Genomic DNA, 46,822 nt, shown 5'->3' on the forward strand with positions numbered 1-46,822 from the left:
GGACCATGCGCCGAATCCGTTCGGTCGTCACGTACGGCTGAACGTTGCGTCGCCGCAACGCGCACAAACAACTGCGGGGATCTCCTCGACCAACACCGGCAGTCCGTCAACCAGAAACACTTCGCTCACTACCTCAGAACGAGCCTCAGTGCTGCCGCACACCTGACAACGAAACATGCTCACCTCCGTTGGGTGTGATTATGTTGCCTCACACCTGCCAAGGGTACGGTTGGATCGGCTCTGGCTTGCTACGCCGGTATTCCTCGAGCTCAGCCTTGTCCAATGGATACCATTCATCGTAAGGGTATCGTCGGAAAATATTCTGCCAGGCGCTCACGAAAGTGCTCGTCGGCAAGGTCGTTTAGGCGAGCCAGTCGCATAGCGGCGACATTCTGTTCCAGGTAGGCACGAGAGACGTGCAAGACTGATTGGAAATCAGCAGCCATCGGCACGGTAAACCCGATGCGCGGCTCACGAGGCAGGTAGAACCACTTCAAGTTAATGCGTGACTGCTTCGTGATAAGATCCATTGTCCGCTTCGGGTACTTGGCGTCTTTGCCGGCAGGATAGACGACATCGAAACGATCTACCTCGCATAACGCAATGTCTTCGACCCGGCCGGCATCGCAATCTTGCGTGATGACAATGGCGTATACGGGGCGGACGGACACCAAGGCGGGTGTTCTCTCCATTCTTGCTGCGATCTTGAGCCAGTCCAACACCTCGGTTTTAGGCTGTGGAGAATCAGACATAACGAGCAGTCGCGCGGGATCGAGATCAACGCGCGGTATCCGCTGCAAGATGTCACCTGGCGGATGTGGGCTTGAGGATCGGGAAAATCGTAGATCATGTCTCGTCCTCCAGGTCACTCCAATAAAGAGCATCTCGCTCCCGCGCTTCCTGCCGACGGCTTTCGGCTTCGAGCGCGATCTTCACGGCCAACTCACGTGCTTCAGCCAACGAGATCAAGGGGGCACCGAAAGTCCCCGCCCCCGAACTTGTAGTGACCGCATGATCCGTGGGAAGCGATAGAATTCCTCGAGACTCAGCAGGGTGACGGCCACACTCGCATCCCCAAAAGGATCGCCGGTCTCGCCGAGAGAGAAGCGAACGTCAGATGAGGTCGTGCCCTGGCGCAAGATCGGCAGGAGACGCGCATGGCATAAGGGTGACCTGGCGCGAACGTGGTAAGCAACTCTCTCCTCTCGCACCATTGGCAACTGGGGGGGCGATACGCACGGCATCCCAGGTGGTCACGGACTCAAAGGCCAGACATTCATCGGAACTGCTCTCGAGGCGACCCTCGATCATCTTGAAGAAGGTGTCGTGAATGACGTTGTGGGCAGCATCCAACCAGGCAGGGAAGTCGGCGGGCGTCGCCGGCGCATCGGCATCTTCCGAGATCAAGACCATTTCCAGTATCAGCGCGTCTGCGTCCTGACGCTTGCCGCGGGCCAGCCGGACGCGGAGGGCGCCCGCTGGATTTTCGGTCGAAAACTCGAATACGACGTTGAGACCCTTGGGCGCTGCCTTGACCAGGTAATGACCGAAGGCGGACTCCACGGCGGAATGCTTGCTGCGCGAGATTCCCAGCGTGATCAAGACCGCTGTAGCTATCATAAAGATGGCATAGTAGGCGCGGCTGACAGCTACCCGGTATTTACCCTCTCGAATGAGGAGCCGTGCGGTGGCGATGTCTTCGCGGCAGCGTTCTAGTCGGATGCCAACAAGGAGCTTGGTGTCCTCGTCCATAATTCGACTCCCTCCCGTTGGACATTTCTGTACAACGGCTCCCCCAATCGGCGCATTAGGTTGTAGTGTGCTGGACCTACCAACATCATGCCCAAAATAAGGTCGTATTTCAATTCGATGTCCGAGGCAATCAAGTACATGTTCGCGGGCCTGCCGGTTGTCCTGCTCCACCCGCACCAACAGATCGAGATCGGAATCTTCGTGATGATCTCCCCGCGCTTTGGAGCCATAGAGCTTGATAGAGAGCACTTCGCTGCCGAATACCTGTCGCAGCCGCAGCAGGTATTCCCGCAGGGGCCAGCTTCTCCTGGGCCGTCAGATGACGCAACTGATCGTGAGTCATTGCCTACCTCCATGGGATCCTGACAGCGCAATACGGCAAAATTTCACTGGTCGTTAGTATACAGCGAGCATCTATTTGGGTCAATCGAAAGTCTGCGCAGAAGTTAGGTTGTCATTCGTCTTGTAGATGATGATAAGTTAGTTGTAGTAGTAGGGGCTGTGGATTTGTGGATAAGGGGGTCGTCTGCTGGTCTTTACCACAAGGGATGGGGGTGACAAGGCGCTGGGGCACTACATCTTGTGGCCTGCCCGGGGCCTGTTCTGGATAGATTGTGGATTCAAGTAGAATAACTGACCGGCCAAATTTCACCCTCGTGGCCTGGTGCAACCGTGGTACAAATCGTTGACCACTAGATGTAGTGGCGCGCGGGGTGTGCAAGGCACATATCTAGGGCTGCCGGCGGTTGGGATAGGGTTGGGAAAAAGATGCACTTATCCCCAGTATCCACGACGCGGTAGGGGTTTTTCCCCAAAGTTATCCACATCTCGTGGCTGTTATCCCAAATGCGATCAGCAGACGGATTTCTCTACGGTTTCTCCCAATTCCCGGGGTCAGTGGGATCAATGGCTGCTTTGAGCTGCTTGATCAGCGCACGCAGGGCCAGGATGGGGTCGGTGGTTGGCTGGCTGCCGGTGTATTCCTTGACCAGGAGGGCCACCTGGTCACGCCAGATATCGGCTTGCTCGCGCAGGTCGGCGCGCTCCACGTCGAACTGCTCCTGCAGCGCGGCCACGCGGCGCGTCAGTTGCTCGCGCTGCTGTTTCTCGTTGCTCCAGGCCGTGCGGTACCAGCCCAGCGGCTGCGTGTCGCCAGGCAGCACCAGCGCCAGGCAGGTCTGTGGCGTCTGTTCACCGGGGAGTTGCTGCGTACCGGCCAGGTAAGGCTCAGGGTCGCTGAAGCCGCCCCAGCCATCCTTGCGCGAGTAGGGATTGATGCGAACTCCAAAGTGCAGGTGCGGCCCGGTGGAGGCGCCCGTGTTGTCCGAGATGCCGATGACTGCGCCTGCTGTGAATCTGTCCGCCTCTTTGGCCGTCGTACTTTCCAGGTGCGCATACAGACTCTCGCCCCAACGGTGCTGCAGTTTGACGTAGTTGCCGAAGCCGTTGGCCTCGAAGCCTGTTTCGATCACGTCGCCGTCGTCCACCGCCACGATTGCGGTGCCGTTAGGCATGCCATAATCGAGTCCATTGTGGCCTTTCAGGGGCACGCCGTCGTACGAGAATTGGCCATAGAAAGCGGGGTTACCGCCAAACTTCTGGCTCATGTGAAAAGTGCCGTTGAAGGGAAAACGAATGGGCATGAGTCCTCCTGCCTTGCCGAGCGTTTGTTTCAGGCCGTATCTTCGGTCTCTGCTGCCGGCGCGTCGGCGTTTGACTGCGCAGGGACAGCGGCACGCGCCAGGCGCTGTTGCAACCCTTGCCAGGTGCTGGTCAGTCGCTGCCGCCAGCCAGGCGGCGTCCCCGCGCCTGGCGCGTCAGGCGCGGGGAAGGGCGGCAGATCGAGCAGCTTGGCGTACATGTAACCGGCCACCACGCGCAGGGTGGCCAGCACCGGCGCGGCCAGAAAGGCTCCCAGGATGCCGGCCTGGGTGGCGCCGACGATAACGCCAACCAGCACCACCAACGGGTGCAGATTGACGCTCTGGCCGATGATGCGCGGCACCAGGATGTTGTTCTCGGCCTGCTGAATCAACACGTAGACCCCCACGGTCAAGAGGGCAAATGAGGTATTTGACATCTCGATCGTGATCGAGCCTTGCAGCAGGGCGACCAGCAGCGCGGGGACCATGGCGATGATGGGGCCGAGGTTGGGGATGATCTCCAGGATGCCGGCCAACAGGCCGAGCAGGATGGCGCCGGGCATGCCGATGATGGCCAGGGCCAGGGTGGTGACGGTGCCGATGGTCAAACAGAGCACGAGCTGCCCACGAAAGAACGATTGCCAGATGCGTCCCAGGCGCTGCATCAGCTCTTGCATCTCTGGCTGGTAGGTGGCGGGGAACAAGCCCTCAACCCAGGCGCGCATGCGAGGCGCGTCCTTGACCATGTAGAACGAATAGAGCAGCGTGAGGAGGAAGCCCAGCAGTGATGTGAAGATCCCGACGACCACATTCGAGGCCACGCCGGTCGCCACGCCCACCACGGTGGAGGCAGAACGCAGCGCCTGGGAGATGTAATTGATGACCGTTTCCGGGCTGAAGATCTGGTCAATCTGAAATTGTGAAAATCCGTTGTTGATGCGCTGGTACCAGGGGCCGAGATCGAATTCGAAGCCCAACAAACGCAGGGACGGGTGGGTCAGGGGGAAGTCCTCGAACCATTTCAGGAACCCGACGTATAGATCGTTCCAGGGGATCTGAATGGTGCTGATCTGCTCGATGAGCACCGGGATCAGAATGATGGGGACGAAGATCAGCAGCAAAACGACGAACAGGTAGACCAGGCCGGTCACGAGGCCGCGCGGCAGGCGCAGGTGCATCAACCGGTTGACCATCGGATGAATGAGGTAAGCCAGGATGGCGGCCATGATCAGCGTGGCAATCACGGCCCGGCTCAGGTAGATCAGCAGCAGGCCGGTGAGGATCATGCCAACGGCCACGTTGCGCTTGAAGTTGCGATCCCAGCGTGTCAGCGGTGCATGCACCGGCGCGGCGTTGCTGATTGGGGTTTCATCGTTCATGCTCAATGTCCAGTTCGATTTTTTCAAGGGTTGACCAGACGGCCAACCAGGTGTGTACGACGCATGACTTCGTTCGCTCAATCGGAGGGCGATAATGTCTTGCTATGCTGCAAGCGGGAATAGGCTTCACTTTTTCGCCTAAGGAAACAGGCGCAATTCGTGCCCGCTTGCAGCATAACTTTAACCTAACATGCATACGGTGTCAAGAGCGGAGTTGCAATGTTGCCAAAAGGTTGGCAACTCAGGCGTGCCTGTGATACGTTGGGGACATGAGCGGCGGGCGAGACGCAGGCACTCCCCGGCGGTGACGCTCTCTCAGGCTCTTTTCCGTGATCGCGGTGAAGATGGTATAATGCGAGTATAATGCGAGCGAGCGGGCATGGCCTTGCACCTGCCCGCGTGGGCGACCGCAAGGGTGCGCCCCTATAAATTGAGAAGATACCCTTACTCAACGAGTTGACCATGACCCAATACCAAGTTGTCATCGGCATGGAAGTCCACGCCCAACTACAAACAGCGTCGAAGATGTTCTGCGCGTGCGATGCGGCCGTCTTTGGCGCGCCGCCCAACTCACACGTCTGTCCGGTCTGCCTGGGCATGCCGGGCGTGCTGCCGGTCATCAACCGCCGCGCGGTGGAGCAGACCATTCGCACCGGCCTGGCCCTCGCTGCTGAGATTGCCGAAACAGCCGTTTTTGCGCGCAAGAACTACAACTACCCCGACCTGCCCAAAGGCTATCAGATCAGTCAATATGAGCTGCCATTGTGCCTGGGCGGCAGTCTGACGATCACCGGCGATGACGGCCGGCCGAAGGTGATTCGCGTACGGCGCGCGCACCTGGAGGAAGATACCGGCAAGTCCAAGCACATGAACCAGAATGGCGTCACCTACAGCTTGCTCGACTACAATCGGTCGGGCATGCCGCTGTTGGAGATCGTGACCGAAGCGGATCTCAACAGCGCGCAGGAGGCGTATGATTACCTGACCAAGCTGCGCACGATTCTGCGCTACATCGGCGCCAGCAGCGGCGACATGGAGAAGGGCGCCATGCGCTGCGAGGCGAACGTTTCGGTGCGCACGCTGTTGCAGGCCGCCCAGGGTGAATACGGCGTCAAGGTGGAGATCAAGAACTTGAACTCCTTCAGCGCGGTGCGCGGCGCGGTGGAGTACGAAGTCAAGCGCCACATCGAGACGATCGAGCGGGGCGGCACGCTGCAGCAGGTGACGCTGGGGTGGAATGAGGCGGAAGGGCGCACGTTTGTGCAGCGCAGCAAGGAATCGGCGCATGATTATCGCTATTTCCCGGAGCCAGACCTGCCGCCGTTGCGTATCACGCGGGAGTTGGTGGAGCAGTTGCGCGCGACCCTGCCCGAACTGCCCGACGCCAAGCAGGCGCGCTTCATGGCTCAGTATGGACTCAATCTCAACGATGCAGCAACCCTGGTCGCGACGCAGGCGGTAGCCGCGTACTTCGAAGCGACGGTTGCTGCCTATGGCGGCGCGGGTCGTGAGGTCTGCAACTGGATCACTGGGCCTCTCTTCAGCGCCATGTCCAGTGCGAACCAGGACATCAGGTCGCTCAAGGTAACGCCCGACAACCTGGCGGCGCTGCTGACCCTGCTTGATCGCGGCATCATCAACCGCAACATCGGGCAACGGGTCATCGCGACCATGCTGGAAACCGGCCAGGCGGCCGCGGACATTGTGGAGACGGAAGGCCTTGCCCAGGTGAGCGATAGCGATGCGCTGCACGCGATCGTACGCGAGGTCATCGTGGCTAACCCCACGGAGGCAACCAAGTATCGGGCGGGCAACCTCAATCTGCTCAATTTTCTGATCGGCCAGGTGATGAGGGCCACGCGCGGCAAGGCCAATCAAACGGTGGTGCGCCAGTTGCTGGAACAAGCGCTGGCTGAGTAAACTTTTCGACACGGAGTGAAGCGTATGTCAAAGACAATCATCTCGACCCCGCACGCGCCCGCGGCGCTCGGTCCCTATTCGCAAGGGGTGAAAGTGGGGCACCTGATCTACACCGCCGGGCAGTTGGGCCTGGACCCGGCAACGGGCAAGCTGGTGGATGGCCTGGAAGCACAGACCGAGCAGGCGCTCAGGAACCTGGCCGCGATTCTGGAGGCCGCCGGCAGCCGCATGGAAAATGTCGTCAAGACCACCTGTTTCCTGGCCGACATCGCCGATTTCAAAGCCTTCAACGGCGTGTACGCCCGCTTTTTTGCTTCCAACCCGCCCGCGCGTTCCACCATTCAGGCGGGGGCGCTGCCGGCTGATGCGCGTGTGGAGATCGAAGTTGTGGCGTTTGTGGAGTGAATCGGAGAGCTGAAAGAAAATGGAGACGCCTTTGACGCCCAACGTGCGTGTACCCAGTGGTTGGCGGCGCTTGATTCTGCCCCTGGCCTGGTCGAAGCCAGGTTCCTGGTTGTTTGCCCGGCTCATGCACCTGCTGGACCGCCCGGTCTTGCGCTGGACGCATGGACGCAGTTCTGTCACCAGTCTGTTGGCCGGGTTGCCCATCATCTCGCTGACGACGACCGGCGCCAAGAGCGGTCAACCGCGCACCGTGCCGTTGGTGGCCGTCGAAGATGGCGAACGCCTGGTCATCTTTGCCTCTAACTTCGGTCAGGCGCACTACCCGGCCTGGTATCACAACCTGCGCGCCCATCCGCAGGCCCGCGTCTTGCTGCGCGGGCAGGAGCGCGTCTACCTCGCACGGGAGACCGAGGGCGCGGAACGCGACGCCTATTGGGCGGCCGCGGTCAAACTCTATCCCGGCTATCAGGCCTACAAGGTGCGCACCGGCGGGCGACCCATCCCGGTCATCGTGCTGACACCTGTTACCTCAACGGTTTAGGCGCAGATAGCGATCGAAGAAATCGGCAATCCGACGATTGACCTCGTCAATGCTGGGACTGAGTTCGCCGCCCTCGGGCACGAGGCCGTGTGCGGCATTCTTGACCAGAATCAGCTCCGTGGGCACGCCGGCGGCTTTCAACTGATCGTAGAAACGTTGTGATTGCTGCAAGGGTACGGTTGTATCCTGTTCACCATGCACGATGAGGGTGGGCGGGTCATCGGGCGTGACCTGAAACAGGGGGCTGGCGCGCCACAGCAAGTCTGACGTGGAGTCGGTCAGTCCAAACACCTGTTGGATCATGCGCTTGAATTCCGGTTTCTCGGTGATTTCGGGTGCAGTCAGGTCGGTGGGGCCGTACATGTCCACGGCCACTTGGACCCGGCTGGACTGCTCGGCATAGCCGCCGGCGCCGTCGAAGCCGGCGCGTTCATCGGTGACGGCTGCCAGGGCGGCCAGGTGCCCGCCCGCGCTGTTGCCCAGGATGCCGAAGCGGGTCGGATCGAGATTGTACTCCGCGGCGTGCGCACGCAAGAAGCGGATGTTGCATTTGATGTCTTCGATCATGGCCGGGAATTTGGCCTCTGGCGCCAGGCGATAGGTGATGGCGATGAAGGAGTAGCCGCGCACGACCAACTGCGGCATCACCGATAGTCCATAACCGCCCTTTTTGCTGCCATTCATCCACGCACCGCCATGAATGTAGATGATCGTCGGGGTCGGGCCTTTGACTTCGGGCAGGCGGTAGAGGTCAATGCGCAGGGTGACGCCGTCCACGACGCAGGTGGGCAGGTTCTTCTGTTTGATGTTGCGCGTGGACTTGTCCAGGGCGGCCGGGTCGAGCGTGGGCCGGGCGGTCGGTTCGACTGTGGGCGTTTCTGTTGGCGGCGCCGGTGTTGCCGTCGGCGCTGTGGTTGGTTCAGATGTCCGCGTGGCCGCAGGGATGACCGTGGCTGCAGGTTCGCTGGTGGCCGTGGCGACCGCTGGCGGCGTAACCGGCGATGCGGTGGGGGGCGCAACCTGGTTGCACGCGGCGAGAGATAGGATCAGCAGCAGCATGAGCATGGGTCTCATCTTAATCTTTTTGATCTTCTTGATCGTCTTGATCGTCTTCAATTCGTCTGTTGTCTCCTGAACTGACTGTGTCTGCCCGCCCGGCAGAACGGGCCTATTGTAACATAGAGCGTGCGATTCGCGAAGCAAGCCCCAAAAAGAAAGATGGTCAAGGACGTGGGCCTTGACCATCTTTTTGTTGTTGGTTCGCCGCGGGACGGCGCCGCGTTAGCGGGTCTTGACGAAAACGACCGCGAAGGAGTTATGGAACAGGGTGTTGCCGCCTTCGCCAGGGGCGCATTCGGCTTCGTCAATGAAGTTGGAGTGCATCGGGCGGGCGATGTCGCTACCGCTGGGGCTTTGCCCGTCGTTGGTGGCAAAGACCGCGTACTGCGCGCCCTTCCACATGACGAATTCGAACTTGCCCGGCCCCTTGGAGCCGCTGACGTTCTTGTCCAGAACCTCGCCCGGGTTATCGCCCGGCGTCTGAATGAAGGTGATGCCGTCAATGGGGTTGCCGGCCGCATCAATGACCAGGCCGAAGATGTTGTGGTTGCCCTTGTTCTCGCACGGGGTCAGACGGCGCATTTCCTTCAGCACGTACTGATTGCCAGATTTTGGCGCTTCGGACTGGGGGGCCGCCTTTTGCTGCGCCGGCGCCACGCGTGCGGCCGCGGGCGCAGGGCGTGCCGTGGCGGTAGGGGCCGGCGTGTTGGTCGGCGTTGCGGTCGGCAGGGGTGTCGTGGTGGGCAGCGGTGTCTCCGTGGGGGTCGCGGTCGGCAGCGGCGTCTCCGTTGGAATCAGCGTTTCGGTGGGGGCCGGCGTCCAGGTGGGGGTTGTCGGCAGGCTGGGGAGTGCGGGCGCCAGGGCGATGGTCTGGCCGCTCTTGAGCGCCAACGCCGGCGCGGATGAACCGACGGTGTTGCGCCAGCTCCGCTGCGTCAGCGCCACCAGGTTGGCCGCGCCCAAGCTGGCGTTGCGCTGGCTGATGGCATTGAACAGACTGAGCGGCGCTGCAATGCCACACAGCCAGATGAAGAGCAGAATGACAGCCACCAGGCGCAGTTTGGTGCCGGTGGTGCGTGACTGGAACCAGATGGAGAGATTGTTGGCCGACTGTCCCAGGCCCCAGATCGCGCCAAAGAGGCCGGCCGGCGCTTGCGATGCGGCGGCCGACGCCATTGGCGCAGGGCGGCGCGATGGCGCCGCTGGCATGGGCGCCGTCGCGCGGGGCGCCATGAGCGGGTGTGCCGGTGCGACCGGCAGCGACGCCGTGACGGTTGTCTGCGCCTGGCGCACCTGCATGGGGCGGTTTTCGCTCTGGTGCAGGCGCCGCGTCAGGGCACGGCTGATATTCAGGGCCAGGCTTGGATAGTGCTGCACCAGGGACTCGAAGTCCTCGCGGCCCAGCGTCCATAAATCCACATCGGTCTGCGCCACGACGGAGGTGGTGTGTGAGTCCCCGGTGAGCAAGGATCGCTCGCCGAAGAAATCGCCGCTGTGCAGCGTGGGCAGTTCGTACTCTTGCCCGCCGTCCACAGTGGTCAGGCTGACGCGACCGGTTTCGATCAGATACAGCGTGTGGCCCGGCTCGCCTTGCACAAAGATCGTCTCGCCGCGACGGAAGCGCTCCGGCGTCAAATGAGAGGCCACGTCGTCCAACTGCTGACTGGACAGGCCGGCAAACAGCGGCAGTCTCTGCAGGTGCCGATCAACGAAACGTTCGTCCGCATCGGCCAGGCGTGCGGCCAGGGCACGGCTGATGGCCATGCTCAGCGCAGGATACTGACCGGTCAGTTCCTCGAAGTCCTTGCGGTAGAGAACCCAGAGATTGGTTTCGTTGACGGCACGTGCGTTGACCGCGCTGGGGCGGCCGGTGAGCAGAGACATTTCGCCAAAGAAGCCGCCCACGCCCACGCGTGCCAGCACATCGTCCGGGCTTTCCAGGGACGATGTCAGCTCGATGTCGCCATTTTCTACCAGGTAGAGGGCTTCGCCTGCGCTGCCCTGGCGGAAGATGATCTGGCGTGCGGGCACGTGCTGCAGCAGCATCCGCCGCGCGATGGCCCGCAGGACCTCGTCAGACACACCGGCGAAGAGGGGCATCGTGCGCAGTTGATTGACGGCGCTGGTTTGATCGGCCGCGGACAGTGTGCTGCGCAGGTTGCGGCTGAGGACGGTGCGTAGTTCAGGAATGACTGTGGTGAGGGCGCTGAAGTCATTGCGGGGCAGGAACCACAGCAGGGTCTCTTCCACCGCGCGGGCATCCTGCGTATGCGGCTTGTCGGCCAAGAGCGCCATTTCACCGGCGATTTGGCCGGGCATCAGTTCTACGAAGCTGTCACCGCTGCCAATCTGCAGGGCGCCCTGTTCGATGATGTACAGGCCCTTGCTCTTCTCGCCGCGTTGGAAAACGCTGCGGCCCTGTGCGATGGTTTGCGGCTGCAGATGGTGTACCACCTGGGCCAGTTGGTCGCTGCGCAGGTCGCCGAAGCCGGGGAGATCGCTCAAGCGCTGGGCCAGATAGCTTTCCATCTGCGCCAGGTTGCCCCCAAAGGCCTGGCTGAGGCGCACACCCATCTGTGGGTTGCGCTCCAGCAAGGCGCTCAGGTCTCTGCTGTGCAGAACAAAGGCTTCGATGTTGGCCACGGCCTGGGCGGAGGTGCTGCGCGTGCGCCCCAGGAACACATCGGCTTCGCCGAAGACACTGCCCGGCCCGAGGCTGGCCAGGGCCGCGCCTTCGGGACCGACAATGCGCACCCAGCCTGACTGGATCAGATACAGGTGCTCTGCCGGGTCTCCTTGTTCGAAGATCGGCGCGCCACGTGCAAACTGCTCTGGATACAGTCGTTCGCAGATGGCCTCCTGCTCTGCCGCCGTCAGGTCGGCAAAGAGTGGGGTGTTTCGAATCAAGTCTTGTTTCAAAGTTGCTACCCTCCCGTCGTGCTGATTTCTGTAGCGGGATGATGGCGCGACCTGCGGGTTGAGTCGCTGATATTGATTGCGTGACCGGCGGGGCAAGGTCACACGTCGGTATTGTCTGCCCTTACCAGGTTCGCTGGAATATGACTTCGTAGGAGTAGTGGAAGCGGCAGAGATGGTTTTCAGCCACCAACTGTGTACATTCCGCTTCAGAACTACAATAGCCGGCGCCGATGAGTTCAGGAATCGGGATTTCCTCATCGCGAACACCCATCGCGCGCGTGACTTCGCTGGCTACTTCGCCTTTGGACGGGTCAGCGATCACTTTCAGTTGATCGCCGTTCTTGTAGATGTCGAATTGTCCCCAGCCCTGGTCCTGCGTGCCAAGCATCCAGGGGGAGTCTTTGCTGCCCGCAACGCTGGTTTCGCCAGAGTAGATGCGCAGCACAACCGCGCCGTTGACCGGCGCCCCGTTGACATCAATGACCTGGAAGTAGAAGTTATGGTTGCCTTCACAACCATGATTTTCATCTTTGGATAACAGCCGGGCCTTGATGACACGATAATCTACCGACGGTTTCGGGGTAGCCGTGGGGGGCCGCGGCGTAGACGTCGCCCTCACCACGGTTGGTTTTGGCGGCGCCTTCGTTGCCGTGGGCGCGGCGGTCGGCGTTTCGGTTGGTAAAGGTGTCGCAGTGGCCGTCGCGGTGGGGGACGCTGTGGGCGAAGGCGTTGGTGTGGCCGTCGGCAGCGGCGTCGGTGAGTGAGTCGGTGTGGGCGTGGCGACAAAGAGCGCCATGCGTGTGCTGCCACTGCCCAGGGCCTGGGCGAGCAGGACCAATGCACGAGTTTGCTCACGGTCGCGCTGCTCGCCGATATACTTCTCGGCCACCAGCGCCACCCACTGCGCGCTATTGGGTAAGCGCAGATCTGCCAGGCTCGATTTCGCCTTGTCTACATTCTGATCGGCCACATACTCCTGGGCAATCTGGAGCGCACGCGCTTCTTTGTCATCCAGGCTGAGATTCGCGGCATTGGATGCGATCTGCGGCAGCGCACACCCCGTCAGCAGCGCGGTTATGACCACGAGCATGAGCACGGGGCCGCACACTGACACAAACCGGGCCAAGTGTCGCTGGTGTAAGTCCATAAAATAAAGGGCTGCTTGGTCTGGTGGGCAACAACACCGCACCGGAGCCGGGCCAGCCCCTTCATTCCTCCAAAAAGGTTTAGCGTCTTTCGTAAACACCTGGTATAATCCGATGCCGAAGGTGGGACTCGAACCCACACGAGGTTCGCACCTCAACGGTTTTTGAGACCGTCGCGTCTGCCTATTCCGCCACTTCGGCGTGCTGGAGGCAGGCGTTTACGAAAGCGCTGTAAGACTATAGTGCAGTATAGTGCAAGATGAACGTTTCGTCAAGTAGACTAAAACGCCAGGCGGCGCCAGCAGGCAAGCTGACGTCGGCCGGCACCAGGCCAACCGACTATGGATGAACAAGCCTTGATAGCCGCCGCTGTGCGCGGCGAACTGCGAGCCTTCAACCAACTGCTTCAACATCACCAGGCATTGGCCTACAATGTGGCCTATCGCATGTTGGATGACACCGACGCGGCCGCGGACGCCGTGCAGGAAGCCGCGATCAAGGCCTTTCGGGGGTTGAAGACCTACCGCGGCGGCTCGTTCAAGGCGTGGTTCCTGCGCATCGTCACCAATAATTGCTACGATTGGCTGCGGGCGCGAGGCCGTCACGGCGTCAGTTCGTTGGACGACCTGGCCGAAGACCCGGACTACGCGGAGGCGTTGGTTCATCCCGGTGAAGGCCCGGAGGCGCGCGCCCTGCGCGAGGAACTGAGCGCCTTCATCAGCCGCAGCGTCAACAGCCTGCCGCCCGATCAACGCCTGACCCTCGTGTTGGCCGACATCGAGGGCGTTCCCTACCAGGAAGTGGCCGACATTTGCAATGTGCCCTTGGGGACTGTCAAATCGCGCCTCAGTCGCGCCCGCGCGCGTCTGCGCGATCTGCTGATGCAGCGTGCGGAACTATTGCCCCAGCGTTACCGTCTGGAAAATGACATTGATGGCCGGTGACCGCCCGCGCACAGCCCGGTGTCGAATGTGATACGCCATGAACAGCAATCATCTTGATCGCCAACCCCAACTGAAGATCGCCGACGAACTGCTTTCGGCCTACCTCGACGGCGAGGTGACCGCGCAGGAGCGCGCCCAGGTCGAACGCGCGCTTGCGCAAGACTCAGAGACCGCCTGGCGCCTGGCCTCCTTGCAGCAGACCGTGACCCTGGTCAAGGCGCTGCCGCGCGCGAGTTTGCCGCGTTCGTTCACCCTGCGTGAGGTGGATGTCATGCCGACGCGGGGAGCGGGTGACGCGGCCGCGCCCTGGTGGCGCACGCTGTTCTCCCCCGCCCTGCTGCGCAATGGCATGGCCATCGCCGCGCTGCTATTCATCGTGCTTTCTGTGGGTGACCTGACGCTGAGTCGGACGATGCCTTCGGCCAGCGCGCCCATGGCGCTCAAGGCGTCTGAGACGGTGGTGGTTGAAATGGTTCCAGCGGCCACGCCGGCCATTGCGGCGGCCAAAGAAGCAATCCCGTCGCCGACTGCTGCCACAGAGATTGTCGTCGCTGCCGCCGCGCAGGCGACGACGACGCCGACGGCCACCACGGTTGTGATGGCGTCGCGCGCACCGGGCACTGAAGTTGCTACAACCATGCCCCCACCCGCACCATCCGCCGGCGCGTCGGGTGCGCTTGTCACCACGGTGCCCGCGACCGGCGCCCCCATCATCGAACTGATGGCGCCGCCGGCTGACCGCGCGGTCACGGCGCAAGATTCATCGGCGCATACCCCCGCGGCTCCCGCCGGCCCCAACTTGCTGCGCAGCGCACAGGTTCTCCTGGCGCTGCTGACGACCGGCTTGTTCGTGGCCTGGAGACGCAGCCTGCTGCGGGCGCGCTAGCCCGCAGAAAGTGCAGTGAAACACACTCGTGTCTGTTGCCATTGTCCATGATTGGCTCAACCAGGTTGGGGGCGCTGAAAACGTGCTGGAAGCGCTGACCCAATTCTGGCCGCGCCCGCCCATCTACACCAGCATCTACTGGTCGGCCCTGGCCCGGCAGCGTCCCGCGTTTGCCACCTGGGACATTCACACCTCGTTCATGCAGCGCCTGCCTGGCGTCTTCACCCATCATCAGACCTATCTGCCGCTCTATCCGCTGGCCTTCGAGCAGTTCGATCTGAGTCGCTACGAATTGGTCGTCAGCAACAAGAGCGGTTTTTGCCACGGCGTCATCACCGGTCCGGAAACCCTGCACCTCTGCTACTGCCTGACCCCCACCCGCTTCATTTGGAACTTCGATTCGTATGCGCAGCGCGAGGGCGGCCTTTCGCGCCTGGCTAATCTGGCCCTACGCCCGCTACTCAGCTATTTTCGCCTGTGGGATCGGCTGGCCGCAGATCGGGTTGACCATTTCATCGCCATCTCGCGCGCGGTGCAGCGGCGCATTGAAAAATACTACGGCCGCGCCAGCACCATCATCTACCCGCCGGTGGACACCGAGCGCTTCGTCCCCTCTGGCCGGCCGCCGGGCGATTACTACCTGGCCGGCGGCCGGCTGATCCCTTACAAACGGGTTGACCTGGCCGTGCGCGCCTTCACCCAGCTTGGACTCCCCCTGCTGGTCTACGGTGAAGGCCGCGACCTCGACAGCCTGCGCGCCATTGCCGGGCCGAACGTCACCTTCCTGGGCCGGGTCTCCTGGGCGCGCCTGGTCGAGCTTTTTCAGAACTGTCGCGCCTTCATCTTTCCTGGCCTGGAAGATTTTGGCATTGCCCCGCTGGAAGCGCAGGCGTGCGGCCGCCCGGTCATCGCCTTTGCCGGCGGCGGCTCGTTCGACACCGTTGTGGATGGCGAAACCGGCATCCTTTTCAGTGAACCGCGCGTCGAGTCATTGCAGGCGGCCGTGCGTCGCTTCGAATCGCTGACTCTTGATCCTGACCAGATTCGGCGCCATGCTGAACGTTTCAGCGCCGCGCGCTTCCGTCGCGACATGGAAACCATCATCGCCCAAAAGCTGGACGCGCATCGCGCGGCCCTGCGCCAGGCGACCCGCCCCCTACGCGACGCCGCGCCCTGACGCTACCGCGTCCGCCTGCGTCAGGCAGGCTTCGCAATCGTTGCTGCGGTTTCAACCGCCGAACCTATCGAGGCGATCTTACGAGGCGATCTTACTATGGAATTACGTCACTATTGGAACATCATCTTACGCCGCTGGTGGTTGCCGCTGGCCCTGGTTGCGCTGGTCGCCCTGTTCAGCCTGGTCACGCTGCGTCCCTGGCAGGCGCCGCCCCCTATCTACACGGCGTCCATGCGCTACAACGTTGGTTTGCAGCCAGAGCCGCGGCCGGCCAGCGTTTACACCTACGACCGCTACTACACCTGGTTGGGCAGCGAGTACCTGATTGACGACCTGAGCGAGATTGTCAAGGGCAGCGCATTTGCTGCGGCCGTCAGCCGTCACCTCGCGGACAGCGGATTGGCCCTCTCCCCTGGCGCCATTCAAGGCAGCACCCAGACCGGCAAACTGCACCGCATTCTGACCCTCAGCGTCAGCCGGGGCCATGCCGGGGAACTGAATCAGATCATGGTCGCCATCAGCCAGACGATGCAGGCCGACCTGGGCGCCTTCTACGCGGGCCTGCTCAATCGCGACGCCGAGCCGGTGCCGATCGCGGCCATCTTGATTGACGGCCCCCAGGTGAGCGCGGCCGGGCCGGGCCTGCGCGCGCAGCTCGAATTACCACTGCGCCTGGCCCTGGCGCTGCTGGTCGGGCTGGCGTTGTGCTTCTTCCTGGATTACCTGGATACCTGCGTGCGCGACCGCGCCGACCTTGAAGCCCTGGGGCTGGCGGTGCTTGCTGAGATTCCCCGGCGCTAACGGCCCTGATTGCTGGGGATTGGGGCTTTTTCATTCGTGTGGTAGAATCACAGACGCCCCCCATTACCCAAACGGAGATCAGACGTTTGGCTTGCACAGCCAGATAACGGAAGCGAGACGTCGGCAAGACTCATGGAACTACAAGATTATCTGAATATCCTGCGTAAACGCGGCTGGATCATCATCGCCCTGGCGCTGCTGGCGGCCGCGGCCGCGTTTGGCTTCAGCCTGACGCAGACCAAAATCTACCGCGCCAGCGCCAAGGTGAGCGTGGTGCCAGGCACGCCAGATTGGGGCCTGGGGAATACCGCGAAGGACCTGCTGCGCAATTTCGTCATCAACATTGACACCCATGACATGGCGCAGAAGGTCATTGACCGCGCACAGTTGGACATGACCACCTACGATCTGCTGGAGCGCACGGAGGTCAGCTCCGACTCCTCGAATTTCACCATCCAGATTGATGCCAAAGATGAACGCCCGGATGTGGCCCGGCAGATTGCCCTGACCCTGTCCGACATCTTTGTGGAGGAACGCACTGCATACTACAACCAACAGGACAAGCGTGACCGCATCGAGGTCAAGGTGATTGACCATGTCATTGATGCGCCGCTGTTCCGGCCCAATCCCACCCTGAACGGCGCGGCCGGCTTGGTGTTGGGCGCGGTTCTGGGCACGATCCTGATCTTGTGGCTGGAGTGGCTGGATGCCGATGTGCTGCGCACCCCGCAGGCGGTTGAAAAGCACCTGGGGCTGCCGGTGCTCGGCGCCATTCCCGCGCAGGCCGACTAGCGAGCGAGAGGGAAACGAATCATGACAACGAAAGACCTGGTGACCCTGCAAGACCCGCGGTCACCCATTGCCGAAGCGTATCGTGGCCTGCGCACCAATCTCACCTTCTCCAGCCTTGACCGGCCCTTGCGCACCATGCTCATCACCTCAGCCGGGCCAGAAGAGGGCAAATCCACCGTGCTGGCTAACCTGGCCGTGACCGAGGCGCAGGCGGGGCGCCGGGTTATCATTGTGGATGCCGACTTACGCCGCCCACGCCAGCACGAGCTGTTTGGCATCAGTAATGCCACCGGGTTGACCACGGCGCTGGCAGATGAAAAGGGCCTGCAGAACCTCTCTCTGCAAGCGACCGTTTTGCAGGCGACGGAGGTGCCAGGGCTGCGCGTGTTGACCAGCGGCCCCCTGCCGCCCAACCCCACCGAACTGCTGGCGTCGCAGCGCATGGCCGCGCTGCTGACCGCGCTCAGCGCGCTGTCCGATCTGGTCCTCTTCGATGCACCGCCGGTGGTGGTGGTGACCGATGCGGCTATTCTGGCCTCGCAGGTGGATGGGGTGCTCCTGGTTGTCAATGCCAACGGGACGCGGCGGGAGCATGCACAGCGCGCCCAGCAACTGCTCGCCAAGGTCAACGCGCGCATCGTGGGCAGCGTGTTGAACAATGCCGCGCCTGACCGCAGCTTGCGGCCATATTACAGGTGAAATCAATTGGGAAGCCCTGACAGAGAGGTAGTTTTGTGAAAGGACTCATTTTGAGCGGCGGCAAAGGCTCGCGCCTCTATCCGCTGACATACACGAACGCCAAGCAGTTGGTGCCGGTCGCCAACAAACCGGTCCTGTTCCGGGTGATCGAAGCCATTCGCGATGCCGGTATTCAAGACATCGGCATCGTGGTGGGCGTGGATGACAACGCGCGCCAGGTGCGCGAGGCGGTGGGCAACGGCAGCCGCTGGGGCGTGAAGACGACGTTCATTGCGCAGGAGGTTCCGGCGGGCCTGGCGCACGCGGTCAAGATCAGCCAGGAGTTCCTGGGCGATGATCGCTTCGTCATGTTCCTGGGCGACAATGTCATCGAAGGCGGCATCAGTCCCTTGATCCGCGAGTTTGCCTCCAGCGCGTGGAACAGCCAGATTGTGCTGACGCCGGTGGCCGAGCCGCAGCACTTTGGCGTGGCCGAACTGGACGAGACCCAGCGCATCGTGCGCCTGGTGGAAAAGCCGCGCAACCCGCGCTCCAACCTGGCGCTGGTCGGCATCTACATGTTCGATCATCACGTCTTCGAGGCGGTCAACGGCATCCAGCCATCGTGGCGCGGCGAGTTGGAAATCACCGATGCCATTCAGTGGCTGGTAGATAACGCCTACCAGGTTCATCCCTACGTCCACCGCGGCTGGTGGATTGACACCGGCAAACCGATTGACATGCTGGAAGCCAACAGCCGTGTGTTGGACGAGATCGAACATGTCATGCTTGGCTATGTGGATCGCGATTCGCAGATTGGCGGCAAAGTGACGGTCGAGCGAGGCGCGGAGATCATCAACAGCGTGATTCGCGGCCCGGCCATCATCGGTGAGAACACGCGTATCATCAACAGCTACATCGGACCGTTCACCTCCATCTACCATCACTGCGTGATCGAGGATAGCGAAATCGAGCACAGCATCGTGTTGGAACACAGCCGTATCGTGGGCATTGCGAGCCGCATCGAGGACAGCCTGGTCGGCCGTTACGTCGAGGTGGCACGCTCGCCCATCAAGCCGAAGGCGCTCAAGCTGACCCTGGGCGATCACAGCCGTATCGGCATCCTGTAAAGAGCCGCCGCGGGCAAAAAAGAGAAGATGAAGAGGAATGACTGACTGTGCGTAACTATCTGATTACCGGGGGCGCGGGCTTCATTGGCGCCAACTTCACCCACTACCTGCTGCGTAAATATGCAGACATCAAGGTGGTGGTGTACGACAAGCTGACTTACGCCGGCAACCTGGACAACCTGCTCGACGCGGACGACGATCCGCGCTACGCCTTTGTTCTGGGCGATATTGCTGACGCTGACACGGTGGCCGCGGCTATTCGAGACCATCAGATTGACACCATCGTCAATTTTGCGGCCGAGTCGCACGTAGATCGTTCGATCATGAATCCCGACGCGTTCGTCAAGACCGATGTCTATGGCACGTATGTTTTGCTGGAGGCGGCGCGGCGCTTCAACCTGGAGCGCTACCACCAGATTTCTACCGATGAGGTGTACGGCCATGTACCCGTTGGCTCATCGCGCGAAACCGACCCGCTGGAGCCGCGCTCGCCCTACGCGGCCAGCAAGGCCAGTGCTGATCTGATGGTCAACGCGTACCACATCACCTACGGCCTGCCGGTGACGATTACGCGTGGCTCCAACAACATCGGGCCTTATCAGTACCCGGAGAAGGTCATTCCGCTCTTTGTCACCAACGCAATGGATGACGTACCGCTGCCGCTGTACGGCGACGGCCTGCAGATGCGCGATTACCAGTACGTCGAAGATCACTGCGAAGGCATTGATGCCGTTTTGCAGCACGGTCAGATCGGCGAGGTTTACAATGTGGGTACCGGCAGCGAACTGCGCAATCTGGAGATGACCCACCTGGTGCTCGACACCCTGGGCAAGCCATCCAGCCTGATTCAGCCGGTGACGGACCGCCCCGGGCATGATCGCCGCTATTCCCTGGATGTGAGCAAGCTCAAGGCTTTGGGCTGGCAGCCGCGCCATTCGTGCGCGGAGGCGGTGGTCAAAACGGTGCGCTGGTACCAGGCCAATGAATGGTGGTGGCGCAAGATCAAGAGCGGCGAGCATTACCGCGAGTTCTACCAGCGCCTTTACGCGGGGCGCGAGGTATCGAAATAGGTTTGGGCAGTCTGCCGTAGGTCACGCCTCCGGCGTGACGACACCCTCTCTCGCAGAGCTTGCTTCTCTCATCCAACGTCGTCCGGCCAGGAGGCCGGACCTACGGGAACGGGGAACCGTAGGTCACGTCTCCGGCGTGACGACACCCTCTCTCGCAGAGTTTGCTTCTCTCGTCCAACGTTGTCCGGCCAGGAGGCCGGACCTACGGGAACTGCACCTTCATTCCTGTGACTTCATTCCTGTGACTTCATTACTATTGCCTCTCGTATGATGACCTGATAGACTGATTTCCGGTTATGGTTACTGCTGATCCCATTGTCAGCCTGTAGATTCATTGACGGAGAGGATTATGATTGTCTTGCGTGCCTGGTTTTTCATTATTCTTTCATTGCTGCCATTGCTGCCATTGCTGCTTCCCGGCGTGCGCGCTGCCCGCGAACCGGCGCTGCCAACCGTTGTGCGCACCGTGTGTCCCGTGGGATGCGCCTATGCCAGCATTCAGGCGGCCATCAACGCCTCGGCCGCGGGCGATCTGGTGGATGTGTTGGCGGGTGTTTACGTCGAGAACATCATGCTCAAGGCGGGGGTTTCGGTGCAGGGCGCCGACCCCGCGACCACGATCATTGATGGCAATCAGGCCGATCATGTCATCACGTCGCTCGATGCCGCCCTGGGGCCGGATACGGTGGTCAGCGGGTTTACCGTGCGCAATGGCCGCTCGGTCGAAGGCGGCGGCGTCGAGTTGTACCGGGCCTCGCCCACGCTGCGCAACCTGATTATTGAGTACAATTTTGCCATCAGTAACTTCGGCGGCGGCATCGCCGCCATCTCCGGCGCCAAACCGATCGTAGAGAACTGCATCATTCGTCACAACACGGCCCTGCGCGGCGGCGGCATCGGCGTGTACGACGCCAATAGCTCGATCACCCTGCGCAACACCACGATCATCAGCAATACGGCCAGCGAAAGCGGGGGCGGTCTGTTCCTCTTTCAGTTGGCAACCGCGACGCTCAGCCAGGTTGTCATCGAGGGGAACCGCGCGACCCGGCGCGGGGCTGGTGCCACTGTTGCGAATCAGAGCACGATGTGGCTCGATCAAGTCACGGTGCGCGGCAACGAATCGGTCACTGGGAGTGCAGGTGGGATCGCGGTTGATCTTGCCTCGCAGGTGACGCTGGAGCGCACGACGGTCATCAGCAACACAGCCCTGTTGGACGGCGCGGGCATCCAGGTGGATCGCTCCACGTTGGTAGTGCGCAACCAGTGTACGTTCGATGGCAATGTGGCCGGCCGCAATGGCGGCGCCCTGGCCACCAGCGGCACGGCAACCGCTGCCAGCCCGGTGACGTTGCAGGACACCATCTGGCGCGCGAATCGGGCGGCCAACCTGGGGGGGGCGGCGCTTTTCAATCCGAACACCAACCTGGTTTTCAGCGGCAACCGCCTGGAAGAGAACCGCGCCCTGAACGGCGGCGCCCTCTACCTGGTGACGATCAGCCCGACCCTGCAAGGCAATCAGTTTCGCCGCAATCAGGCCACGCAGTACGGCGGCGCGGTTGTGGTTGACCAGGGATCAAGCCCGACCCTCTTCGATAATGAGTTCAGCAACAATCAGGCGGCCAACCTGGGGGGGGGCGGCGCTCTGATGCTGCAAAGCGCATCCACGCCGCAGGTGATCAGCAACACCTTTACCAGCAACGTCGCGACCGCGGGCAGCGGCGGCGCGATCGTCATTCTGAACAACGCCAATGCGACGGTGAACGAAAACCGCTTCGAGAGCAATGCCGGCCTGGATGGCGGCGCCGTTTTGGTCTCCGCGGCGCAGGCGCAGATGCAGCGCAACACCTTCAGCAACAATACGGCGCAGCGCCTGGGCGGCGCGTTGGTGACGACGGCCCAGGCCAACCTGATCCTGCAGGACAACGTGTTTAGCGCCAACTCGGCGCAGACCAGCGGGGGCGCCCTGCTCATGCAGGGGAACTCCAGCGGGCTGCTGACGCGCAACCAATGGCTGAGTAACAGCGCCGTGAGCGGAGGCGCCGTCTACCTGATCGCGTCCGGCCCGACGCTGGCGGACAGCCTCTTCCGTGAGAACGTGGCTTCGCAATACGGCGGCGCATTGGTGGCCGATCAAGGCAGCCAGGTGACGCTGCGCGGCAACACCTTCGAGCTGAATGTGGCCGGGCTGAACGGCGGCGCCGCGCTTTTGCAGTCGGCCTCCACGCCGTGGGTGGAGGGCAACCGTTTCTTCACCAACACCGCGGCCTCGGGCGTTGGCGGCGCGTTGATCCTGAGCACTGGCGCCAATGGCGCCGTGCTGGAGAACGATTTCGCTGACAACCTGGGCCTGGATGGCGGCGCCCTCATGATCAGCAGCGCGACGGCGACCATCACGGGTAACCATTTTCGCACGAACACCGCGTTCCGGATGGGCGGCGCGCTGGTGGTGACCGACAATGCCAGTGCGATTGTGAGCAGCAATTGGTTTACAGCCAATACCGCGCTTTCCGATGGCGGTGCGGGGCTTGTGCAGCTTCACTCCAGCGGTCAGTTCAAGCAGAACCAGGTGCGCGACAACGTGGGGGGCGGCAAGGGCGGTGGGCTGCGCATCTTCGATGATGTCAGCATGACGGTGGATGACAACCTGTTTGCCGGTAATCAGGCGCAGGATGGCGGCGCTTTGCAGGTTGAGCAGGCGCAGGTGACGGCTGCACGCAATCGCTTCGAGGCCAACGTCGCATCCTTGCGCGGCGGGGCCGCGCAGGTTGCCGCGGCGGGAGAGCTCACCGTGCGCGCCAGCACGATCGTTTCCAACACGGCCGGCAGCCACGGCGGCGGTCTGTACGCGGCGTCCGGCGCCGTGCTGATCGTGCATGACACCCTCCTGCTGGCCAATCGCGCCACGTCAGCCGGTGGCGCCATTCGTTGGATCAGCGCCGGCGGTGAATTGCGCAACAGCCGCGTGCTTGACAACTGGGCAGGCGCCACCGGCGGCGGAGTCGCCAGCAGCGGCAGCAACCTGCTGCTTTTCGGCAATGTGATAGGGACAAACAGCAGTGGTCAGTTGGGCGGGGGCGTCTACCTGCAGGGCGTCTCCCAGCCTGAGCTGCGCAACAACTTGATCGTGAAGAACAGCGCGTCTGTGCAGGGCGGCGGCATTTTTGCCATAGACGGGCCGGTTGCCAACCTGTTGTACAACACGATTACAGACAACGATCTGTCCGGGGCCGGAGAGGGGGTCGGCGCGGCCGGCGGCAGCAGCCTCACCCTGCGCGGCAATATCATCACGCATAATCAGCGCGGCATCGTGGTCAGCAGTAACAGCACAGCGACCCTGGTGCGTAACGATGTGTGGAACAACAGCCAGGCCAACTATGCCGGCATCGCTCCTGGCGCAACCGATTTGAGCGTTGATCCCCGATTTGTCACCGACGCCCTGGGCGATTATTATCTCAGTTGCCGGCGGGCCGGACGCAGCAGTGACAGCTCTCTGCTGGACGCCGGCCCGGACACGGCCGCAACCGTCGGTCTTGCGACGCTGACGACCTGTGGCTTCAATTTGCTCGACCAGGGTCAGGCTGATTTGGGGTATCATTATCCGTTGTTTGTCTATGCATGGGTTCCACGCGCCTTCTTCCCCTATGTCCGTTGATCGCGCCGCGCCGCTGTCGCTGCGTCTGCGCCGCAGTGCGCGCGGGGCCATGCATCGTTATCCCCACGCGCTGCTCGTGGGGATCATTCTGTTGGGCGCCTGTCTGCGCTTTCTACGCCTGGACTGGCAGGACATCTGGCTGGATGAGGCCTTTTCGCTGCACATGGCGTCCTTGCCCTGGAATGCAACCCTGGCCGCCCTGCAGCAGGACGTTCATCCGCCCTTGTTCTACGCCCTGCTCCATGTCTGGCTCTCTGTGCTGGGAGACAGCGCCTACGCCCTGCGCCTCCTGTCGGTCATGACCTCTGTGCTGGCTCTGCCCGTTCTGTACACCCTGGGGCGGGCGTTGCGACTGGAACGGCCCTGGAGCCGGCTGCTCACCTTTTTGCTGGCCGTGGCCTATTTTCATGTGCGCTTCGCCCAAGAGACGCGTTCCTTCAGCCTGCTGGTGCTGTTGACGCTGCTCTCCATGCTCGGCTTCGTGCGCTGGCTCGCCCGGCGTCAGGCGCGCACACTCCTGCTGACTGCTCTCGTCAGCGCCGCGTTGGTCTACACCCACTACTATGGCCCCCTTGTACTCCTGGTGCAAAGCGCGTGGTTGGCCTGGCATGGGCGCTCCTACCGGGCATGGCTCTGGCCCTGGACGCTGGCCCTGACCGGCGTGGGGCTGGCCTTCTGGCCCTGGCTGTCCATCGTTCAGCAGCAGGCAAGGACATTGCCCAGTCTGACGCACCAGACGCCTTTCGCGCTTGCCACCCTGGGTGATCTGCTCTACCGCTTTAGCGGCCGTAGTGGTTTGCTCGCCGTGCTGTGCGGCCTGCTGATCGGGCTGCCGAGGCTGGCGGCGCGTTGGCCCGGCGCGGCGCGCGCGCTGGGTTTGACGCGCGCGCGTCCGCCATTGCCCCTGGCGAGCCTGCTGCTGTTGTGGCTGACCCTGCCTGTTCTGCTTCCCCTGTTGTTCAGCGGCCTGGCGGCGACGTTCACCTATCGCAATGCCATCATCAGTCTGCCGGCTTTTTGGCTGTTGGTGGTCATGGGTTGGCGGCAGATTCGTGCGTGGCGCGTGCATGGGGTGTTGTTGGCCCTGGTGCTGACGCTGAGCTTGCCAGGACTCTTCCGCTACTATGTGGAGCCAGACAAAGAACAGTGGCGCGCGGCTGTGGCCTGGATAGCGCAGGTCGCGCAGCCCGGTGATCTCATTTTGTTCGACACCGGCCCCACGCGCCAGCCCTTCGAGATTGCGGCCCGCGCCACGCTCATGACGCTGCCGCGGGAGACCTTTCCCAACTTCGAGGGCGACCCTGCCGCCTTCGTGCGCCGCTACGCCCGCCAGTACCCGCGCATCTGGCTCATCGCCACGGTCTATGGCGAAGCTCGCCTCGACTGGCGCCTGGGTCTGCTGGCGCCCTACTATCGCCTGCAGGGGCTGATGCCCTTCACCGATGTCATGCCGGTCCTCCTCGAACGCCGGCCCTGATCTCGTCCCCCCTTCTCCTCTCCGTACCGCGGAGAGGAGAAGGGGTCGGGGGTTGAGGAGAGGCTCTCGTCCCCCCTTCTCCTCTCCGTACCGCGGAGAGGAGAAGGGGTCGGGGGTTGAGGAGAGGCTCTCGTCCCCCCCTTCTCCTCTCCGTACCGCGGAGAGGAGAAGGGGTCGGGGGTTGAGGAGAGGCTCTCGTCCCCCCTTCTCCTCTCCGTACCGCGGAGAGGAGAAGGGGTCGGGGGTTGAGGAGAGGCTCTCGTCCCCCCGGGAGGGGGGGGTGGGGGCTCCCCCCCCTTCTCCTCTCCGTACCGCGAGAGGAGAGGAGAGGCTCGTCCCCCTTCTCCTCTCCGTACCGCGGAGAGGAGAAGGGGTCGGGGGTTGAGGAGAGGCTCTCGTCTTTCCGCGTCAGGCGGTCGCGTGAATGAGCCGGTGATTGAGAAAGATGGCGGCGGCAAACAGAGTAATGGCCGTGGCCTGGTGCAGCAGCGCCAGCGGCAGCGTCACGTCGAAGAGCACCACGCTGATGCCGAGCAGAATCTGCACGCTGACGATGGCGACCAGGGTTGCCGCACCGGTTCGGGCGCTGCGCAGGCTGTCGTCGCCGGCCGCACGCCGGTAGACGACGTAGGCCAGCGTGAGCACGACAAAGGCCAGCCAGCGATGGATGAATTGCACCGTGGCCAGACTGTCCACCAGGTTACGCCACCACGGCTCGATCAGCGCCAGCAGCCCCGGCGGAACCAGGTAGCCGAACATGAGCGGCCAGGTGTTGGACACATGGCCGGCCTTAAGCCCGGCGGTCAGCCCGCCATAGGTGATTTGCAGGAGCACAACGGCGGTGAGCACCAGGCCAAGGGAGGCAAGGCGTACACGGACGCCAGGCTGAGCGGGTGTGATCCGGTAAGTGTGATTGAGCGCCGTCCACAAACAAAGGGCCAGCAGCGCGAGCGCGGTGAGCAAATGCGCAGTCAGGCGATAGTGACTGACGCTGGGGCGGTCCACCAGGCCGCTGGCAACCATGAACCAGCCCATGAAGGCCTGAAAGAGAAACAGGGCGCCGATGCCGATGTAAACGCCGGATTGACGCCAGGGGATGAAGCCGCGCAGCAGGAAGTAGGCCAGGGGCAGCGCCAGCACCAGCCCCACCAGGCGCGCAATCAGCCGGTGAACGTACTCGACATAGAAGATGGACTTGTACTCGTCCAAAGACATGCCTGCGTTGACTTTTTGATATTCGGGCGACTGCTGATACTTGGCAAATTCCTCCTGCCAGGCTTGTGCTGTCAGCGGCGGCACCACACCGGTAATGGCATTCCACTCAACAATGGAGAGGCCGGAGCGGCTCAGGCGGACGTAACCGCCGACCACCACCATCAACGCGACCATGACCGCCACGGTGTACAGCCAGGTGGTGACGATCGGGCGCGTCTGTGGTTGGGCGGCGGCGCGTGCGGTGTATGGCGCGCCGGACAAAGCAATCGAGTCTTTCATGCAAACTCCTCGAACAACAGGGGTTCAGGTTGGCGCATCTTACCACGTTCCCCGCGCAGGAGAGCGTGATCTGTCGCAGAGAGCGCCGTCGCGCCTCTGGCGTGACCTACGGCAGGGTTTCTCACATCCCCCACACGGTGATCGGTCGTCCCTGGCACGATTCATCGCGGCGGAAGATTCTCTCCTCCCACGGTTTGGCCGGCGTGCGGTCGAAAATCACCAGGTGGGCCTCTTCGGCGCCGCAGCGGTCGGCGTACTCCCAGGTCTGCGCCAACCCTTCGGCCAGGGTTGCCTCCAGCGATTTGTGCAGCACTTTCAACTCGATGACGCCGCGCTGGACAGTCGTTTTGCCCTCCGCGTTTGGCGTTGCGGTCGGCCAGAGCACCAGCAGATCGGTGCGCTTGCGTCCCAGGCCGTACTCGCGCTCGACGCGGCCGCCGCCGTTGACGATGCGCTGCAGGAACGCCTGCAGGAGAAGCTGCGGCCCCGCCTCCTTGTAGTCGAACCGCTCGATCCAACTTTCCGAATGTTCGCGGAAGAACTGCTGGAAGGCGGTCAGCAGCCTGGACAAATCCAAGCGGCCGTCGGCTCGGGTGTACCAGGCGGACTGAAAGGTGCTCTCGAAGTTGAGCTGGGTGACAAAGGTTAGCTCGCGGGGGATGATCTCGCCGTAAATGGGATTGGCGATCTGTGGGCCAAAGGCTGTGGGGCGAATCAGGCCCAGGTCGGTCACGTAGCGCATGTCATCCTCGCTGACCGCACGCTCCAATTCGTACCCTTGCAGCATCGGTGCGATGCGGGCCGGGTTCCCGCAGCTTTGGTCAGGAGGTTGGGCGGATCGGTTCTCCCCTCCTGGACCATCTCGGCGTGATGGGCGGCGGTGCGGCCCTCCCGCATGGTGGAGGTGGTCTCGTAGGCCAGCGCGTTCACCAGCCAGGGCTGCCCTTGCGTCAAATGCCAGACCGTCGCCAGCGCCTCTGGCTCGAAGACCTGACCGGTCTCCGCGGTGTGCTGCAAGAGCAGGCGCTCCACTTCCGGCTGTGTGAAATCGCCCAGGCGCAGTGACACCGCCTTGATGTTGAACGCGCTGCCACCGGTGATGATCTCCTGGCTCTGGCTCGAACGGATGCGGTAGTCGCGCACGTCGCGCACCCCGCAGAGAATGATCGTCAAGGGAAAATGCGCCGGTCGCTTGTCATAGCCCGCACGCAGTTGGCGCAGCACCGAGATCAGCGTGTCACCGATCAGGGCATCCACCTCATCCAGCAACAAGATGACTGGTTGTGCCGCCCAGCGCGTCAAAAGCTCGCCCAGGGCCGTGCGGTCCATTTTCCTGCAATACCTGTTGGGCAATGGCTTTGAGAAACGGCTCATTCAGAAAGTCGGGGGGCGCGGGGGCCTGGGCCTTCGATGTTGGGGGACTGCCCGGTTGGATGTTCCACAGCCGAGGTCTGCCGCGGGGCATGCAGCACAAAATACTTCTCTTGGGCGATCAGATTCAGGATGTCAGGCAGATTGATCCGTTCAAGGGGAGAAAGACAATAGTGCTTTTCACAGTTGACGGCCCGGCCGTGTTGAAGAAACGCATAGATACCTCGCTTATCAGGCAGACCTCATTATAGACCCGGAGTATAGACCCAGAGTGGAATTCCTGCTCACGGCGGGAAGGGGATGACCTGGAGCCGATAGGGAACGAGCGGCAGGCGCAAGCGTTGGGGCGCGATTGGCACATCGCTGGCGTAGGCACTGAGCAGTCCGCCTTCGCCATCGGCCACGTAGAGCAAATTGCCCAGCAGGTGCAGTCCGCGCGCGTAGCTGGGGGTATCCAGAGTGCTGAGCCAGATGGGCGCGGCCGGGTTACTGACATCGAGCACCTGGACGCCGGTGGTTGCGTCCGCCAGGTAGGCGACCGTTCCCACCACTTCGACATGATGAGCGTCCTGGGTCTGGGTATAGGCGCCGAGCAGGGTGGGCGTCGTCGGGTCGCTGACGTCGAAAATGCGCAGGCCACCGGTGCCGTCCGCGATGTAGGCCAGGGTGGTGGTCACGGTGGCGGTGGGAGGGCCGCTGACCGAACGGGTCAACGCCAGGCCAAACGCGTAGCCCGGTGTGTCCGCCGCGCCAATGCCGGTCGGCGCGGCCGGGTTGCGAATGTCAACGATGGTCAGCCCGCTGACGCCATCGGCCAGATAGGCCAGGTTGTCCAGCAGGCGAATGGCTTCGGCGTCGCCAGGCGTGTCGAATGAGCCGATGCGGGCCGGGAACATGGGGCGATTGACATCAATCACCTGCAAACCGCCGCCGTAACCATCGGCCACAAAGGCCAGGGTGCCGGAGAGGGCCACATCTTGCGCGCTGCCCGGCGTGTCAATGGCGCCGCGCAGGGTGATGGCCGGCGCATTGCTGACATCAATGATGTGCAGCCCGCTGGTGTCGTCGGCCACATAAGCGAAACTGCCGCTCACCACCACGCTGCGCGCAATGGCCGGCGTGTTGTACGCTCCGAAGGGCCGCGGCGCGTTGAGGTCGTGAACGTCCATCACCTGCAGGCCGCTGTAACCCGCAGCCACATACACCAGTTGTGCGCGCGCAGTGACGCCGTAGGCATAGCCAGGAATGGTGTACGCGCCGAGCAGTTGCGGCGCCGGCGGGTTGGTCACATTCAACAGTTGCAGCCCGCTGGTGTGATCGGTGACGTAGGCGACCCGGCCCGACACAACGACGCTCGATGCCGAACGCTGTGTGTTGAAGAACCCGAGCAGGCTAGGGGTGATCGGATTGGCCACGTCAATCAGTTGCAGACCGGCCCGTCCGTCGGCCACGTAGGCCAGCGTTCCGCTGATGCTGAGGCCACTGGCGAAGCCTGGAGTGTCATAGGTCCCGCGCAGTTGGGGCGCGGCCGGGTTGGTCACATCTACGATCTGCAGCCCGATGTCGCCATCGGCCAGGTAGGCCAGGTTGCCGCTGATCTGTATCTCGCGCAGATTGCTTGGAAAGGGGGTGGTGTAGCGGCTGCGCATCTGTGGGCTGAAGGGGTTACTGACATCCACGATCTCCATGACCCCGCTGCAGCCAAGAAAGGTGCAGGTGCTTTCGGAGAGGTAGGCCAGGCCTCCGCTCACGACGACATTCTGAGCCGCGCTGGGAGTGGCGTAAAGGCTGAGCAGGGTGGGCGCCAGGAGATTGCTGACATCTACGATTTGCAGGGAAGAGTAATCTGCGAGGTAGGCCAGACTGCCGACTACACTGACCCCGAGGGCAAAGCCGGTGGAATTGTAGATGCCCAGGAGTTGCGGCGCGCGCGGGTTACTGGCGTCGTAAATGTAGAGGCCGCTCTCGCCCAGGGCCACGTAGACCAGGCCGCCGATCACTTGCAGGCTGCGTACGATGTCTGGCAGCAGCGGCGTTTGTCCCAGGAGCACGGGCGTCCCCGGAGTGGAGATGTCCAGGATTTGCAGACGGAAGCCGGCGCCCAGGTAGGCAAAGGGGCCTGCGACCTTGACCGTGTAGCTGGGCCCACCGATCTGACCGAGAAGGGTCAGATCGGCGGGCGCCGCGGGGAGGATCGCCGCGGGCTGCGTGGCGACAGCGTACCTCGGCGCCAGATTTGTGATCAGCAGGAGTGTCACCAGGGTGAGTCCCACTCGGACACGATTTTTCATGCCCATGATCTAGCGGCGCCTGATGGCCGGGAGGAAGGTGCGGGCGACCGGTACGCTGACCTGTATAAAGATCTGGTTGTTGTCTACATCGGCGTCGTCGGGCGCCGGCGGGATGTAGGCATAGATACGGTAGACTCCGGGCGCGACGTTGGGCCAGGCGAAGTTGGCGACGACCGGCAGGCTGGCGGCGTTCTGAGCGTTCAGGATGACGCTGCCCAGGTGGGTGCCGATGTCGGGGCGACCTTGCCAGAATTGAACTTCCAGGTCGCCGCTCACGCCGCGGCCGCCGATGTTGGAGATGTCCACGCTCAGCGGCACGGTGACGGTGACGGTTGGCGGGACGAGGGGCCAACTGCGCGGCGTCGTGTGCAGGTCGCTCAGCTTGAGGTCGAGCACGACGGGCGGCGTCACGGTCATGGTCTTGGTGTTGTCGTTTTCATGAAACTCACGCACCATGTCGTAGGGGTCAGCCTGCGCAAAAACCGTCAGCGTCTGGCTGACGACCTGTTCCCAAGCCACCTGCATATTGCCCGGCGGGCTGTGGCGTGCGGGCAGGCCGGCGCTGAGTGCAGCTTCGCCGATGGGCGGCGCGACCTGATCAGGTGAGCCGAGGCCGAAGCGGACGGCAAAGGGGCCGGTGGCCAGGTTGCCGGTGTTGCTGACCGCCGCGTTCAGGGTGAAGCGGCTGGGCTGTTCCGCGAACACCGCCCAGGTTGCGGAGTAGGTTGGGCCGGCGCTGATCTGCAGGTCGCTGTACCAGGTGCGATGGTTGTGGCCCCAGGCGGCGAAGGCCTGGCCGATGGGGGTTAGTTGGCGGGTGCTGTGGTTGAACAGGGAGCGGACATACTGCCCTTCGAACTGCTCGCTGTCGAGCGAGAACCAGCACCAGCGCTGCAGTAGCCGATAGTCATCCTCCGGCATGCCGAGCGTGGGGTCGCGCAACGAGTTGAAGAGATCGAAGGTGCCGTTGAGAAAGCGCGTGACGCGGGCATAATCGAAGCCAAAGTTGATCGGCATCAGGATGCCGTACTCGGTGTTGATCAGGGGCTTGTTCTGCTGCCCATGATCCTTCATCCAGCGGCGGAAGCGAATGACTTGCTCTTGCACCAGGTCAACGCGGTCGTGGTCGTCAATTTCCCACAGCATGCCCTGGGTGGCGTTGACGCCGGGCGGGATCGAGGCGCCCCACGAGTTGATCTGTTCGCGCAGGACGAAGGTGTGCATGTTCCACACATCCACCGGCATGTCGCTGCCGTAGCGGGCGCGGTAGCTGTTCCACACCAGGTCAAGCCACTGCAGGCGCAGCGGCGTGCCCTGGGTGACGCCATTGATGGCGATTTGGGCCGTGGGATCGCGCTGTTTGATGAAGAAATAGGCGTCGTGATACGCGACGGCGTAATCTTGCGGCAGGACGTTGTCTTGCCAGATGTTGTCAGCCTCGTTGCCGATGATCCAGGTGCGGCCAAGGTTGTTGGCAACGCCGGCGGCCAATTCAACGCCGCTTGGGATGAAGGTGCTGCCGGTCACGCGCAGCATGGGCATGTAGATGTAGCCGGCCGGCTCGGCCGGCGCGGGTTGCACATCCCAGCGGACGAACCAGCCACCGTTGAGCAGGCTGACATCGAAGTCACTAATTTGGGTCGTGACGCCGAATCCGGCCCGCTCGTTGTCTGAGCCGATGTAGCTTGGCGGGGGCAGGGAACCCTGGTGCGTCATCGCCAGCACGATGAAGATCGGCCCGGCGATGTTCCAAAAACCTGCCGGCCAGCGCAGCCGGCGCTGTTTTGCGCGCATAATTCTCTATCTCCCGTGCCAGGTGGGGAAACGATCTACAGTCTTTTGGTTGGTCAGGCGGCGCAGGTTCGAACCGTCGCGATCCATGATGTACAGATCCCAGGTCGGGTCATCACGATCCGACGCAAAGACGATGGCCTGACCCTTGCGCGCCCAGGTTGGGGTGATGTTGTTGGCGGCCAGGTCGCTGATGCGCTGCACGTTGCTGCCGTCGGCGTTCATGACATAGATGCCGAAGTTGCCGTTACCCTCCTGATTGCTCTGAAACAGAATCTCAGAGCCGTCAGGCGACCAGCGCGGATAGAGTTCGTCGCTCTTGACGGTGGTCAAGGCGTGCTGGTTGCTGCCGTCTGCGTTCATGACATAGATGTTGCGGTCGCCGTCACGTTCGGAGACGAACGCGATCTGTTGTCCATTGGGCGACCAATCGCCGCGGCTTTCGTTGGAGGTGGTATGGGTCACGTTTTTGATGTCGCTGCCATCTACGTTGCAGGTGTACAACTGGAAGATGGCGTTTTCGTCGCGATTGGTTTGGAAGAGGATCTTCTGCCCATCGGGCGACCAGTCGGGCGACCAGCTGTGCGTGGCCTGGAAGGGCATGATGGCGCGCAGATTGCTGCCGTCCACACCCATGGCGTAGATCTGCAGGGCTTCGGGGTCCAGGCGATCGGTGACAAAGGCCACCTGACTGCCATCGGGCGACCAGGCCGGTTCGACGTTGGTGCCGATGGCCTCACCGGCGGTCAACTGGCGTTGGTTGCTGCCGTCGTCGTCCATGATCCACAGTTGCAGGTTGTCGCTGGGGCCTGCATGCCAGAGGATGCGACCAGGCTGTGGGGTAGCTGTGGGCGCCGGGGTGGCTGTGGGGGTCAGCGCGACGGTCGGCTCCTGGCTCAAGCGCGGCGCGGCAACCGTTGGGTTCAGGTAGATGAAGGCGGCGGCGCCCCAGACGATCACGGTGAACGCGGCCAGCGCCAGGCGGCGGCGGGCCTGACGCCCAAAGATGGCGCTGCCCAGGCTGCTCAATCCCAACAGAATCAGTAGGGCAATCAACAGATATCGTAACACGGCTTCACCTCACTTTGCAGTCTGTTATGTTTAGTTTAGTCTCTGGAAGCCGCGGGGCACGTGGCGTCGGCATCTCCATTCTGACGAGTCTGACGAGGTTGCATGGGTAACTTGCGGCTATTATAGCATGAGTGGGGTGCATCGTTCAAAACCTGGGGAAGCCTGGGAGTGCGGGCGCCTCGCCCGCCGCTCATCTCCCCAACGCGTGACGCTCACCCTGGGGAAGTCCAAACCAGGCAGGTCGTTGATGTTACCAATCCGTGGTCAGCAGGCGCATGACATCGGCCACGGTATGGCCGCCGCGGATGCGCACGCGCGTCAGCTCGAAGAGGTGTTCGCTGTCATGGGTGGCGCCCTGGCGGGTGGTGACGGCTCCCCAGAAATTGGCCGACTGCACCACCTGGACGGCCAGGGGGTCGTAGCGGCCGCTGGGGTAGCAGAAGGCGCGCGGGGTGAAGCCCAGGCGGCTTTCGATCATCTCGCGTGAGCCGAGCACTTGCCAGACCAGGAAATCGGCTGCGCGACCGGCCAGATCAGGATGATCGCGTGAGTGGGAGCCAATGTCCATGCCGGCGTCGTGCAACTCACGCAGCTCATCCCAGGTCATATAGCCAGGGCGGCCGGCATCTACGAAATCGGTGATGACGAAGAAGGTGGCTGTGAACCCGGCCTGCTTGAGTAACGGGAAGGCGTTGTCGAAGTTGTCCTGGTAGCCGTCGTCGAAGGTCAGCACCACGCTCTTGGGGGGCAGGAGGGGCCGGCCGGTCGCCAGGTAGCTGATGAGATCGCTCAGGCGCACGCTGACGAAGCCGGCCGCGGTCATGGCCTCGATCTGCCCGGCCAGTTGATCCGGTGTGACTGACAGATCGCGGCGGTAGACATCGGCCTCGGGCGGCGGCGCCGAAACATAGTGATACATCAGTATGGGCACGTTCGCACTGCGCACCTGGGCATCCGGGGTCGGGCCGGGGGTGGCCGTGGACGTTGGCGTGAACGTGGGCGTCGGTGTCCTGGTGGCAGAAGGCGTCGGCGTGAGGCTTGGGGTCAGCGTCGGCGCGACGCTTGGGGTTAGCGTCGGTGTGAGGCTTGGGGTCAGCGTCGGTGTGGACGATGGCGTGGGTGTTGGCGTCCACGTGGCTGTGGGGGGGGCGACGGGGGCGCAGGCGCCCAGGGTAATCATCAGCCCGCCGACCAGGAGAAGCAGCGGCGCGACACGGGGCAGTAAGTTAGAACTCAATGTCAATGCTCTGGCGTCGGGGGACGATGACCTCTTTATTGGCGGGGGAAGCCGCGGCCGATTTGGCTGCATTGCGTTCCAGTGCATTGTCAATCAGGATGCGCCAGGCCAGCAGGAACTCACGTTCGGATGCATGCATGTGCGTCCAAAACTCATCCGGTGGGCGGAACTGTTCTGTTTCGTTGCGTAGGCCCGCGAACCCTTCGAGGAGCCATAATGCCCAGGAAAAATCAGCGGATGAATTATGATGTGGAGCAGGCATACGCAGAAGCCTTTCACTATCGTAGAGGCTTGCGCGCCAGGCAGATGATGGATGTGCCGATGGGCAGCGCCAGGCGCCGAACCAGGGCCGCTTCGACTTTGCCCACGCCCGTCAGCACGGTGTTGACCAGGGGCGACGCCGCTTCCATTTCAACCTGGTAGGCTTCGTCATCGAAATGGGGCGACGCCAGTTTAGGCTCGGCCCGGCCGCGACGCAGCAGAATCAAGCTGGCCGCCAGCGGAAAGATGAAGAAGTTGTTGTAGCTCTTGTGCAGCACCTGGAAGTCCTGCTGTTGCAGCTTGGAGGCCAGCTCGGGCGCGGTGTAGCGCCGTTGATGGGCGTTGAGAACGTCGTTTTGGCTCCACAGCGCCATCAGCGCGGGAACGGTAATCAACAGGTGCCCGCCAGGGCGCAGGACCCGGTAACATTCGGCAAAGACGCCGGTCTCGTTGGGCACATGCTCCACGGTGTCGAGCAGCGCCACCAGGCCAAAGGCGGCGTCGGCAAAGGGCAGGGCATCGGCGCTGCCCTCGCGCACCTCCAGGCCACGCGCCTGCGCCACGCGCAGCGGCTTGGAGTTGGGGTCAATGCCGATGACGCGACCATAATGAGCGAGGTGATGCGCCATGTTGCCCGCGCCACAGCCCACGTCAAGCACCAGGCGTTGGGGGTCGGCCGGCAGGAAGCGGTCCAGCAGGCCCAAGATGGCCCGCGTGCGACTGGCGAACCACCAATGTTTGTCTTCTGCGAGCACGAGGTTACTATTGTCCATAAGCTCTATTGTACACCAGGCATGGCGTGACCACAAGAATATGTAGCGAGTAGGGTTTGATTCAGGACAATGCGGCGGGCAGGGCGGCCAGCACTTGCTCGACGGTGATGGCGCGCACGCAGGGATGCAGAGGCAGGTCGGCGTCCGTGAAGTCGAGCCGATTGCAGGGAACGCAGGCCCAGGCGGAGGTGATGACGCGATGACGCGCCGGGTCGCCCCAGGGGCCGAAGCTGGCCGCGTCCACCGGGCCGTAGAGGTGGATGGTGGGAACGCCCAGCGCCGCGGCCAGGTGCATGGGGCCGCTGTCCAGGCCGATGACCAGGGCGCTGCGCTGCAGGAGGGCGGCCAACTGCGCCAGGCTGGTTTCACCGACCGCGGAAGGCAGAGGTTCTGGCAGGCAGGCGTTGATGGCCTGCGCCAGGGCGACCTCGCCGGCGCCGCCGGCCAGGAGCGGGGTCAGCCCTCGTGCCTGCAGGGCGGCGGCCAGCGCGGCCCAGGACTCGGCGCGCCAGAGTTTGACGGCCGCGCCCGCGCCCGGCAGCAGTGCGACGAGCGGCCGGTCAGCCAGGCTGCGGCCAGCCAGCCAGGCAGCGGCCCAGGCCGCGGCGGCCGGCGGCACGCTGAAGTGCAGCGGCCCTGGTGTGATCTCCGGCTGGCCGCTGGCTGCGGCAACCAGCGCCAGGTTCTGTTCGACCTCATGGCGCCGCGGGTTGTAGGGAACGGCGGTGGTGAGGAAGGGGACACATTCGGGGACGGCAAAGCCGAAGCGGCGGGGGATGTGGGCACGTTGGGCCAGCCAGGCGCCCCACCAGTGGTCGAAGCGCAGAATGAGCGCCAGGTCGAAATGGCCGGCGCGCAGGCGGTCAGCCTCCGCGGCAAGGAGCCGGTACGGCGCCCAGGGACTGGTGGCGGGCTGGCGCGTGAAACCGGGAAAAGGGAGGGTCAGGATCTCGTCCAGCGCCGGGTGGTCGGCCAGAATGGGCTGACCCCAGGGGCCAACCAGCGCGGTGATGTGCGCGTTGGGCCAGACCTGGCGCAGGCGCTGCAGGGCCGGCGTGGTGAAGAGCAGATCGCCCAGATGATCGGGCCGGATGAGCAGCACACGCTGCGGCGGCGCGGTCGGCGGGGCGGGTGTGGTCCAACGGCTGACGGGCGCCAGGCTGCGCAGGAGCAGCAGGCGCAGGGTTTGACGGGCGCTGCGCTGCCGGCCGGCGGTGCTTTCTGCCTGGTGGCGTGCGGCCAGGGCAGCCTGTGCCGGCGCCGGCCAATTCAGGGCATCGTTCACGGCGCGTAGACCGCTTCGAGTCGGGGGACGATGCGTTCCCAGCCGTAGTTGGCCGTGGCGAAGGCGTGCGCCTGCGCGCCCAGGCGCGCGCGCTGCGCCGCGTCGGCCAGCAGGGCGACCACGACCTGGGCGAACGCTGCGGCGCTGTCGGCCAGGCGCAGCTCGTGGCCGTCACGCAGGCCGAAGCCTTCGGCGCCCAGGGTGGTGGAGACGACGGCCCGGCCCAGGGCCAGCGCTTCCAGGACTTTGAGGCGCGTGCCGCTGCCCATGCGGAAAGGCAGCACGCACACGGTCGCGCCGACCAGGAAGGGGCGCACGTCGGGCACGCGGCCGGTGAGGGTGATGTCGGGGCGGTCGGCCAGTCGGGCCAGACGGGGATGTGGCTGCTGGCCGACGATCCAGAAGTGTGCGGCGGGTTCATGGGCGCGTACGCGTGGCAGAATTTCGTCGGCAAACCAGAGCACGGCGTCCACATTGGGGCGGTAGTCCATCTTGCCGCTGAAGACCAGGGCCGGCGCGGTCATTTCCGGCGCGGGAGCGCAGCAGTCGGGCGCAAAGGTTTGCAGATCCACGCCGTTGGGCACGACGGTGACGGCGATGTCGGGCCACAGGCGGCGCAAGGCGTCGGCATCGGCTGGCGAGACGGCGACGACGCGGTCGGCCAGGCGGCAGAGGGCGGCTTCGTACGCGGCCAGTTTGCGCCATTGCACCAGGGAGTAGGCCGCGCCGGCCCAACGCGCGGGGTGGCGCAGATCGGCCAGGGCGGTGCGCTGCTGCAGGATGGTCTCGGCGTTGTGATCGTCGAAGACCAGGCGTAGATGACCGGCCTGGCGCGCGCTTGCCCACGCGGGTTGCCGTTGCAGCCAGGTGACGTAGGGCGCCATTTCGATGCCTTCGACCTGCAGCACGGCGTAGGGTGTCGTTTGCACCAGGTTGAGCAGGGTGTCCTGGAAGGCGCGCACACCGGCCAGGCGCAGCGCCATGTCGGGCAGCGGTGTGCTGATGGTGGTGAGGAGACGACGCCAGGCCGGGCGGGGCGGCGGCGCCGGCAAGGCAATCACCTGGCGGCACAGCGCGGGCAGCGGCGTTTGGGCCGGCGCCAGGTCGGTCGGCTGCATCAGGCTGAGCAGGTCAATGTCATGACGCGGGGCCAGGCCGGCAATCAGGTTGAAATTGCGGATGGTGGTGCCCTGGTGCGGAGGAAAGGGCAGTTGCGGTGTGAGAATGAGCAGGCGGGCCACCAGACGATCTCAAGGCTCCGTGCGTGGGGATGGCAGAGACACCGGGACTGCTGCACTGACGCACTGGTAGACGGCGCGGGTTTCACGTGCTGCGCGCGCCCAGGAGAAGCGCTCGGCGCGTTTGAACCCCTTCTGCTGTAATTCCAACCAAAGTTGGTCGTCGGTGAGCAGCCGCCAGAGCGCGACAGTCAGTTCCTCGGTGTCGTTGGGGGCCACCAACAGAGCGGCATCGCCGACCACTTCCGGCAGGCTGGAGACATTGGCGACGACGGTGGGGGTGCCGCAGGTCATGGCTTCCAGCGGCGGTAAGCCAAAGCCTTCGTAGAAGGATGGATAGGCCAGGCAGCGCGCGGCGTTGAAGAGGAAAACCAGGTCTTCATCATCCACCGCGCCGAGGAAGAGGCAGCGCTTGTCGAGCTTCAACTCATGCACCAGGTCGTAGGCCTCCTGCGAAAGCCAGCCCCTGGCGCCGGCCAGGACGAGGGTGACATCGAGTTTGTAGTCGTCGAGCAGGCGGCGGAAGGCTTTGAGCAGCCCTTGCACGTTCTTGCGTGGTTCGATGGTGCTGACGAACAGGATGAAATCGTCGGGCACGGGGTAGCGAGCTTGCACCTGCGCCAGGGCGTGGGCGCGATCCATGGGGCGGTAGATGGGATTGGGCGCCTCGTAGATGACGGTGATTTTCTGCTCTTCCACGCCGAGCAGGTTGACGATGTCGCGACGGGTGCTGTTGGAGACAGCGATGATGTGATCGGCGCGCTTGACCGCGTCTTCGATCTGACCGTAGTAGCGGGCGCTGGCTTTGGTCAGGAAGTGCGGATAGTGCATGAAAGCCAGGTCGTGAATGGTGATGACCGATTTACAGCCGCGCGGTTGCCATTGGGGCGGGATGAAGTCGGTACTGTGCAGAATATCGAGTTCCAGGCCTGACCAGATCAACTCCAGGCCCAGCAGGTAGATCTCGAACCGGTTGTGGCTGGGCGTCCAGACCGCGTGGTGTTGAAAATTGCCCTGGCGCGTGAACTGGGTCCGGTCTTTACGGTGTCTGAAGATGTGGAATTCATCGGCACGGTCAAGCGCAGCCAGGGCCTGGATCAAGCGCCAGGTGTACTGGCCGATGCCGGCACGGGTGTAGTAGGCGATGCGTGCATCAATTCCGATACGCATAGAGATGTTGTTTCCCCAGTGGGATGCACGGGATTCGGGGTTCGGGATTCAGAAGAAAGGGCCGGGCGACATCTTACCATCAGGTGTTGACTCCGTCAAATGGTATCGCGGACTTCGGGAGTCTTGCGCGGTCATAGACTCATGCTATAATGGACAGCGGTAACGCAGACGGCAGACGTACAAAAAAAGAGGGTTCATGGATACAACACAACTGGCGCAGATGGTCTCCTGGTTGGATGAAGAACATCGGCGAGACCGCGGCGAAGTCACCAAGCTGCAGCAGCGTATAGAGAGCCTCAGCGTTGAGTTGGTGGAGCAGGCACGCCGGATCCAGGAGATGGAGGGGCGCCTGGTCAGCACCCAGTCGCAGTTGGTGCGCTTTACCCAGGTGGACGAGGCGCTGCAGCAGTTGAAGAACGAGGTTGTGCTGATGCTGCAGAAGCGCGAGGAGCAGATTGATACCGATCTGCGCGAGCGCGAGCGTCTGCGGGTGAGCGACCGCGAGACCGTGGCGCGCAATGTCAGCGAGATTCGCAAGGAACTGAACCGCTTTGGGCGCATCGAGGAAGAACTGGCGCTGCGTCGTTCGGAAGATCAGCGTTTGAGCGAGCTGGTACTCAATCTGCGCCAAAGCGTGGCGTCGCTGGGTAAGGATGTGGATGAGCGTACGCGCAGCTTGCCCTATCTGGGCGAACAGCGGGTGCAGGACAATAAACGCATCGTGCAGTTGCAGCAAGAAACTGTTGATTTGTTCAAGCGCATCGAGGAGCAGGCCAGTAAGACGCCGATGATGCAGGAGAAGCTGCAGAAGTTGGAGCGCACGGTGGTCAGTATTCAGCCCATTCCGCAGGATATCAAGCGCGAGCAGCAGCAGTTCATCGAGCAGATGCGCGTGGTGGATGTGGATCGCCAGCGCGAGATGACGAAATGGCAAGAGGAGTTCGTGGCGCAGCGCGAGATCATCGCCCGTCAGCGCGAGGCCATGTTGGCTTTTGCCGAGCAACTCGAGGTGAGCAAACACGCCGTTGCGGAGATCGCTGGATTCCAGGAGGCGATACGCCGCGATATGAACCAGGTGGCGGAGTTGGAGCGCCTGACCGAAGATCGCCAGCGCAGGGAGATGGAAACCTGGCAGGCGGAAAACGAAAAGCGTTGGAAGCGCCAGGTGTTGCAGTGGGAGCATGAGGTGCAGGAGCAGGACAAGATCAACCGCCAGTTGGCCGCACGCTTCCCCTCGTTGGAAGAACGCCAGCGGGTACACGACGGGCAGATTCAACGCCTGTGGCGTTTGCACGAGACACACGGCCTGTCGCGCCTGGCCGAGGCTCAGCGCTGGCTGGGGCAACTCGAAGAATCGCTCAAGGATCGCGCCGCGACGCACGGGGAGTGAGCGGAAATGCGAGTCATTGGAACGGCCGGTCATGTGGATCATGGTAAATCTACCCTGGTGATGGCCCTGACCGGGATGGATCCAGACCGGCTGCAAGAAGAAAAAGCGCGTGAGATGACGATTGACCTGGGCTTCGCCTGGATGACGCTGCCCGCGGTCAACGGACAGACCGAGCGCGTGGGCGTGGTGGATGTGCCGGGCCACATTGACTTCATCAAGAATATGCTGGCCGGCGTCGGCGGTATTGATGCGGCGCTGCTGGTCGTGGCGGCCGATGAAGGGGTCATGCCGCAGACGCGTGAGCATGTCGCCATCCTCGACCTGTTGCAGATTCCCACCAGCGTGGTCGCCCTGACCAAAATTGACATGGTTGACGATCCGGACTGGATCGAGCTGGTGCAGGAAGAGATCAAGGATTTGTTGGCCCCTACCTGCCTGGCCGGCGCGCCGATGGCGCCGGTGTCCGCGCGCAAGCGGCTGGGCCTGGAAGCCCTGCTGCAGACCCTGGCCCGCCAGTTGGCACAGGCGCCGGCGCGGCCGGACCGTGGACGGCCGCGCCTGGCCGTGGATCGTTCGTTTAGCATCGCCGGCTTCGGCACCGTGGTCACCGGCACCTTGCTCGATGGCGTGCTGCATGTCGGCGATGAGGTTGAGATTTTGCCGGCCGGCCTGAAGAGTCGCGTGCGCGGGTTGCAGACTCACAAGGAAAAAGTGGAGTCCGCGCGGCCGGGCAGCCGCGTGGCGGTCAACCTGATTGGCGTGCGACCCGATGAAGTGCCGCGCGGCCAGGTGATTTGCGTGCCGGGCAGTCTGAGCAACAGCATCCTGCTCGATGTGAGCGTGCGGCTGTTGCCCACGGTGGCGCCTCTCAAACACAATCAGTTGGTAGATGTCTTCAGCGGCGCGGCCGAGGTGCCGGCCTATGTGCGCCTGCTGGACTGTGAGATTTTGGAGCCAGGACGCCAGGGCTGGGTGCAACTTCGCCTGGAACGACCGCTGGCCCTGGCGCGGGGCGATCATTTCATCATCCGCCAGCCTTCGCCCAGCCACACCCTGGGCGGCGGGCTGGTGGTGGATGCACGTCCGGCGCGGCGCTGGCGGCGCTTCCGGCCGGAGACGATCAGCCGCCTGGAAACCCTTTCGCACGGCACGCCGGCCGAAATCTGGCTGCAGGCTTTGAGCAAGGAGGAACCGGCGCCGGTGCGCAGTGTGCATGGCCGCAGTGGCCTGGCCGACAGCCTGGCCCAGGCTGCGTTGCTGGAAGCCTGGCCGGCCGGCGATGTCATCCTGCTGGGGGGCGCGGTTGAACCCGCGCCGGAGACGCTGGTCATCTCACGCAGCGGATGGGGTCAGGTCAGCGGCCGGCTGAGCGCCATCCTGGACGAGACCCATCGCGCCTTTCCCTTGCGTGGCGGGATGCCCAAAGGGGAATTGAAATCACGGCTGGACCAGGGACGCTCCGCGCCATTGGCGCCGCGGGCTTTCAACGACCTGCTGAGCTACGCCGAAGGCACGGGGCTGCTGCACGTCAGCGAGGCGGCTGTGCGGCGGGCCGGCCACGCGGTGACCTTCGACGCCAGCCAGCAGGCGCTGGTCAAGCGCCAACTGGCCGCGTTTCGGCAGCAGCCGTACACGCCGCCCGGCCTGGCCGAGGTGCGCGCGGCGCTGGGCGATGAGCTGCTGGCCGCGCTGTTGGAGCAGGGGCAGTTGGTCAAACTCAACGAGGATGTCGCGTTCAGCGCGGCGACGTATCAAGAACTGCTGGCCGCGGTCAAGCAGATCATCCAGCAGGAGGGCAGCGTCACCGTCGCGCAGGTGCGCGACCGCTTCAACACCAGCCGCAAATACGCACTGGCGCTGCTCGAATACCTGGACAGCATCCGCGTTACCCGTCGCGTTGGCGACGCACGCGTACTTCGCTAAATAATGACTGTAGCGAGTGAGACGATGGACTGGCGAGCGTTTGGAGAAGGCGTGATTGCCGGCTATGGGATTGCCATACCGGTGGGCGCGATTGCCATTCTGATTGTGGATACGGCCCTGCGCGGCGGCTTCGTTCCTGGTTTCATGGCCGGCGCCGGCGCGGCCTCGGCCGATCTGCTCTACGCCGCGCTGGCCGCAGTGGCCGGACAGACTCTGGCCCTGGCGCTGGCGCCGTTTGCCGTGACGCTGCGTCTGCTCAGCGCGCTGGTGCTGCTTGCCCTGGGCGGCTGGGGCTTGTGGCGCTTGCATCGCCGCACGGCCGGCGCCGCGCCAGACCCGGTCGTGGCCGCCAGCGCCTGGCGCACCTACACGCAGTTCCTGGGCCTGACCCTCCTCAACCCGCTGACCGTCGCCTACTTCGGCTCGCTGATCCTGGGCAACGGCGCCGGTCACCTGGCAACGACCGCGGGCCGCGTCGTGTTCGTCCTGGGCGCGGCCGTGGCCTCCCTCTCGTGGCAGTCGCTCCTCGCCTTGATCGGCGCGGCGGCCCATCGCCGTCTCTCGCCCCGCTTTCAGCTCCTCACCAGCCTGCTCGGCAACCTGATCGTCCTGCTGCTCGGCCTGCGCATCGCCTGGCAGGTGCTGGCCGCGTAGAGGTTGTTACGACGGCCATTGCGGAATGAGGCCCGCGAAAATAGAAGAGAAGATCCTGGGCAGACCGGCCCACGACACGATGTAACCGCGGCGTTCGAGTTGGCGCAGGAGATAGTGCTGCGTGTCCGGCACGGGGACGCCGGTCGCCAGACTGCGCAGGACACTGCGCTCTTCAGCCTTCAGATGCTGCCAGATGTACTGGAAATGATCCTCAGTTTCGTCCGCAAATTCGATGGCAGCCCGCGTCATGTCCTGGTGGCTGACGCCCTGGCCGTTGTGCCATTCGAACAGCACTGCACAGGCGACTTGCAGAAAGTAGGGATGCGTGCCCGGCCCACTGCAGCAGTGTGTCGGCGTAGGGCGCCAGCGGTCGGCCGGCCGCGGCCGAGGGCTGTGCGATCAGCGCCAGCGCCTCTTCACGGCTGAACGGGCCGAGCGAAACCCGCGTAAAGATGTTGAAGAAGGGCGATTCTTTGATCTCCCCGCTGTGCCCCAACTCCTGCAGATCAATTTGCGATGAGGTGACGTAAGCGACGGCATGGCTGTTGGCAATGCCGCGTAGAAAGGCCAGGAACTCGGTCACATTGGCCGCGGGAATGTTCGGGTTGCTGGCAATGGCCTCGAACTCGTCGAAGAAGATCACCAGGCGCCGGCCCGCGGCCTCGATGCGCTGTACGGCCGCCTTGAAGGTGTCATAGCCGCTGCCCGCGTCGGAGGTGATTGTTTCGCCCAGGGCACGGCTCAGTTCGGCAAAGAGCGCCTGAAAAATCTGCGCGGCCTGATAGTCCTTGCGCTCTGACAGATCCATGAAGACGCAAACCAGGCTGGCTGCATCGGGAATAGATGCCTGCCGGTTGGCGGGGTGATAGGCCTGGTAGAGCAGCGACGATTTGCCGATGCGCCGCTCACCCACCACCGCCACCGACTGCGGGCGCTGATTGCCGATGCGCGCGAGAATCTTGCGCAGCTCGCGCTCCCGGCCAAAGAACTCGGCCGGGTTCGTGATCATCTTGCGGTTGAGGTATGGGTTCGTCGTCATGGCGGATCCTTGGCGGGGCGCATGAGCAGATGCTCCTGGCTTGCCTGCACGTTCTTCAGTGTCTTCAGTGTTCAGCCAGCGTCTGCCACAGGCTGTGATCTTCCGCAATCCAGTGACGCAAGAAATCAATCCGATAGCGGAAGCGGTCGTCCTGGCGCTCCAACAGTTCCTGGCGCACCAACGCGGCCAGGGCGGTTCGCTCCTGGTCGGGCGTCAGGCCGCTGTGGTGTGGTTCCAGTTGCGCGGTCAACGCGGCCGCGCTGAGCCAGGCGTCGCCATCCGTGAGAAAAGCCGCCAACCCCGCCAGCACCAGTCGTTCCGCGCGATTAGCCTCATTCCACAGGTAGATCATGTGCGGTAACGGGTTTTCCACCAGGTCGGTCACGGCCTCCTGCAGCGCTGCGAGGCTGACGGTCGGCTGTGACTCCTGCAGCGCGGCGTCTACGATGGTGGAACAGAGGCCCTGCGTAAAATAGGGGTGGCCAGCGCCCAGGCGCAAGACCGCGGCCAGTGCAGCCTCATCGTAGGTCAAGAACGATTTGACCGGTTCCACGATCAGGCGGCGGGCGGCGTCATCGGTCAGGAAACTGATGCGCTTGTAGCGGGCCGGGCTGAAGGTGCGCGCCCAGTCCCAGTATTGGCCGCGCATTTCCTCCAGCGGCCGCGAGCCGGTGAACAGGAAGGCCAGGCGCCGCGGCTGCTCCATCAGGCTCTTGAGATAGGGGAAGATGTCGGCGCTCAGGCGGCCGCCATCCACCAGGCGCTCCAGGATTTCGTACTCGTCGAACATCAGCAAGAGGGTGCGTTGTCCCGCGGCCTGAGTCGCCTGCATCAGCAGGGTTTCGAACAGGCTGTAGGCGTTCTGTCCGCGGTCGGCCAGTGCGTCCAGACTCGCCTGCAAAGGCGCCTCCGGCAAGGCCAGGCTGATGGCGCGACCGATCTTGCCAAAAAACTCGTGCGTATCCACTTCCGCCATGACCTGCATGTCCACGTAGACCGGCGCAAAGGTCGTTCCCAGGCGCCCGCGCTGAATCTGGCGCAGCACGGAGGTCTTGCCGGTGCGCCGGCCGCCGTAGAGCACCAGGGTGACATTGTCCGCGCGCGTGGCCAGACCGCTGCGCACATAGTCGAAGACATCCTCACGGCCAAAGAACAGCGCGCGATCTTCTATCGGTGGGCCGACAATGTACGGGTTGCGGTGCAGCGGCGTCGGGGTGACCACGGTTGGCCTGTCGATCAGCGGCAGATGGGCTTCAAGGGCAGCGGTGTGCGGCCGGTTGGACGCGCCCCGGGGTGCGTGTCCGCGGCGGTTTGCGTCCCTTTTTCGGCGTCTGGCTGCGGAGGTTCCACCAGGGTGTAGACGCTGCCGGCCCTGGAGGCAAAATCACCGGCGCGGGGCATGTATGGAGCGCCTGTTCTATTGAGTGGAATCGTCAAGGGTCCGAGCTTGATCGTGGTCACGGAGGACGGCAGGAGCAGATCCAGGATTCGGTTGTAACTGGTCAAGACCGTGATGAAAAGAACCAGGAGGATGCCGCCAAGGGTAGCCCACAGCGAGCGCGACCCTGTAGTCATGTCTGCCGACCAGGTCCAGGTGCGCAGATTGTCGAACGCAACGTGGTTGTCGGGCGGCACAGCGCCCGCAAAGGCCACCAGGCCCAGTTTGCCGCCGCTGAATGCGGCATCATCGGCCAGGCCCAGGAGGTGTCCGTTCGCATACAGCGATAGTTGCGCTGCCGTTGGCAATCAGGCCGAGGGTGTTGGTCACCGCGCCGCGTTCGATGAATTCTGATGAACGCCAACTGACCAGGGTGGCATCTTGGTCGGTCTGAAAGCGACTCAGGCCGTAGAAGCCGTCCTGGCGAATGACGAATTGGTAATGGTTGGTTTCGTTCTGATAACGAAAGACCAGGCCGGCGACATGGTCCGCGCCGGCGAGCTGCGGGCTGATCTCGACCTCTGCGGCGAAATCAGCGAAGCTCCCGCTGTCAACGGCCATCCAACTATTGGCCGGTTCATGCACCACGACATGGTATTGCCCGTCGGCATAGTAGCGCTCGCGGTCATCCAAACGTTCGTTGCGCATGAAGCCGCTGCCGGGATCGCCGAAAGTCTCGGTCGCTTGCAGTCGTGCGTTCGCGGGCAGGGCATCGTTGAATGATGCGGTTTTCCGGCCAGGTGAAGATGGATGCGTCACGAAAGACCGCGTGAACCGGCGTCTGTTGTACCACAGCCACCAAGCCAACGTAGCCCTCGCGGTAGGTGTCATCGGACACGGCGGCGGCCTGTTGACCGTTGATAAAGAGCGTAAAGCGATCCTTGTTGACGAGTGCGCCCAGCTCGTTGCGGGCTGCGTTCGCCTTGAGGAATGACGCCGCCTGTCCTTCGGCCAGGATGGAGGGGACGCCACCTCGATTCTTGCGCAACAGATAGTGACCTTGCGGAGAGAGGAGGAATTGGTAGC

The 46,822-nt window shown here is 63.2% G+C and carries 43 protein-coding genes and 1 tRNA gene; 17 read left to right on the forward strand and 27 right to left on the reverse strand.

The features are described from left to right. Nucleotides 1-27: 27 nt before the first annotated feature. The 3 genes from IPF85_RS20335 to IPF85_RS20345 form a co-directional block, all read right to left on the reverse strand. Nucleotides 28-177, reverse strand: coding sequence for a YgiT-type zinc finger protein (locus tag IPF85_RS20335; protein ID WP_343409889.1), 150 nt, complete (start codon nt 175-177; stop codon nt 28-30). A gap of 116 nt (nt 178-293) precedes the next feature. Then, on the reverse strand, nt 294-800 hold the full coding sequence (locus tag IPF85_RS20340) for a hypothetical protein (protein WP_343409890.1): 507 nt from the start codon (nt 798-800) through the stop codon (nt 294-296). Between the two features lie 313 nt (nt 801-1,113). Then, nucleotides 1,114-1,752, reverse strand: a complete 639-nt coding sequence (locus IPF85_RS20345) for a HEPN domain-containing protein (RefSeq protein WP_343409891.1) — start codon at nt 1,750-1,752, stop codon at nt 1,114-1,116. A 117-nt stretch (nt 1,753-1,869) separates the two neighbouring features. Between IPF85_RS20345 and IPF85_RS20350 the strand changes: the two genes are divergently transcribed. Then, the gene (locus IPF85_RS20350; protein ID WP_343409892.1) at nt 1,870-2,118 is read left to right on the forward strand and encodes a hypothetical protein; all 249 of its coding nucleotides are present in this window, start codon (nt 1,870-1,872) and stop codon (nt 2,116-2,118) included. Nucleotides 2,119-2,621: 503 nt separating this feature from the next. On the opposite strand, the gene IPF85_RS20355 is transcribed toward IPF85_RS20350, so the two are convergent. Together IPF85_RS20355 and IPF85_RS20360 are read right to left on the reverse strand one after the other, a co-directional pair. Continuing rightward, a complete protein-coding gene (locus IPF85_RS20355) occupies nt 2,622-3,395 on the reverse strand; it encodes a M23 family metallopeptidase (protein ID WP_343409893.1) in 774 nt (257 codons plus the stop codon). Nucleotides 3,396-3,424: 29 nt separating this feature from the next. Further along, nucleotides 3,425-4,774: an AI-2E family transporter gene (locus IPF85_RS20360; RefSeq protein WP_343409894.1), complete on the reverse strand. Its 1,350-nt coding sequence runs from the start codon at nt 4,772-4,774 to the stop codon at nt 3,425-3,427. A gap of 456 nt (nt 4,775-5,230) precedes the next feature. On the opposite strand from IPF85_RS20360, the gene gatB reads away from it, so the two are divergent. Genes gatB through IPF85_RS20375 form a run of 3 tightly spaced genes read left to right on the forward strand, consistent with a single transcriptional unit; the run spans nt 5,231 to nt 7,640 of the window. Beyond that, nucleotides 5,231-6,694: an Asp-tRNA(Asn)/Glu-tRNA(Gln) amidotransferase subunit GatB gene (gatB, locus tag IPF85_RS20365; protein WP_343409895.1), complete on the forward strand. Its 1,464-nt coding sequence runs from the start codon at nt 5,231-5,233 to the stop codon at nt 6,692-6,694. A 24-nt stretch (nt 6,695-6,718) separates the two neighbouring features. Continuing rightward, entirely contained in the window at nt 6,719-7,099 is a 381-nt protein-coding gene (locus tag IPF85_RS20370) for a RidA family protein (RefSeq protein ID WP_343409896.1), read from the forward strand. A 19-nt stretch (nt 7,100-7,118) separates the two neighbouring features. Continuing rightward, nucleotides 7,119-7,640 (forward strand): nitroreductase family deazaflavin-dependent oxidoreductase, encoded by a 522-nt coding sequence (locus IPF85_RS20375; protein WP_343409897.1) that lies wholly within the window; start codon nt 7,119-7,121, stop codon nt 7,638-7,640. Here IPF85_RS20375 and IPF85_RS20380 read toward each other — a convergent pair. From IPF85_RS20380 to IPF85_RS20395, 4 genes are all read right to left on the reverse strand, one after another. Next, entirely contained in the window at nt 7,629-8,756 is a 1,128-nt protein-coding gene (locus IPF85_RS20380) for an alpha/beta hydrolase (RefSeq protein ID WP_343409898.1), read from the reverse strand. The genes IPF85_RS20375 and IPF85_RS20380 overlap by 12 nt on opposite strands. A 165-nt stretch (nt 8,757-8,921) precedes the next feature. Further along, nucleotides 8,922-11,618, reverse strand: coding sequence for a cyclic nucleotide-binding domain-containing protein (locus tag IPF85_RS20385; protein WP_343409899.1), 2,697 nt, complete (start codon nt 11,616-11,618; stop codon nt 8,922-8,924). Between the two features lie 121 nt (nt 11,619-11,739). Then, a complete protein-coding gene (locus tag IPF85_RS20390) occupies nt 11,740-12,708 on the reverse strand; it encodes a hypothetical protein (RefSeq protein WP_343409900.1) in 969 nt (322 codons plus the stop codon). 170 nt (nt 12,709-12,878) lie between these two features. Next, a tRNA-Leu gene (locus IPF85_RS20395) sits at nt 12,879-12,964 on the reverse strand. A gap of 140 nt (nt 12,965-13,104) precedes the next feature. On the opposite strand from IPF85_RS20395, the gene IPF85_RS20400 reads away from it, so the two are divergent. From IPF85_RS20400 to IPF85_RS20445, 10 genes are all read left to right on the forward strand, one after another. Next, nucleotides 13,105-13,707, forward strand: coding sequence for a sigma-70 family RNA polymerase sigma factor (locus IPF85_RS20400; RefSeq protein ID WP_343409901.1), 603 nt, complete (start codon nt 13,105-13,107; stop codon nt 13,705-13,707). A gap of 37 nt (nt 13,708-13,744) precedes the next feature. After that, nucleotides 13,745-14,593 (forward strand): zf-HC2 domain-containing protein, encoded by an 849-nt coding sequence (locus IPF85_RS20405; protein WP_343409902.1) that lies wholly within the window; start codon nt 13,745-13,747, stop codon nt 14,591-14,593. 28 nt (nt 14,594-14,621) lie between these two features. After that, nucleotides 14,622-15,770: a glycosyltransferase gene (locus IPF85_RS20410; RefSeq protein ID WP_343409903.1), complete on the forward strand. Its 1,149-nt coding sequence runs from the start codon at nt 14,622-14,624 to the stop codon at nt 15,768-15,770. Between the two features lie 96 nt (nt 15,771-15,866). Then, nucleotides 15,867-16,571 (forward strand): hypothetical protein, encoded by a 705-nt coding sequence (locus IPF85_RS20415; RefSeq protein ID WP_343409904.1) that lies wholly within the window; start codon nt 15,867-15,869, stop codon nt 16,569-16,571. Nucleotides 16,572-16,703: 132 nt separating this feature from the next. Continuing rightward, a complete protein-coding gene (locus tag IPF85_RS20420) occupies nt 16,704-17,363 on the forward strand; it encodes a Wzz/FepE/Etk N-terminal domain-containing protein (protein WP_343409905.1) in 660 nt (219 codons plus the stop codon). Nucleotides 17,364-17,384: 21 nt separating this feature from the next. Beyond that, nucleotides 17,385-18,062 (forward strand): CpsD/CapB family tyrosine-protein kinase, encoded by a 678-nt coding sequence (locus IPF85_RS20425; protein WP_343409906.1) that lies wholly within the window; start codon nt 17,385-17,387, stop codon nt 18,060-18,062. A gap of 35 nt (nt 18,063-18,097) precedes the next feature. Continuing rightward, complete coding sequence (locus IPF85_RS20430; RefSeq protein WP_343409907.1) at nt 18,098-19,171, forward strand: glucose-1-phosphate thymidylyltransferase; 1,074 nt, start codon at nt 18,098-18,100, stop codon at nt 19,169-19,171. 47 nt (nt 19,172-19,218) lie between these two features. Further along, entirely contained in the window at nt 19,219-20,241 is a 1,023-nt protein-coding gene (gene rfbB, locus IPF85_RS20435) for a dTDP-glucose 4,6-dehydratase (RefSeq protein ID WP_343409908.1), read from the forward strand. 349 nt (nt 20,242-20,590) lie between these two features. Further along, nucleotides 20,591-23,893 (forward strand): right-handed parallel beta-helix repeat-containing protein, encoded by a 3,303-nt coding sequence (locus IPF85_RS20440; RefSeq protein WP_343409909.1) that lies wholly within the window; start codon nt 20,591-20,593, stop codon nt 23,891-23,893. Next, nucleotides 23,883-25,370 carry a glycosyltransferase family 39 protein gene (locus IPF85_RS20445; RefSeq protein ID WP_343409910.1) on the forward strand — a complete coding sequence of 496 codons (1,488 nt, stop codon included), beginning with the start codon at nt 23,883-23,885 and terminating at the stop codon, nt 25,368-25,370. The genes IPF85_RS20440 and IPF85_RS20445 overlap by 11 nt, the downstream gene beginning before the upstream one ends. Nucleotides 25,371-25,778: 408 nt before the next feature. On the opposite strand, the gene IPF85_RS20450 is transcribed toward IPF85_RS20445, so the two are convergent. The 12 genes from IPF85_RS20450 to IPF85_RS20505 all read right to left on the reverse strand — a co-directional run bounded on the left by IPF85_RS20450 (nt 25,779) and on the right by IPF85_RS20505 (nt 39,352). Beyond that, entirely contained in the window at nt 25,779-26,864 is a 1,086-nt protein-coding gene (locus IPF85_RS20450) for a COX15/CtaA family protein (protein ID WP_343409911.1), read from the reverse strand. Between the two features lie 121 nt (nt 26,865-26,985). Then, on the reverse strand, nt 26,986-27,651 hold the full coding sequence (locus IPF85_RS20455; protein WP_343409912.1) for a hypothetical protein: 666 nt from the start codon (nt 27,649-27,651) through the stop codon (nt 26,986-26,988). Next, nucleotides 27,594-28,193 carry a hypothetical protein gene (locus IPF85_RS20460; RefSeq protein ID WP_343409913.1) on the reverse strand — a complete coding sequence of 200 codons (600 nt, stop codon included), beginning with the start codon at nt 28,191-28,193 and terminating at the stop codon, nt 27,594-27,596. Before IPF85_RS20460 ends, IPF85_RS20455 begins: the two co-directional genes overlap by 58 nt. Before the next feature lie 326 nt (nt 28,194-28,519). After that, on the reverse strand, nt 28,520-30,526 hold the full coding sequence (locus IPF85_RS20465; RefSeq protein WP_343409914.1) for a hypothetical protein: 2,007 nt from the start codon (nt 30,524-30,526) through the stop codon (nt 28,520-28,522). A gap of 9 nt (nt 30,527-30,535) precedes the next feature. Further along, on the reverse strand, nt 30,536-32,320 hold the full coding sequence (locus IPF85_RS20470; protein WP_343409915.1) for a hypothetical protein: 1,785 nt from the start codon (nt 32,318-32,320) through the stop codon (nt 30,536-30,538). Nucleotides 32,321-32,326: 6 nt separating this feature from the next. Next, nucleotides 32,327-33,388 carry a DPP IV N-terminal domain-containing protein gene (locus IPF85_RS20475; protein WP_343409916.1) on the reverse strand — a complete coding sequence of 354 codons (1,062 nt, stop codon included), beginning with the start codon at nt 33,386-33,388 and terminating at the stop codon, nt 32,327-32,329. A gap of 250 nt (nt 33,389-33,638) precedes the next feature. Beyond that, on the reverse strand, nt 33,639-34,625 hold the full coding sequence (locus IPF85_RS20480; protein ID WP_343409917.1) for a polysaccharide deacetylase family protein: 987 nt from the start codon (nt 34,623-34,625) through the stop codon (nt 33,639-33,641). Beyond that, a complete protein-coding gene (locus tag IPF85_RS20485; RefSeq protein WP_343409918.1) occupies nt 34,615-34,764 on the reverse strand; it encodes a hypothetical protein in 150 nt (49 codons plus the stop codon). Before IPF85_RS20485 ends, IPF85_RS20480 begins: the two co-directional genes overlap by 11 nt. A gap of 139 nt (nt 34,765-34,903) precedes the next feature. Continuing rightward, nucleotides 34,904-35,659 carry a methyltransferase domain-containing protein gene (locus IPF85_RS20490; RefSeq protein WP_343409919.1) on the reverse strand — a complete coding sequence of 252 codons (756 nt, stop codon included), beginning with the start codon at nt 35,657-35,659 and terminating at the stop codon, nt 34,904-34,906. A 61-nt stretch (nt 35,660-35,720) separates the two neighbouring features. Next, on the reverse strand, nt 35,721-36,944 hold the full coding sequence (locus IPF85_RS20495) for a glycosyltransferase family 9 protein (protein WP_343409920.1): 1,224 nt from the start codon (nt 36,942-36,944) through the stop codon (nt 35,721-35,723). Continuing rightward, complete coding sequence (locus IPF85_RS20500) at nt 36,941-38,185, reverse strand: glycosyltransferase (RefSeq protein WP_343409921.1); 1,245 nt, start codon at nt 38,183-38,185, stop codon at nt 36,941-36,943. Before IPF85_RS20500 ends, IPF85_RS20495 begins: the two co-directional genes overlap by 4 nt. A gap of 9 nt (nt 38,186-38,194) precedes the next feature. Next, a complete protein-coding gene (locus IPF85_RS20505; RefSeq protein WP_343409922.1) occupies nt 38,195-39,352 on the reverse strand; it encodes a glycosyltransferase family 1 protein in 1,158 nt (385 codons plus the stop codon). Between the two features lie 196 nt (nt 39,353-39,548). Here IPF85_RS20505 and IPF85_RS20510 point away from each other — a divergent pair, with 196 nt between their 5' ends. The 3 genes from IPF85_RS20510 to IPF85_RS20520 are packed head-to-tail and all read left to right on the forward strand — an operon-like array spanning nt 39,549 to nt 43,319. Then, nucleotides 39,549-40,742, forward strand: a complete 1,194-nt coding sequence (locus IPF85_RS20510; RefSeq protein ID WP_343409923.1) for a hypothetical protein — start codon at nt 39,549-39,551, stop codon at nt 40,740-40,742. 6 nt (nt 40,743-40,748) lie between these two features. Further along, a complete protein-coding gene (gene selB / locus IPF85_RS20515; RefSeq protein ID WP_343409924.1) occupies nt 40,749-42,665 on the forward strand; it encodes a selenocysteine-specific translation elongation factor in 1,917 nt (638 codons plus the stop codon). Nucleotides 42,666-42,689: 24 nt separating this feature from the next. Beyond that, entirely contained in the window at nt 42,690-43,319 is a 630-nt protein-coding gene (locus tag IPF85_RS20520) for a LysE family transporter (protein ID WP_343409925.1), read from the forward strand. A gap of 6 nt (nt 43,320-43,325) precedes the next feature. Here IPF85_RS20520 and IPF85_RS20525 read toward each other — a convergent pair whose 3' ends face one another. The 6 genes from IPF85_RS20525 to IPF85_RS20550 all read right to left on the reverse strand — a co-directional run. Continuing rightward, nucleotides 43,326-43,568 (reverse strand): hypothetical protein, encoded by a 243-nt coding sequence (locus IPF85_RS20525; RefSeq protein WP_343409926.1) that lies wholly within the window; start codon nt 43,566-43,568, stop codon nt 43,326-43,328. After that, complete coding sequence (locus IPF85_RS20530) at nt 43,531-44,358, reverse strand: ATP-binding protein (RefSeq protein ID WP_343409927.1); 828 nt, start codon at nt 44,356-44,358, stop codon at nt 43,531-43,533. Before IPF85_RS20530 ends, IPF85_RS20525 begins: the two co-directional genes overlap by 38 nt. 64 nt (nt 44,359-44,422) lie before the next feature. After that, on the reverse strand, nt 44,423-45,580 hold the full coding sequence (locus IPF85_RS20535) for a hypothetical protein (RefSeq protein ID WP_343409928.1): 1,158 nt from the start codon (nt 45,578-45,580) through the stop codon (nt 44,423-44,425). A 14-nt stretch (nt 45,581-45,594) separates the two neighbouring features. After that, a complete protein-coding gene (locus tag IPF85_RS20540) occupies nt 45,595-46,104 on the reverse strand; it encodes a hypothetical protein (RefSeq protein WP_343409929.1) in 510 nt (169 codons plus the stop codon). Next, entirely contained in the window at nt 46,043-46,444 is a 402-nt protein-coding gene (locus IPF85_RS20545) for a hypothetical protein (protein WP_343409930.1), read from the reverse strand. Before IPF85_RS20545 ends, IPF85_RS20540 begins: the two co-directional genes overlap by 62 nt. Next, on the reverse strand, nt 46,422-46,822 hold a 401-nt coding region (locus tag IPF85_RS20550), incomplete at its 5' end, for a hypothetical protein (protein ID WP_343409931.1). The genes IPF85_RS20545 and IPF85_RS20550, both read right to left, overlap by 23 nt.

It is taken from the genome of Candidatus Amarolinea dominans (assembly GCF_016704685.1).
GTDB classification, from domain to species: Bacteria; Chloroflexota; Anaerolineae; order SSC4; family Amarolineaceae; genus Amarolinea; species Amarolinea dominans.

Bases quoted from the DNA above. Each gene is read 5' to 3' on its own strand.
- IPF85_RS20440 (WP_343409909.1), top strand. From the start codon at position 20,591: ATGATTGTCTTGCGTGCCTGGTTTTTCATTATTCTTTCATTGCTGCCA.
- IPF85_RS20455 (WP_343409912.1), bottom strand. From the start codon at position 27,651: ATGCTGCAAGGGTACGAATTGGAGCGTGCGGTCAGCGAGGATGACATG.
- selB (WP_343409924.1), top strand. From the start codon at position 40,749: ATGCGAGTCATTGGAACGGCCGGTCATGTGGATCATGGTAAATCTACC.
- IPF85_RS20485 (WP_343409918.1), bottom strand. From the start codon at position 34,764: ATGCATGCATCCGAACGTGAGTTCCTGCTGGCCTGGCGCATCCTGATT.
- IPF85_RS20335 (WP_343409889.1), bottom strand. From the start codon at position 177: ATGTTTCGTTGTCAGGTGTGCGGCAGCACTGAGGCTCGTTCTGAGGTA.
- IPF85_RS20355 (WP_343409893.1), bottom strand. From the start codon at position 3,395: ATGCCCATTCGTTTTCCCTTCAACGGCACTTTTCACATGAGCCAGAAG.
- IPF85_RS20490 (WP_343409919.1), bottom strand. From the start codon at position 35,659: ATGGACAATAGTAACCTCGTGCTCGCAGAAGACAAACATTGGTGGTTC.
- IPF85_RS20375 (WP_343409897.1), top strand. From the start codon at position 7,119: ATGGAGACGCCTTTGACGCCCAACGTGCGTGTACCCAGTGGTTGGCGG.
- IPF85_RS20505 (WP_343409922.1), bottom strand. From the start codon at position 39,352: ATGCGTATCGGAATTGATGCACGCATCGCCTACTACACCCGTGCCGGC.
- IPF85_RS20415 (WP_343409904.1), top strand. From the start codon at position 15,867: ATGGAATTACGTCACTATTGGAACATCATCTTACGCCGCTGGTGGTTG.
- IPF85_RS20400 (WP_343409901.1), top strand. From the start codon at position 13,105: ATGGATGAACAAGCCTTGATAGCCGCCGCTGTGCGCGGCGAACTGCGA.
- IPF85_RS20360 (WP_343409894.1), bottom strand. From the start codon at position 4,774: ATGAACGATGAAACCCCAATCAGCAACGCCGCGCCGGTGCATGCACCG.
- IPF85_RS20345 (WP_343409891.1), bottom strand. From the start codon at position 1,752: ATGGACGAGGACACCAAGCTCCTTGTTGGCATCCGACTAGAACGCTGC.
- IPF85_RS20520 (WP_343409925.1), top strand. From the start codon at position 42,690: ATGGACTGGCGAGCGTTTGGAGAAGGCGTGATTGCCGGCTATGGGATT.
- IPF85_RS20510 (WP_343409923.1), top strand. From the start codon at position 39,549: ATGGATACAACACAACTGGCGCAGATGGTCTCCTGGTTGGATGAAGAA.
- IPF85_RS20405 (WP_343409902.1), top strand. From the start codon at position 13,745: ATGAACAGCAATCATCTTGATCGCCAACCCCAACTGAAGATCGCCGAC.
- IPF85_RS20420 (WP_343409905.1), top strand. From the start codon at position 16,704: ATGGAACTACAAGATTATCTGAATATCCTGCGTAAACGCGGCTGGATC.
- IPF85_RS20390 (WP_343409900.1), bottom strand. From the start codon at position 12,708: ATGCTCGTGGTCATAACCGCGCTGCTGACGGGGTGTGCGCTGCCGCAG.
- IPF85_RS20545 (WP_343409930.1), bottom strand. From the start codon at position 46,444: ATGCGCAACGAACGTTTGGATGACCGCGAGCGCTACTATGCCGACGGG.
- IPF85_RS20450 (WP_343409911.1), bottom strand. From the start codon at position 26,864: ATGAAAGACTCGATTGCTTTGTCCGGCGCGCCATACACCGCACGCGCC.
- IPF85_RS20445 (WP_343409910.1), top strand. From the start codon at position 23,883: ATGTCCGTTGATCGCGCCGCGCCGCTGTCGCTGCGTCTGCGCCGCAGT.
- IPF85_RS20370 (WP_343409896.1), top strand. From the start codon at position 6,719: ATGTCAAAGACAATCATCTCGACCCCGCACGCGCCCGCGGCGCTCGGT.
- IPF85_RS20470 (WP_343409915.1), bottom strand. From the start codon at position 32,320: ATGCGCGCAAAACAGCGCCGGCTGCGCTGGCCGGCAGGTTTTTGGAAC.
- IPF85_RS20350 (WP_343409892.1), top strand. From the start codon at position 1,870: ATGTCCGAGGCAATCAAGTACATGTTCGCGGGCCTGCCGGTTGTCCTG.
- IPF85_RS20525 (WP_343409926.1), bottom strand. From the start codon at position 43,568: ATGACGCGGGCTGCCATCGAATTTGCGGACGAAACTGAGGATCATTTC.
- IPF85_RS20465 (WP_343409914.1), bottom strand. From the start codon at position 30,526: ATGAAAAATCGTGTCCGAGTGGGACTCACCCTGGTGACACTCCTGCTG.
- IPF85_RS20460 (WP_343409913.1), bottom strand. From the start codon at position 28,193: ATGGACCGCACGGCCCTGGGCGAGCTTTTGACGCGCTGGGCGGCACAA.
- IPF85_RS20425 (WP_343409906.1), top strand. From the start codon at position 17,385: ATGACAACGAAAGACCTGGTGACCCTGCAAGACCCGCGGTCACCCATT.
- IPF85_RS20530 (WP_343409927.1), bottom strand. From the start codon at position 44,358: ATGACGACGAACCCATACCTCAACCGCAAGATGATCACGAACCCGGCC.